Annotated in this window: 53 protein-coding genes and 1 pseudogene (2 of these 54 cut by a window edge); 25 read left to right on the top strand and 29 right to left on the bottom strand. The window is 67.4% G+C overall.

The window, feature by feature from the left end; translation table 11 throughout:
* Together DWF00_RS14060 and DWF00_RS14055 are read left to right on the top strand one after the other, a co-directional pair.
* Window positions 1-387, top strand: partial view of an amidohydrolase family protein gene (locus DWF00_RS14060; RefSeq protein ID WP_114831991.1) — the 3' end only. Its footprint begins 480 nt before the window's first position; only the last 387 of its 867 coding nucleotides appear in the window; its start codon lies beyond the left edge, outside the window; the stop codon is at window positions 385-387.
* A gap of 115 nt (window positions 388-502) precedes the next feature.
* Complete coding sequence (locus DWF00_RS14055; RefSeq protein ID WP_114831992.1) at window positions 503-1201, top strand: TetR/AcrR family transcriptional regulator; 699 nt, start codon at window positions 503-505, stop codon at window positions 1199-1201.
* A 49-nt stretch (window positions 1202-1250) separates the two neighbouring features.
* Here DWF00_RS14055 and DWF00_RS14050 read toward each other — a convergent pair whose 3' ends face one another.
* Window positions 1251-2081 (bottom strand): alpha/beta fold hydrolase, encoded by an 831-nt coding sequence (locus DWF00_RS14050; protein WP_114831993.1) that lies wholly within the window; start codon window positions 2079-2081, stop codon window positions 1251-1253.
* A 121-nt stretch (window positions 2082-2202) separates the two neighbouring features.
* Between DWF00_RS14050 and DWF00_RS14045 the strand changes: the two genes are divergently transcribed.
* The 7 genes from DWF00_RS14045 to DWF00_RS14015 all read left to right on the top strand — a co-directional run bounded on the left by DWF00_RS14045 (window position 2203) and on the right by DWF00_RS14015 (window position 9991).
* Window positions 2203-3186 (top strand): GlxA family transcriptional regulator, encoded by a 984-nt coding sequence (locus tag DWF00_RS14045; RefSeq protein WP_114831994.1) that lies wholly within the window; start codon window positions 2203-2205, stop codon window positions 3184-3186.
* A gap of 235 nt (window positions 3187-3421) precedes the next feature.
* A complete protein-coding gene (locus DWF00_RS14040) occupies window positions 3422-4393 on the top strand; it encodes a Bug family tripartite tricarboxylate transporter substrate binding protein (RefSeq protein ID WP_114831995.1) in 972 nt (323 codons plus the stop codon).
* Between the two features lie 108 nt (window positions 4394-4501).
* Entirely contained in the window at window positions 4502-5902 is a 1401-nt protein-coding gene (locus DWF00_RS14035; RefSeq protein WP_181832845.1) for an MmgE/PrpD family protein, read from the top strand.
* Between the two features lie 21 nt (window positions 5903-5923).
* Window positions 5924-6364: a tripartite tricarboxylate transporter TctB family protein gene (locus DWF00_RS14030; protein ID WP_114831997.1), complete on the top strand. Its 441-nt coding sequence runs from the start codon at window positions 5924-5926 to the stop codon at window positions 6362-6364.
* A complete protein-coding gene (locus DWF00_RS14025) occupies window positions 6364-7866 on the top strand; it encodes a tripartite tricarboxylate transporter permease (RefSeq protein ID WP_114831998.1) in 1503 nt (500 codons plus the stop codon). Before DWF00_RS14030 ends, DWF00_RS14025 begins: the two co-directional genes overlap by 1 nt.
* Window positions 7867-7988: 122 nt before the next feature.
* Entirely contained in the window at window positions 7989-8951 is a 963-nt protein-coding gene (locus tag DWF00_RS14020; RefSeq protein WP_114831999.1) for a tripartite tricarboxylate transporter substrate binding protein, read from the top strand.
* A 98-nt stretch (window positions 8952-9049) separates the two neighbouring features.
* The gene (locus tag DWF00_RS14015) at window positions 9050-9991 is read left to right on the top strand and encodes an ABC transporter substrate-binding protein (RefSeq protein WP_114832000.1); all 942 of its coding nucleotides are present in this window, start codon (window positions 9050-9052) and stop codon (window positions 9989-9991) included.
* A 51-nt stretch (window positions 9992-10042) separates the two neighbouring features.
* Here the strand turns inward: DWF00_RS14015 and DWF00_RS14010 are convergent, their stop codons facing one another.
* The 11 genes from DWF00_RS14010 to kduI form a co-directional block, all read right to left on the bottom strand.
* Window positions 10043-11131: a mandelate racemase/muconate lactonizing enzyme family protein gene (locus DWF00_RS14010; protein ID WP_114832001.1), complete on the bottom strand. Its 1089-nt coding sequence runs from the start codon at window positions 11129-11131 to the stop codon at window positions 10043-10045.
* A 73-nt stretch (window positions 11132-11204) separates the two neighbouring features.
* Window positions 11205-11954, bottom strand: coding sequence for an SDR family NAD(P)-dependent oxidoreductase (locus DWF00_RS14005; RefSeq protein WP_114832002.1), 750 nt, complete (start codon window positions 11952-11954; stop codon window positions 11205-11207).
* Window positions 11955-12001: 47 nt separating this feature from the next.
* Entirely contained in the window at window positions 12002-12574 is a 573-nt protein-coding gene (locus DWF00_RS14000; RefSeq protein ID WP_114832003.1) for a carboxymuconolactone decarboxylase family protein, read from the bottom strand.
* A complete protein-coding gene (locus DWF00_RS13995; protein WP_114832004.1) occupies window positions 12571-13359 on the bottom strand; it encodes an ABC transporter ATP-binding protein in 789 nt (262 codons plus the stop codon). Before DWF00_RS13995 ends, DWF00_RS14000 begins: the two co-directional genes overlap by 4 nt.
* Window positions 13356-14231: an ABC transporter ATP-binding protein gene (locus DWF00_RS13990; protein WP_114832005.1), complete on the bottom strand. Its 876-nt coding sequence runs from the start codon at window positions 14229-14231 to the stop codon at window positions 13356-13358. Before DWF00_RS13990 ends, DWF00_RS13995 begins: the two co-directional genes overlap by 4 nt.
* On the bottom strand, window positions 14224-15129 hold the full coding sequence (locus tag DWF00_RS13985) for an ABC transporter permease (protein ID WP_114832006.1): 906 nt from the start codon (window positions 15127-15129) through the stop codon (window positions 14224-14226). The genes DWF00_RS13990 and DWF00_RS13985 overlap by 8 nt, the downstream gene beginning before the upstream one ends.
* Window positions 15126-16172, bottom strand: coding sequence for an ABC transporter permease (locus DWF00_RS13980; protein WP_114832007.1), 1047 nt, complete (start codon window positions 16170-16172; stop codon window positions 15126-15128). The genes DWF00_RS13985 and DWF00_RS13980 overlap by 4 nt, the downstream gene beginning before the upstream one ends.
* Before the next feature lie 92 nt (window positions 16173-16264).
* A complete protein-coding gene (locus DWF00_RS13975) occupies window positions 16265-17881 on the bottom strand; it encodes an ABC transporter substrate-binding protein (RefSeq protein ID WP_114832008.1) in 1617 nt (538 codons plus the stop codon).
* 99 nt (window positions 17882-17980) lie between these two features.
* Window positions 17981-18319, bottom strand: coding sequence for a cupin domain-containing protein (locus DWF00_RS13970; protein WP_114832009.1), 339 nt, complete (start codon window positions 18317-18319; stop codon window positions 17981-17983).
* A gap of 21 nt (window positions 18320-18340) precedes the next feature.
* The gene (kduD, locus tag DWF00_RS13965; RefSeq protein WP_114832010.1) at window positions 18341-19099 is read right to left on the bottom strand and encodes a 2-dehydro-3-deoxy-D-gluconate 5-dehydrogenase KduD; all 759 of its coding nucleotides are present in this window, start codon (window positions 19097-19099) and stop codon (window positions 18341-18343) included.
* The gene (gene kduI / locus DWF00_RS13960; RefSeq protein ID WP_114832011.1) at window positions 19096-19932 is read right to left on the bottom strand and encodes a 5-dehydro-4-deoxy-D-glucuronate isomerase; all 837 of its coding nucleotides are present in this window, start codon (window positions 19930-19932) and stop codon (window positions 19096-19098) included. Before kduI ends, kduD begins: the two co-directional genes overlap by 4 nt.
* A 185-nt stretch (window positions 19933-20117) precedes the next feature.
* Here kduI and DWF00_RS13955 point away from each other — a divergent pair, with 185 nt between their 5' ends.
* Window positions 20118-20846 (top strand): GntR family transcriptional regulator, encoded by a 729-nt coding sequence (locus DWF00_RS13955; protein WP_114832055.1) that lies wholly within the window; start codon window positions 20118-20120, stop codon window positions 20844-20846.
* 461 nt (window positions 20847-21307) lie between these two features.
* Here the strand turns inward: DWF00_RS13955 and DWF00_RS13950 are convergent, their stop codons facing one another.
* Both DWF00_RS13950 and DWF00_RS13945 read right to left on the bottom strand, forming a co-directional pair.
* On the bottom strand, window positions 21308-22777 hold the full coding sequence (locus tag DWF00_RS13950; RefSeq protein WP_114832012.1) for a GAF domain-containing protein: 1470 nt from the start codon (window positions 22775-22777) through the stop codon (window positions 21308-21310).
* The gene (locus DWF00_RS13945) at window positions 22774-23232 is read right to left on the bottom strand and encodes a pyridoxamine 5'-phosphate oxidase family protein (RefSeq protein ID WP_114853033.1); all 459 of its coding nucleotides are present in this window, start codon (window positions 23230-23232) and stop codon (window positions 22774-22776) included. Before DWF00_RS13945 ends, DWF00_RS13950 begins: the two co-directional genes overlap by 4 nt.
* Before the next feature lie 209 nt (window positions 23233-23441).
* On the opposite strand from DWF00_RS13945, the gene DWF00_RS13940 reads away from it, so the two are divergent.
* The 8 genes from DWF00_RS13940 to argE all read left to right on the top strand — a co-directional run bounded on the left by DWF00_RS13940 (window position 23442) and on the right by argE (window position 31020).
* On the top strand, window positions 23442-24911 hold the full coding sequence (locus tag DWF00_RS13940) for a flavin-containing monooxygenase (RefSeq protein ID WP_114832014.1): 1470 nt from the start codon (window positions 23442-23444) through the stop codon (window positions 24909-24911).
* Window positions 24912-25144: 233 nt separating this feature from the next.
* Window positions 25145-25333, top strand: a complete 189-nt coding sequence (locus tag DWF00_RS13935; protein WP_114832015.1) for a glutathione S-transferase family protein — start codon at window positions 25145-25147, stop codon at window positions 25331-25333.
* A 25-nt stretch (window positions 25334-25358) separates the two neighbouring features.
* Window positions 25359-25895, top strand: coding sequence for a GFA family protein (locus DWF00_RS13930; RefSeq protein ID WP_181832846.1), 537 nt, complete (start codon window positions 25359-25361; stop codon window positions 25893-25895).
* 212 nt (window positions 25896-26107) lie between these two features.
* A complete protein-coding gene (locus tag DWF00_RS13925) occupies window positions 26108-26938 on the top strand; it encodes an AraC family transcriptional regulator (protein WP_114832016.1) in 831 nt (276 codons plus the stop codon).
* 121 nt (window positions 26939-27059) lie between these two features.
* On the top strand, window positions 27060-27800 hold the full coding sequence (locus DWF00_RS13920) for an alanyl-tRNA editing protein (protein ID WP_114832017.1): 741 nt from the start codon (window positions 27060-27062) through the stop codon (window positions 27798-27800).
* The gene (locus tag DWF00_RS13915) at window positions 27797-28753 is read left to right on the top strand and encodes a DMT family transporter (protein ID WP_114832018.1); all 957 of its coding nucleotides are present in this window, start codon (window positions 27797-27799) and stop codon (window positions 28751-28753) included. The genes DWF00_RS13920 and DWF00_RS13915 overlap by 4 nt, the downstream gene beginning before the upstream one ends.
* Before the next feature lie 25 nt (window positions 28754-28778).
* Window positions 28779-29849 carry a Glu/Leu/Phe/Val family dehydrogenase gene (locus tag DWF00_RS13910; protein WP_114832019.1) on the top strand — a complete coding sequence of 357 codons (1071 nt, stop codon included), beginning with the start codon at window positions 28779-28781 and terminating at the stop codon, window positions 29847-29849.
* Window positions 29850-29871: 22 nt separating this feature from the next.
* Entirely contained in the window at window positions 29872-31020 is a 1149-nt protein-coding gene (gene argE, locus DWF00_RS13905) for an acetylornithine deacetylase (RefSeq protein ID WP_114832020.1), read from the top strand.
* Between the two features lie 117 nt (window positions 31021-31137).
* Here the strand turns inward: argE and modA are convergent, their stop codons facing one another.
* The 4 genes from modA to DWF00_RS13885 are packed head-to-tail and all read right to left on the bottom strand — an operon-like array spanning window position 31138 to window position 34830.
* Window positions 31138-31914 carry a molybdate ABC transporter substrate-binding protein gene (modA, locus tag DWF00_RS13900; RefSeq protein WP_114832021.1) on the bottom strand — a complete coding sequence of 259 codons (777 nt, stop codon included), beginning with the start codon at window positions 31912-31914 and terminating at the stop codon, window positions 31138-31140.
* The gene (locus DWF00_RS13895; protein ID WP_245973894.1) at window positions 31911-32732 is read right to left on the bottom strand and encodes an ABC transporter ATP-binding protein; all 822 of its coding nucleotides are present in this window, start codon (window positions 32730-32732) and stop codon (window positions 31911-31913) included. The genes modA and DWF00_RS13895 overlap by 4 nt, the downstream gene beginning before the upstream one ends.
* The gene (locus DWF00_RS13890) at window positions 32725-33765 is read right to left on the bottom strand and encodes a FecCD family ABC transporter permease (protein ID WP_342769098.1); all 1041 of its coding nucleotides are present in this window, start codon (window positions 33763-33765) and stop codon (window positions 32725-32727) included. Before DWF00_RS13890 ends, DWF00_RS13895 begins: the two co-directional genes overlap by 8 nt.
* Before the next feature lie 12 nt (window positions 33766-33777).
* Complete coding sequence (locus DWF00_RS13885) at window positions 33778-34830, bottom strand: ABC transporter substrate-binding protein (protein WP_114832024.1); 1053 nt, start codon at window positions 34828-34830, stop codon at window positions 33778-33780.
* Between the two features lie 273 nt (window positions 34831-35103).
* On the opposite strand from DWF00_RS13885, the gene DWF00_RS13880 reads away from it, so the two are divergent.
* The 5 genes and pseudogenes from DWF00_RS13880 to DWF00_RS13860 form a co-directional block, all read left to right on the top strand.
* The gene (locus DWF00_RS13880; RefSeq protein WP_114832025.1) at window positions 35104-36375 is read left to right on the top strand and encodes a molybdopterin molybdotransferase MoeA; all 1272 of its coding nucleotides are present in this window, start codon (window positions 35104-35106) and stop codon (window positions 36373-36375) included.
* A gap of 447 nt (window positions 36376-36822) precedes the next feature.
* On the top strand, window positions 36823-37596 hold the full coding sequence (locus tag DWF00_RS13875; RefSeq protein WP_114832057.1) for an SDR family NAD(P)-dependent oxidoreductase: 774 nt from the start codon (window positions 36823-36825) through the stop codon (window positions 37594-37596).
* A 304-nt stretch (window positions 37597-37900) separates the two neighbouring features.
* Window positions 37901-39619, top strand: coding sequence for an NAD(P)H-dependent oxidoreductase subunit E (locus DWF00_RS13870; protein ID WP_114832026.1), 1719 nt, complete (start codon window positions 37901-37903; stop codon window positions 39617-39619).
* Window positions 39616-42390, top strand: coding sequence for a formate dehydrogenase subunit alpha (gene fdhF, locus DWF00_RS13865; protein ID WP_114832027.1), 2775 nt, complete (start codon window positions 39616-39618; stop codon window positions 42388-42390). Before DWF00_RS13870 ends, fdhF begins: the two co-directional genes overlap by 4 nt.
* Before the next feature lie 42 nt (window positions 42391-42432).
* Window positions 42433-42642, top strand: a pseudogene (locus DWF00_RS13860) (aldehyde dehydrogenase); the annotation flags it as partial.
* 133 nt (window positions 42643-42775) lie between these two features.
* Here DWF00_RS13860 and DWF00_RS13855 read toward each other — a convergent pair.
* Window positions 42776-43681 carry a S1C family serine protease gene (locus DWF00_RS13855; protein WP_114832028.1) on the bottom strand — a complete coding sequence of 302 codons (906 nt, stop codon included), beginning with the start codon at window positions 43679-43681 and terminating at the stop codon, window positions 42776-42778.
* A 154-nt stretch (window positions 43682-43835) separates the two neighbouring features.
* Window positions 43836-44333 (bottom strand): class I SAM-dependent methyltransferase, encoded by a 498-nt coding sequence (locus tag DWF00_RS13850; RefSeq protein ID WP_114832029.1) that lies wholly within the window; start codon window positions 44331-44333, stop codon window positions 43836-43838.
* A 182-nt stretch (window positions 44334-44515) separates the two neighbouring features.
* On the opposite strand from DWF00_RS13850, the gene DWF00_RS13845 reads away from it, so the two are divergent.
* Window positions 44516-45496, top strand: coding sequence for a Bug family tripartite tricarboxylate transporter substrate binding protein (locus DWF00_RS13845; protein ID WP_114832030.1), 981 nt, complete (start codon window positions 44516-44518; stop codon window positions 45494-45496).
* Between the two features lie 5 nt (window positions 45497-45501).
* On the opposite strand, the gene DWF00_RS13840 is transcribed toward DWF00_RS13845, so the two are convergent.
* Window positions 45502-46074, bottom strand: coding sequence for a regulatory protein RecX (locus DWF00_RS13840; protein WP_245973892.1), 573 nt, complete (start codon window positions 46072-46074; stop codon window positions 45502-45504).
* Between the two features lie 2 nt (window positions 46075-46076).
* A complete protein-coding gene (arfB, locus tag DWF00_RS13835) occupies window positions 46077-46496 on the bottom strand; it encodes an alternative ribosome rescue aminoacyl-tRNA hydrolase ArfB (protein WP_114832031.1) in 420 nt (139 codons plus the stop codon).
* Window positions 46497-46592: 96 nt separating this feature from the next.
* Here arfB and mazG point away from each other — a divergent pair, with 96 nt between their 5' ends.
* A complete protein-coding gene (gene mazG / locus DWF00_RS13830) occupies window positions 46593-47429 on the top strand; it encodes a nucleoside triphosphate pyrophosphohydrolase (RefSeq protein WP_114832032.1) in 837 nt (278 codons plus the stop codon).
* On the opposite strand, the gene hflX is transcribed toward mazG, so the two are convergent.
* From hflX to dusB, 7 genes are all read right to left on the bottom strand, one after another.
* Window positions 47426-48820: a GTPase HflX gene (gene hflX / locus DWF00_RS13825; protein WP_114832033.1), complete on the bottom strand. Its 1395-nt coding sequence runs from the start codon at window positions 48818-48820 to the stop codon at window positions 47426-47428. The genes mazG and hflX overlap by 4 nt on opposite strands.
* Before the next feature lie 3 nt (window positions 48821-48823).
* Window positions 48824-49072: an RNA chaperone Hfq gene (hfq, locus tag DWF00_RS13820; RefSeq protein ID WP_114832034.1), complete on the bottom strand. Its 249-nt coding sequence runs from the start codon at window positions 49070-49072 to the stop codon at window positions 48824-48826.
* Between the two features lie 254 nt (window positions 49073-49326).
* Complete coding sequence (gene ntrX / locus DWF00_RS13815) at window positions 49327-50694, bottom strand: nitrogen assimilation response regulator NtrX (RefSeq protein WP_114832035.1); 1368 nt, start codon at window positions 50692-50694, stop codon at window positions 49327-49329.
* A complete protein-coding gene (locus DWF00_RS13810) occupies window positions 50691-52964 on the bottom strand; it encodes a sensor histidine kinase NtrY-like (RefSeq protein ID WP_114832036.1) in 2274 nt (757 codons plus the stop codon). The genes ntrX and DWF00_RS13810 overlap by 4 nt, the downstream gene beginning before the upstream one ends.
* Before the next feature lie 180 nt (window positions 52965-53144).
* The gene (ntrC, locus tag DWF00_RS13805; protein ID WP_114832037.1) at window positions 53145-54596 is read right to left on the bottom strand and encodes a nitrogen regulation protein NR(I); all 1452 of its coding nucleotides are present in this window, start codon (window positions 54594-54596) and stop codon (window positions 53145-53147) included.
* Window positions 54597-54621: 25 nt separating this feature from the next.
* On the bottom strand, window positions 54622-55716 hold the full coding sequence (locus DWF00_RS13800; RefSeq protein WP_114832059.1) for a two-component system sensor histidine kinase NtrB: 1095 nt from the start codon (window positions 55714-55716) through the stop codon (window positions 54622-54624).
* 63 nt (window positions 55717-55779) lie between these two features.
* Window positions 55780-56220, bottom strand: the end of a protein-coding gene (gene dusB / locus DWF00_RS13795) for a tRNA dihydrouridine synthase DusB (protein ID WP_114832038.1). Its footprint extends 582 nt past the window's final position; only the last 441 of its 1023 coding nucleotides appear in the window; its start codon lies beyond the right edge, outside the window; the stop codon is at window positions 55780-55782.

The following is a 56220-nucleotide window of genomic DNA, read 5'->3' as shown; positions in this document are numbered from 1 at the left end:
CTGCCGACCCTCGCCAAGCTGCCGGTGCCGGCAGTGCTCGACCATATGGCGGCGCTGAGCGCGGACGAGGCGAGGAACGACCCCGCCGTCGTCGCCGCGATCCTGCGCCTGCTCGATGCCGGCAAGGCCTGGGTCAAGCTCTGCGGCTACCGCGCCTCGGCGGCAGGCCACCCTTATGCGGACGTGCCGCCACTCGCCAAGCTGCTGATCGCGCACGCCCCGAGCCGCTGCGTCTGGGGCAGCGACTGGCCGCACACCGCCATTGCCGGCCATATGCCGGATGATGGCGACCTGATCGACCTGCTGCTCGACTGGGAGCCGGATGAGGCGGTGCGCAAGGCGATCCTGGTGGATAATCCGGCCAGGCTCTATGGCTTCGATACCTGAGCTATGTCTGCGAGAGCGTGCCGGCGAGCCCGCTCCCTTGACCTAGCCAGCGCGCCTACCGAGAATCCTGCTACGCGACGATATCAAGCTGCTACCGGGGATTGGTTGGTCATCATTGCTCACTGACGCGAAGAGCAGCCGCACGAAGCCGGCCGGCGAGGGGGGCGAGGCAGCGCCGCGCCGCCGCCGCATGGTGCCGGCCGACCGCGAGCAGATGATCGTCGCAGCGGCGCGGCGCTATTTTGCCGACTACGGGTTGACCGGCAGCACCACCGAGTTGGCGAAGCGAATGGGCATCACCCAGCCGCTGCTCTACCGTTATTTCCCGACGAAGGACGCGCTGATCGCCCGCGTCTTCGAGAGCCTGTTCCCGCAGGACAAGTCGCCGGAATGGGAGCGGCTGCTCGAAGATGCATCGATCCCGATGCGCGAGCGCCTGAAGACCTTCTACAAGGAATTCTCGCATCACGTCTTCACCTATGAGCATGTCCGCCTGTTCCTGTTCAGCGGCCTGAGCAAGTTCGAGTACAACACCAGGTATTATGAGCTTTTGACCAAGCGGCTGTTCCATCGCATCGCGCTCGGGCTGCGCCAGCATGTGGCGGCCGGTGGATCTGCGGGCAGGGCAGGGCCCGTCAGCGACGCGGAGCTGGAACTGGTCCAGAGCCTGCACGCCGCGATCTACCATGTCGGCTTCCGCCGCTGGGTCCATACCCCCGGCCTCAGTGGCGATATCGACGGCCTGATCGAGTTCAAGGTCGACTGCTTCCTCGACGGCGTCGCCGCGACGATGCAGCACCTGCCGCCTGAGTGACGGCGAGCCGGGGAGGCCGGCTCGCCGCTTCGGATCGGCTCTTTGCGGATCAGGCCTTGATGAAGGCGAGCAGGTCCGGGTTGATGATCTCCGGATGGGTGGTGCACATGCCGTGCGGCAGGCCGTCATAGGTCTTCAGCGTGCCGTTCTTGAGCAGCTTGGCCGCGAGCGGCGCCGAGTCGGCATAGGGCACGATCTGGTCGTCGCTGCCATGCATCACCAGGACCGGGACGTCGATCGCCTTCAGATCCTCGGTGAAGTCGGTCTCGGAGAAGGCCTTGATGCAGTCGTAATGCGCCTTGGCGCCGCCCATCATGCCCTGCCGCCACCAATTGTCGATCAGGCCCTGGTGCACTGTCGCGCCCGCGCGGTTGAAGCCGTAGAACGGGCCGGCGGGCACCTCGATGTAGAACTGGGCGCGGTTGGCGGCGAGCGCAGCGCGGAAGCCGTCGAACACCTCGATCGGCAGGCCGCCCGGGTTTGTCTCGGACTTCACCATCACCGGCGGCACGGCGCCGATCAGCACCGCCTTGGCGACGCGGCCGGCCTCGGCGCGGGCGACGTAGTGGGCGACTTCGCCGCCGCCGGTGGAGTGGCCGATATGGACGGCGTTCTTCAGATCGAGCGCCTTGGCCAGCTCGATGACGTCGGCGGCGTAGGTGTCCATCTCGTTGCCATAGGCGGTCTGGGTCGAGCGGCCATGGCCGCGGCGATCATGTGCGATCACCCGGAAGCCCTTCTCGAAGAAGAACAGCATCTGGTTGTCCCAGTCGTCGGCGCTGAGCGGCCAGCCATGATGGAAGACGATCGGCTGCGCGTCCTTCGGGCCCCAGTCCTTGTAGAAGATCTCGGTGCCGTCCTTCGTGGTGATCGTGCTCATCGTTCGCTTCCTTCAGCTTCCGGGCGGCGGGTGCGTCGCCCCTCGGTATGGACGGTTATAGGCGGGACGGTGCATGCTGCCGCTTGGCGGAACCGACAATGTGCGGGGCGAAACTGACAACATGACGACAGGTAAGGGGATTATTGCCGAGATCGGCCTGCTCGCCTATCCCGATGCGCAACTCGCGGCCGTCTACGGCCTGACCGACCTGTTCCGCATCGCCGGCGAGCAGAGTCGGGCGAGCGGCGAGCCGGACGCGGCCGTGATCCGCGTCAGCCATTGGCGTCAGGCCGCGGACGGCGCAGGCGTCGAATGCGCCTACGACAGCCATCCGGGCAGCCCCCATAAGCCGAGCCACCTGATCGCGCCGCCGAGCCTGATCATGCCGGACAAGATGCAGCCGATGCGCGGCTTCGTGAGCTGGATGACTGAGCGCCATGCGGCTGGTACGACGCTCTGCTCGGTCTGCGCCGGGGCGTTCCTGCTCGGCGAGACCGGCCTGTTGGCCGGCCGCGAGGCGACGACGCATTGGGCCTTCGCCGAGGCGCTGGCGCAACGCTTCCCGGCGATCCGCGTCGATACCGGCCGCATGGTGATCGATGATGGCGACATCATCACGGCCGGCGGCATCCTGGCCTGGACCGATCTCGGGCTGACGCTGGTCGAGCGGCTGCTTGGCCCGAGCGTCATGCTGGAAACCGCGCGCTTCCTGCTGATCGATCCGCCAGGCCGGACGCAGCTTCCCTACAGCCATTTCGTCCAGAAGCTCGACCATGGCGACGCCGCGATCCTGAGGGTGCAGCACTGGCTCCAGGCGACGCTCGGCAAGGACCATGGCGTGCCGGCGCTGGCCGCGCGCGCCGGGCTGGAGGAGCGGACCTTCCTGCGCCGCTTCCGCAAGGCGACCGGCCTGCGCCCGACCGAGTACGCCCAGCAGGTCAGGATCGCCAAGGCGCGCGAGGCGCTCGAACTGAGCCGCCGTCCCGTGGCCCAGATCGCCTGGGAGGTGGGCTACGGCGACGCCTCGGCATTCCGCAAGCTGTTCCAGCGCGTGACGGGGCTGGCGCCGGCTGACTATCGCCGGCGCTTCGGCGTGGCCGGCTGAGCGGGCCTTCTCTAGGAAGCACGCAGGTCCGCCTTCGCGCTCTGCAACGGCGCAACGGCGTTCCGGCAGACGAAATTGTCTCGAACCCGCCTTGTGCCGTGCCGGGACCTGGCATGGAGTTCAGCGGATCGCCGGTGGTCGGGCTGCCTTTGCCCTTGCTCCGCGCGACCTGAATCGACGCATCGGCAAGGCATCGGCCGCCGGAAGACGTCGATCGGAACGACAGGGAAACGCCATGATCCTGAAACGCCGCAGCGCGCTGTTGATGTCCGCGCTGATCGCCCTCTTTCCGCTCTGCGCCGGTGCACAGACAGCCTATCCGACGAAGCCGATCCGGCTGGTGGTCGGCTACGCGCCCGGCGCCTCCACCGATCTGATGGCGCGCTTCACGGCGGAGCACATGGGCCACCTGCTCAACCAGCGCATCGTCGTCGAGAACCGCCCGGGAGCCGATTCCGCGCTCGCGACGCGCCTGGTCAAGAACGAGCGCCCCGATGGCCATACCCTGCTGTTCACCACGCTGACCCTGGCGTTCAACCTGCACGCCTTCAAGGAGCCGGGCTACAAGCTCGATGACTTCGTCACCATCGGCGCCTATGGCTATACCGGCAACACGCTCTTCGTGAACACCAGGAGCAGCGGGGCGAAGACCCTCAAGGAGTTCATCGCCTACAGCCAGGCCAACCCGGGCAAGATCACGGTCTCGTCGCTGGGCAAGGGCAGCGCTCCCGCGCTCGCCGCCAACCGCTTCGGCACGCAGGCGAAGATGGGCTGGCGCGAAATCCCGTTCAAGAGCGCCGCCGACGCGGTCGCGGCAGTCGTCGCCGGCACCGTCGACGCCTATATGGCCGCCCCCTCCACCGCGATGGCGTCGATGAGCCAGCCGGATATTGCGGTGTTCGCGGTGACCGGCGATGTGCCGAGCCCGGCGCTGCCCGGCGTCCCGACCTTCAAGCAGCTCGGCTACGACATGCCCGACAGCATCTCGCTTGGCGTGTTCGCCCCCAGGGACACGCCGCAGCCGATCATCGACAAGCTGCGCGCGGCTCTGGAAGAGGCCAAGCTGAACGACGACAACCGCAAGAAGGTCGAGGCCGCCGGCCTCCAGCTCTACGCCGGCGACTGGAAGAATTTCGACGCGCGCCTGAAGGCCAGCGGCGACCTCTATCTGGCCGACACCAGGCAGCTCGGCATCGAGCCGCAATAAGAGACGATCCCTAGGCTCTGGCGAGAGCAAGGACGGTGGCGGCAGCGCTGCCCCGATCGACGCGGCCGGATCGCTCGCAAAACCTGAATGAAAGCCGAGGTTGCAACTGTGACGACGATTTCCTCACACATCGCCGGCTGGGTGAACCGGACGTCGCTGAGCGCTCTTCCCCCGGAGGTCGTGCAGGGCACGAAGCTGCGCATTCTCGACCTGACCGGGGTGATGCTCGCCTCGTCCCGGCTCGGCATCGTGCAGGCTGCGCGACGGGCCTGGGCCGAGATCGAGTCCGGCGCGGGCGCTACGCAGCTCGGCACGACGGCAGCGACATCGCCCGCCACCGCCGCCTTCCTCAACGGGATCGCGGCCTCGGCGCTCGAATTCGACGACACCTATCTGCCGACGACGATCCACGCCACCGGCCTCGCTCTGTCGGTCTGCTATCCGGAGGCGCAGCGCCGTCCAGTCTCGGGGGCGAAGCTCATCGAATCCGTGCTGCTCGCCAGCGAGTCGATGATCCGGCTCTCGGTTGTCTCGACGCAGGACTGGTTTCGCTTCGGCATCCACCCGACCGGCGCGTTCGGCGTGTTCGGCGGCGTCTGTGCGCTGGCCAAGCTGCGCGGCCTCGACGACGCGGCAATCATCCGCGGGCTCGGCCATGCCGGTTCGATGTCGGCCGCGCTGACGGCGGCGTTCGAGGACGGCACCTCGACCAAGAACCTGCATGTCGGCCTCGCCGCGGCCAACGCGTTTCGCGCGGTTGCGCTGGCGCAGCAGGACATCTCCGGACCGACGCTCGTCTATGAAGGCAAGTTCGGCTGGTATCGCGCCCATGTGCAGTCCGACGGCAAACGCCATTACGAGGCCGTCACGACCGATCTGACGAAGGGCGGGCTGGAGCAGGACTGGCTCTCGCTCGAAATCGCCACGAAGCTCTATCCGGTCGCCTATCCGCTGATGCCGCATATCGAGGCAGCGATCGAGCTGCGCAACCAATACGGAATCGAGCCGGAAGAGGTCGACGAGATCGACGCCTATCTGGCGGAGCGCACCTTTCCGATGCTGTGCGAGCCGCCGGAGCTGAAGATGAAGCCGCTCACGACATGGCATGGCCGCATCAGCGTGCAGCACACCATCGCCGAGGCGCTCGTCAGGGGCGAGATGACCAAGAACGCCTATTCCGAGGAGGCGATCCGGGATCCGCGCATCAACCTGCTCGCGACGAAGGTGCGCCACCTGCCAGACCTCGAGGCGCCGAAGAACCCCCTGCGGTCGCGCGCCAAGATCGTGGTCCGGATGAAGGACGGCCGGGAGCTCTCCCACGAGATCCTCGATTTCCGCGGCACGCGCCGCAACCCGATGACGACAGACGACTACATCGCCAAGTTTCGCGCCAATACAGGCGACCTGCTGCCGGCGGGTCTCATCGACGAGACCATCGACAGCTTCCTCAAGATCGAGGGCATCGACGACATCGTCCCGCTGCTGCAGCGGCTGACGATCGCAGCCTGATCCCATCCAGAGGAGCTCGGCATGGCCTTTTCCAAGGATCTCCTGTCGGGGCTGATCTTCGCGGCATTCGGCCTCGCGGGGATCGCGATGGGCTGGAGCTTCGATCCCGGCACGGCACGCGAGATGGGCTCCGGCTATTTTCCGCGCCTGCTGTCCTGGGGAATCCTGGCGCTTGGCCTCGTCATCACGGCGCGGGGCCTCGCCGCGACGCATGGCGACAAGATCGAGGCGCTTCACCTGCGCCCCTTCGCCTTCATGATCGCCGGGATCGTCCTGTTCGGGCTTCTGCTCGAACGCGCCGGCCTGGTGATCTCGCTGCTCGTGCTGTTCGGCTTCGCGGGGGCGGCCTGCTACGATTCACGCTGGAAGGAGGTCGTCATCTCCGGCCTGCTGCTCACCGTGTTCGCCGTGCTCGTCTTCATCTACGGGCTTGAGCTCCCGATGCCGATGTGGCCGGTCTGATGGAGACCGCGCACAACCTGCTCCTGGGCTTTTCGGTCGCGCTGAGCGGCACCAACCTGCTGTTCTGCTTCATCGGCGCGCTGCTCGGGACGCTGATCGGCGTGCTGCCGGGCATCGGGCCGCTCGCCACGGTCGCCATGCTGCTGCCGGTGACGTTCCAGCTCGACCCGACCGCGGCGCTGGTGATGCTCGCCGGCATCTACTATGGCGCGCAATATGGCGGCTCGACCACCGCGATCCTGGTCAACCTGCCGGGCGAATCCTCTTCCGTCATCACCTGCCTCGACGGCTACCAGATGGCGCGGCAGGGGCGCGCGGGCTCGGCGCTCGCGATCGCGGCGCTGGGCTCGCTCTTCGCGGGTTGCGTCTCGACGCTCGTGATCGCGCTGTTCAGCGCGCCGCTGACGGCGCTCGCGCAGCAGTTCCGGCCCGCCGACTATTGCGGGCTGATGACCTTCGGCCTCGTCGCCGCGGTGATCCTGGCGCGCGGCTCGCCGCTCAAGGCCGTCGCCATGGTCATGCTCGGCCTGCTGCTCGGCCTCGTCGGCACCGACGTCAATTCCGGCACGACCCGCTACATCATGAAGATGGAGAGCCTGGCTGACGGCATCGGCTTCGTCGGGGTCGCGATGGGGCTGTTCGGGCTGGCCGAGATCATCAAGAACCTGGAGGAGCGCGAGCATCAGCGCGCGGTCATGGCGAAGATCGAGCGGCTCTGGCCGACGCTGCAGGACATGAAGGATTCCTGGCGGCCGGTGCTGCGGGGCACGGCGGTCGGCTCCTTTCTCGGCGTGCTGCCGGGCGGCGGCGCGCTGCTCTCGTCCTTCGCCGCCTATACGCTGGAGAAGCGCGTATCGCGGACGCCGGAGCGCTTCGGCAGAGGCGCGATCGAGGGCGTCGCCTCGGCGGAATCGGCCAACAACGCCGGCGCGCAGACCTCGTTCATTCCGCTGCTGACGCTCGGCATACCGTCGAATGCCCTGATCGCGCTGATGGCGGGCGCGATGATGATGCATGGCATCACGCCCGGGCCGCAGGTGATGACGCGCAATCCGGACGTCTATTGGGGCCTGATCGCCTCGATGTGGATCGGAAACCTGATGCTCGTCGTCATCAACCTGCCGCTGATCGGCGTCTGGGTCTCCCTGCTCAAGGTCCCGTATCGCCTGCTCTATCTCGGCATCACCATGTTCTGCTGCATCGGCGCCTACAGCCTGAACAATTCCGTCTTCGACATTCAGGTCGCGGCGGTCTTCGCGGTGCTCGGCTATATCTTCATCAAACTGGATTGCGAGCCGGCGCCGTTGATCCTCGGCTTCATCCTCGGTCCGCTGCTGGAGGAGAACCTGCGCCGGGCGATGCTGCTGTCCCAGGGCGACTGGAGCGTCTTCGTCACGCAACCGATCAGCGCGACCTTCCTGCTGCTGTCGCTGGTGCTGGCGGCGCTCATAGTGGTGCCCAATGTCCGCAAGACGCGGGAAGCGGCCTTCGTCGCCGATTGATCGGGCGGGCTCGCCGCGCCCTCCGAAACCATTTCTGACAGCGAAAACACTTCCGCTCGGCGACACAGCCGGTGCGGCGAAGCGTAACGTCGATCCAGGTCTTAGCTGGAAAGACAGAGCCGATGAGCACCTCCATCAGCGTTCCATCGCGTGCCGCTCTTACCGGCGTGATCGCCGGATTCCTGGCCTTGCCGGCGGCGGCGGCGACGTGCCCGGCCGGCTTCCCGAACAAGCCGATCCGGTTCGTGGTCGGGTTCGGGGCCGGCGGCGGCACCGACGTCATCGGCCGTGCCGTCGCAAACGGCATCGAGAAGCAGCAGAAATGGACCGTGGTGGTCGAGAACAAGCCCGGCGCCGGTGGCGGCGTGCTCAACTCGTGGCTCAAGGCGCAAGCGCCGGACGGCTATGCCATCGGCGTGAACGGCACCGATTCCGTCACGATCAACCCTGCCCAGGCCAATGTCGGCTACGAGTGGCAGGATTTCGACTATCTCGGGTCGGGTATGCAGACCTGGTACGCTCTGGTCGCCCTGGCGGATCGACCTTACCGCGACCTGCCCGGCCTGATCGCCTATGCCAGGGAGAAGGGCAGGGCGACGATCTCGGTCAACGGCGTGATCGGCGAGATCCTGGTGAAGCAGCTCGCCAAGGAATACGGCGTCAACCTGGTTCCCGTTCCCGGCACGGGGGCCGCGGAAGCCATGACGGCCGCTCTCGGCGGCCATGTCGACGCGACGACGCAGGGCACTTTGCACGTCGCGCAGATCAGGTCGGGAAAGATGCGGCAGCTCGTCTCGCTGATCAACCGGCGCGTGCCCTATGCGCCGGATTCGGCGACGCTGGCCGAGCAGGGCTCGAAGACGCCGCCGCTCGAATCGCACACCTTCTTCATGACGCCGAATGGGCTGTCGCCGGAGATCAAGACCTGCCTCAAGCAGGCGATCGACGAGGCCGTGAACGCGCCTGAATACAAGGCGCAGATGGCCAAGTTCGACAACGAGGCCCTCAACCTCGGCGAAGATGGCAATATCGAGATCAATCGCCGCCTGGCGGCCTTCTACAAGGACGCGCTGGGGCAGAAATAATCCGCACCGCGTCCGTCTGTATTTCCCTGCCACCGCTGGCCGGCCCCACTCCGCGGACCCTCGCGGCGTCGCCTTCGGCCGCTCTTCCGAGGTCTTTCATGAACCTGCGTGTTTTCGGCGTGCATTCCGTCATCGAGCTCGCCCCCGTTCTCCATGCGATGCGGCAAGTCTCGGGCGGGACGCGGGAGGTCGAGTATGGCGGCGTCGCCCATCTCATCGATGCCGGGCACCTGCTCCAGGCGCAGGAGGGCATGCCTGGCGTCATCAACAAGGAGGCGCCGCTGCCGCGCAACGCCGGCGGCGCCGATCTCGCGACCAATGCGGAAACCCAGACGCTGCGCATGTCCGTGGCCAGACCCGATATCCGGATCATCATGACGGTGGCGGAAGGGCTGTACCGGATCGTGGCGCGGCGCTCGGCCGGCATCGCCTCGGTTCGCGACCTCGCGGGCAAGCGCGTCGGCACCTTTCCGCGCACCTCGGCGTCGTTCTGCCTCTACAAGGAACTCGCCCATGCCGGCCTCTCCGAAGACGACATCGACATCGTCCCGATGGCACCAGCCGGAGAGATCGCGCGGGCGATGATCGCAGGCGAGGTCGATGCGATCGCGATCTGGGAGCCGGCGGCGCAGGACGCTTTCGACGCGCTCGGCACTGATGCGATCGAGCTGAAGACGCCAGGGCTCTACCGCGAGATGTTCAACCTCAACACGACGGCCGACAAGCTCGCCGACCCGGTCAAGCGCGCCGAGGTCGTCGCGTTCATGCGCGCCCTGATCGCCTCGTGCCGGCACATCACGCAGCATCCCGAGGATGTCTGGCCGCTATCGGTCCGCACCACCGGGCTGGAGCTCGAGAGCATCAAGGCCTCGTGGCGGCATCACCGCTGGATCGCCGCCATGCCGGCCGACCTCCTCGACGTGATGGTCGACGAGGAGCCCTGGATCGCGGCGGAGCAGAACCGCCAGCCCCGCTCGCGCGCAGAGCTGGGCTCGCTGATCGATGACAGCGTCTTCCGGGAAGCCAGCGCCGCGTCGTAGGCGCGCCAGCAGCCTCGGGATGCGCCGGCCTCCAAGCGTCCTTCCCGGGAACTAGGCTATCCTGAAGGGCGCCAGGTGCTTCCAATTCGGAGTCAGCCCCAGGCCCGGCGCCGAAGGCACTGTCACCGTGCCGTCCTCGTTCAGCGCCATGGTCTCCTCGTAGATCTGCCCCCACATCGGGTCGAAGCTCGGGCCGTAGAATTCCAGGATCAGGCCGTTCGGGATCGCCGCCACGAGGTGGACATGGACATCCTGCGAGCCGTGGGGCGAGATGTCGAGGTCATGCGCCTGGGCCAGCGCCGCGACCTTCATGAACTCGGTGATGCCGCCGCAGATCTTGGCGTCGGCGTTGAGGATCGACGCTGCGTCCGCGCGGATCAGGTCGCGGAAGCCGTAGCGGGTATATTCGTTCTCGCCGGTCGCGATCGGGATCACCGTCGAGACCGCGACCTTGCGGTGCCCGTCATAATCGTCGGGCGCCACCGGCTCTTCGAACCAGAAGATGTCGAAGGGCTCGATCCGCCTGGCAAGCTGGATCGCCTCGTAGTGGCGGTAGGCGCAATTGGCATCGACCATCAGCTTGGTGCCGGGGCCGATCGCCTCGCGCACGGCCCGCACGCGCTCGACATCCTCGGCCATCGCGACGCCGCCGACCTTCATCTTCACGGCCCGGGCGCCGAGCGCGACGTATTGCTCCATCTCGCCGGCGAGTTCGCGCAGGCCCTTGCCTTCCTCGTAGTAGCCGCCGGCGACATAGGTCGGGACGCGGTCCCTGTAGCCACCGAGCAGCGTGTGCAGCGGCATCCCGGCCGCCTTGCCGCGCAGGTCCCACAGGCCGATGTCGATGGCCGAGATCGCGCGGGTCGACTGGCCGCGGCGGCCGACCAGCTTCGGCACCCACATCGCGCTCCACAGCCGCTCGACGTTGAGCGGGTTCTGCCCGATCAGCAGCGGCGTCAGCGATTCCACGATCGCCCGCTCGACGATGCCGCCCTTGCCGAGCCCGATGCCCTCAAGCCCCTCGTCAGTGGAGATGCGGACGATGGCGTAGTCGACATGGCTATAGGTGTGCTTGCCGTTGGTGATCGGCTTCGCCCGCGGCCAGCGGTATTCCTCGAGCGTGACAGTGGTGATCTTCATGGCTCGGTCCTTCGGTAACCCAGTGTCGCAACGGCGCCCGCGCCGCAGCCGGTGATGTTGGCAGGGCAGGGCCTCAGGCCATGCCGGCGCCGCCGTTCACGTCGAGGCAGGCGCCGGTGATGTAGCCGGCGGCGTCCGAGGCGAGGAAGGCGATCGTCTCGCCGACCTCCTCGGGCTTGCCGAGCCGGCGCAAGGCCGTTCCCGCCAGGATCTGCTCCTTGCGCTCGGCCGGGATCTCGCCGGAGAGCGCGGTCGGGATCAGGCCGGGCGCGATGGCGTTGCAGGTGATGCCGTCGGGACCATAGGCCGATGCGATCGAGCGCGTCAGGCCGAGCAGCGCCGCCTTGCTCGCGACATAGGCCGGCCCGGCATTGATCGGCTTGAAGCGCGCCGCCGCCGAGGAGATGTTGACGATGCGCCCCCAGCCCGCCGCGCGCATGCCGGGCAGGAAGCGCTGCGCCAGGAACAGCGGCGCGGAGACGTTGACGTCGAAGGTCGTCTGCCAGGTCTCGCGGCTGATATCGATCGCCGAGGCCGTGACGCCATTGGGGCGCGGCGCGATGCCGGCATTGTTGATCAGGATCGTGACCGGCTCCCAGCCGCGCCGGAGCACCGCCGCTTCGATCGTCGCTCCTGCCGCATGGCTGGCGATGTCGAGCGTCAGCGCCTCGACATCATCTGAGCCGAGCTCGGACACGGTCTTGCCGAGCGCCGCCTCGTCGCGGTCGACCAGCACCACGCGGCGCCCGGCCCGCAGCAGCGCCGCAGCCGCCGCCACTCCGATGGTCCCCGCTGCGCCGGTGATGACGGCTGTTCGTATCATCCTGATGGTCCTGAAGTGAGGGTTAGGGGCTCGGCGAGGGCGGCGGTTCAGCCGGCCCGTGGCGCCTGGCGGCCCGCCTCCTGATCGATCTGCAGCACTTCGAGGAAGCGCGTCGTCATGTTGTAGGCTGCGATGGTGATGATCAGCTCCGTCGCTTGCTGGGCGCCGAAGCGCGCCACGACATCCGCGACCGCCTCGTCGGAAACCTGGACGTCGAGCGTCATCGCATCCGCGAGCTTCAGCGCGGCACGCTCCTGCTCGTCGAATGCGGAGGCATCGGTCCAGCCGGGCAGGGCGTCGATCTTGGCCTGCGACAGCCCCTCCTTGAGCGCGAAGGCGACATGCGCGTCGTATTCGGGCTGGGAGCGGTTGAGGATCGCGACGCGCAGGATCGCCAGCTCGCGGATCGCAGGCGGCAGGCTGGATTGCTGCCGCACCGCCGTCAGGAAGGCGAGCCAGCCTTGCGCCAGCGCCGGGCTGTGCAACAGCATGCGGTAGAGGTTCGGCAGCCGCCCGCCGCGGTCGGCGCGGATCTGGCTCGCGAGCGCGGCCACATCCGGGGCACTCTCGTCGACATAGGGCAGGCGCGGCGTCACGGGGGCTGTATCGGTAGGGTTCATGCAGCAGCGCCTCGCGCCAGCTCGTCGACGAGGGCTCGGTCGTAGCCCTTGCTGGCCTGGATCAGGGTGCGCGTATAGGGCTCGGTCGCGGTGCCCGACATCAGCGATGTGGTGGTCATCGTCTCGACGATCCGGCCCGCCTGCATCACGGCGAGCCGCGAGCAGAGATGCGCGACGACCCCGAGGTCGTGGCTGACCAGGATGTAGGTCAGGTCCCGCTGCTCCCTGAGGTCGGCGAGGAGGTTGAGGATCTCGGCCTGGACGGAGACGTCGAGCGCCGAGGTCGGCTCGTCCAGCAGCAGGATGCCCGGTTCGGTGATCAGGGCGCGGGCGATGGCGACGCGCTGGCGCTGCCCGCCCGAGAGCTGATGCGGATAGCGCGGGCCGAAATCGGGATTGAGGCCGACATCGACGAGCATGCGCTCGACCCTGTCCTGCACATCCGCAATGCCGTGGATGCGCAGCGGTTCGGACAGGGCCGTGTTCACCGTGTGCCTCGGATGCAGCGAGCCATAAGGGTCCTGGAAGACCATCTGGACCCGGCGTCCCTGTTCGCGGGATGGGCGGCGGCCGACCGGCCGGCCGTCCAGCTCGATCGAGCCGGACCAATGGCCGTAGAGGTTGGCGATGCAGCGCAGGATGGTCGACTTGCCTGAGCCGGACTCGCCGACCAGGCCGAAGGCCTCGCCCGGCGCGACCGTGAAGTTCACGTCGTCCAGCACCTGGGTCGCAGCCGCGCCGTACCCGAAATACAGGCTCAATTCCTTGACGCTGATCGCACTCATGGCAGTTGCGCCCCCGACTGGAGCCAGGCCGGATCCCGCTGAAGGACGGGCAGGCGCGCGCGCGGCGCCTCTAGCTTGGGTACGGCGTCGAGCAGCCCGCGCGTATAGGGATGGCTCGCGTTGGCAAGGTCCGATGAGGCGATCGACTCGACGATGCGGCCGGCGAACATCACCAGGATGCGGTCGCAGAAGGTGGCGACGAGGTTCAGGTCGTGGCTGATGAACAGCAGGGCGAGGCCGCGCTTGGCGACGAGGTCGTCGAGCACCGCAAGGACCTGAAGCCGGACGGTGACGTCCAGCGCCGAGGTCGGCTCGTCGGCGATGAGGAGGTCGGGCTCGGGCGCGAGCATCATCGCGATCATGACGCGCTGGCCCATGCCGCCGGAGATCTGGTGCGGATACTGGTCGAAGACGCGGCGGGGATCGCGGATGCGAACCGCCTCCAGCATCTCGAGCGAGCGCTCACGCGCCTCGCGCCGGCCGATCTCGCCATGCGCGACGAAAGCTTCCGCGAGCTGCTCGCCGACGGTCATGACCGGGTTCAGCGCGTATTTCGGGTCCTGCATGATCATCGATATCCGCCGCCCGCGGATCGCGCGCATCTGCTTTTCGCTGATGCCCAGCAGGTCGGTGCCGGCGAAGCGCAGGGCTGTGGCCGTCACCTGCGTCTTGGCGGAATGCAGCCGCAGGATCGAGCGGCCGACCGTCGACTTGCCCGAGCCGGATTCGCCGACGATGGCGACGCGCTCGCGCCCGACGTCGAAGGAGACGCCGCGCACCGCGTCGGTGCTGCCAGAGCGCGAGACGAAGCGGACGGACAGGTCCTTCACTTCGAGCAGCGGCGCTGCCTTCTGATCCAATGCTTCACTCATTGCGGGGGTCCAGGATGTCGCGCAGCCCGTCGCCGAACAGGTTGAAGGAAAGGCTGACCAGCAGGATCGCCAGGCCGGGCATGGTGACGAGCCACCAATGGTCGAGCATGTACTCGCGTCCGGTCGAGGTCATCACGCCCCATTCCGGCGTCGGCGGCTGGGCGCCGAGTCCGAGGAAGCCGAGGCCGGCCGCGGTCAGGATGATCGTCGCCATGTTCAGCGTCAGCCGGACGATGACCGAGAGGATGCACATCGGCACGACATGGCGGGTGATGATGCGCAGCGACGAGGCGCCCTGCAGCTGTACCGCCGCGATGTAGTCGGCCGAGCGGATCATCATGGTCTCTGCCCGGGCAAGTCGCGCGATCGGGGGCCAGGCGGTGAGCGCGATCGCGATGACCGCGTTGCCGAGCCCCGGACCGAGCGCCGCGACGAAGGCCAGCGTCAGGACGAGGCCGGGCACCGACAGGAAGATGTCGGTGATGCGCATCAGGATGGCATCGGTCAGGCCGCCGAAATAGCCGGAGACGACGCCGACCGCGAGCCCGATCGGGCCGACCACGACGGTCACCAGCGAGACGATGTAGAGCGTGACGCGGGAGCCGTAGACGATGCGGCTGTAGATGTCGCGGCCGAGCTCGTCCGTGCCGAACCAGTTCGCGGCCGAGGGCGGCTTCAGCGCGTTGCCGAGATTCTGGGTGATGGGATCATGCGTTGCGATCCACGGCGCGAAGGCCGCGACGAAGACCAGGAGCAGGATGACCGCCAGTCCCAGCGCGGCGAGGGGATTGCCGAGGAAGTGCCGCAGCGCCGAGCCGATGCGCGCGAGCATCGCCGAGCTTTTCGCGCTGCGCGGCTGGGCCAGCGCGCCCGGTCTTTGGGAGGCCTGGTGCGTCATGTCCGGGTCCTCGGATCGAAGACGCGATACAGGGCGTCGGACAGGATGTTCAGGCCGATGAAGATGATCCCGACCAATGTGACGCAGAGCATGATGGCGTTCATGTCGCCGAACAGGAGGTTGTTCGTCAGGTATTGCCCGAAGCCGGGCCAGGCGAAGACCTTCTCGACCAGCACGGCGCCCTCGAGCAGGCTGCCATAGGTCAGAGCGACGATGGTGACGAGCTGGACGCGGATGTTGCGGAAGACGTGGCGCCAGATGACCTTGCTCTCGGACAGGCCTTTGACGCGGGCGGTGACGGCATATTCCTGGTTGAGCTGCGCCAGCATGAAGCTGCGCGTCATCCGGCTGATATAGGCCATCGAGGAGTAGCCGAGGACAGAGGCCGGCAGCACGATGTGGCTGACCGCGTTCCAGAAGACGTCCATCTCGCCGGCGATGAGTGAATCGATCAGCAGCATGCCGGTGCGGCGCTCGACCATGTCGTTGTAGAACACGTCGACCTCGCCCGGCCCGCCGAGCCAGCCGAGCATGCCGTAGAAGACGAGCAGCCCCATCATCCCCAGCCAGAAGATCGGGATCGAGTGCCCGGTCAGGCTGACCAGCCGGACGAGGTGGTCGATCCACTTGCCCTTGTTCACCGCGGCGACGACGCCGAGCGGGATGCCGATGCCGGCGCCGAAGATGATGCTCAGCGTGGCGAGCTCGACCGTGGCGGGGAAGACGCGGGCGATGTCGTCGATGACCGGCCGCCCGGTCAGCAGCGCGACGCCGAAATCGCCATGCGCGAGCTGCGTGAGATAGCGCCAGAACTGCACGATGATCGGCTGGTCCAGGCCCAGCCGCTCGTAGACCATGCGGTAGGTCTCCTGGTCCGCATCCTGGCCGACGATGTGCAGCGCCGGGTCCGACGGCATGACGCGGCCGATGAAGAAGGTCAGCGCCATCAGGCAGAGGATCGTCAGGGCGATGCCGCCGACGAATTTTGTGGCCTGCCAGAGCTTCAGGTAGACGATCGGGATAGGCGAGGGACCGGGGCGCATCGTCCCGGTCCCCGCGCGAAGCGGCTTGGTAGCCTCAGTCATGATCAGCGTCCGACTAGGTGCTGCGGCGTGTAGGTGTCGCCAGGCACGTCTCAGCGGGTTTTGGTGACGTCCCTGAAGCGGGTCGTGTAGCCGGGATGGAAGCGGTAGCCCTGTACGTCCCGAGCGATGACGTTGGTGAACACCGCCTGCGAGAACGGCTGCAGCGCCGGCACGACCTCCTCGACCTGGCGCTGGATGTCCTCGTAGAGGCTCTTCTGCTTCTCCAGGTCGCGCTCGAGCAGCGCGGTTTCGATCGCCTTGTTCAGCTCGGGGCTGTAGAAGGCCGCCCGCCAGCCCTGGAAGGCCGACATCTTGGCCTCGTCGCTGTTGTCCGGGTTGAAGATCTGGCTGCGCAGGTTGGAATGCGGGTGCGGATCGTTGCCGCCGCCGCCCAGCCCGATGATCAGCTCGAACTCGCGCTTGCGCATGGCGCCATAGACCTGCTCGCCATTGCCCATCAGGATCTGGGCGTCGATGCCGCCCTGGGCCAGCGTGCTCTGCATTGCCGTGGCGACGCTCGGGAACGGCGCGTCGGAGAGGACCCGCAGCGTCGTCTTGAAGCCGTTCGGATAGCCGGCTTCGGCGAGCAGCTGCTTCGCCTTGGGCACGTCGAGCTTGTAGTCCGGATCGGGCAGGGAGCCCATCGCGTTCTTCTGGATCGGGCGCAGATGCTTGATGCCATAGTAAGGCATCAGCGTGTTGTTGATTCCGTCATAGTCAACGAGGTTGCGCAGGGCGAGGCGGACCCGCTTATCTGCGAATTTCGGGTCCTTCATGCTGGCGCCGAGATAGTACACGGTGCCCATCACCGTGCTCTCGATCTGGACGGTCTTGTTGTCCTTGAGCGCGCCGATATCGGTCGCGTTCATCGTCATGGCGATGTCGATGTCGCCGCGCTCGATGGCCAGGCGCTGCGATTGCGATTCCGGCAGGTGGCGGTAGATCACCCGGCGCATCTTCGGGGCGCCGCGCCAGTAGGCGTCGTTGCGCTCCAGCACCAGCGTGTTGTTCGGCTGCCAGTTCTGCAGCTTGAAGGCGCCGGAGCCGGCGCTGTTGGTCTTGAGCCAGGCGGCGCCGCGGTCGCCGTCCTTCTCATGCTGCGCGACGAGCTTGCGGTCGATCGCGACGGCTCCACCCATCGTCAGGTTGTAGAGCATCAGCTGCGGGTCGGTCGGCGCCGGCAGCTTGATCTCGACGGTCAGCGGATCCGGCGCACTGATCAGCTGGGTGACGTTGTCGGCGGTGAAGCCAAAACTCTTCCAGAACGTCGCCTGGCCGAGGTTGAGCTGCAGGATGCGGCGCAGCGACCAGACCACGTCCTCGGCGGTGAGCGGGTTGCCCGACTGGAACTTGACGCCGTCGCGCAGGGCGAAGGTCAGGGTCTGCCGATCCGGGCTGACGGTCCAGCTCTTCGCCAGGCCGGGCAGGATCTTGCTCTTGTCGGCCGGATCGGTCTCGATCAGGTAGTCGTACATGTTGGCGATGTATTCCATCTCGGCGCCGTTCATGGCGCCGGGGTCCATCGTCAGGATGTTCAGCATGCTGAAGCCGATCACGACCTGATCGCCCGGCGTCTTCGCGAAGCTTCCGCCGGGCGTGCCGCAGAGGAGGGACAGGGCGAGGGCGCCCGACAGGGCACTCACTATCTTTCGAGAACGCTTTTCCATGTCTTCCTCCGATACCGGTGCGCGTATTGCGATATCGCGCTTGCGTAAGTCTTCGGCCTGGGATCGCCGCCGCAGCGGCGATGACCCCGCGCCGTCCTGCTAGACGAAATCGTTCCTCATCGGCGTGAACACGTCGAGGAGCACGCCCGGCTCGACATTGACCGCGCCGTGCACGGCATCGGGCGGGACGAGGAAGCTGTCGCCGGCGCCAAGCCGTTCAGTCTTGCCTGAAATCGTGACGTCGAACACGCCGGACTCGACAAGGCTGCATTGCACATGCGGGTGGCTGTGCGGCGTGCCGATGGCGCCCGCCTCGAAGCGGACGCGGACCATCATGACCCCGTCATCATAGGTCAGGACCTTGCGCACGATGCCGGCTCCGGCCGGCTCCCAGGGCAGGTCGGCGTCGCGGGCGAAGGGTTCGGCTTTTCTGCTCATGGCAAGTCCTCTGGAATATCCTCAGCGTGCGAGCCAGCCGCCATCGACCGGCAGCACGACCCCGTTGACGTAGTCGGAGGCCGCCGAGGCCAGGAACACTGCGCCGCCGCCGATGTCAGCGGGATCGCCCCAGCGCCCGGCCGGAATGCGGCTCAGGATGGCGGCCGAGCGCTCGGGATCCTCGCGCAGGGCCTGCGTGTTGTTGGTGACGAAATAGCCCGGCGCGATCGCGTTGACGTTGACCCCGCGCGCGGCCCATTCGCAGGCCAGCAGGCGCGTGATCCCGGCAAGGCCGCTCTTCGACGCGGTATAGGCGGGAATGCGAATGCCGCCCTGGAAGGAGAGCAGCGAGGCGATGTTGATCACCTTGCCGCCGCGCCCGTCAGCCAGCATGCGCCGGCCGAAGGCCTGAGTCAGGAAGAAGGCCGACTTCAGGTTGGTGTCCATCACCGCGTCCCAGTCGGCCTCGCTGAAGTCGACCGCGTCGGCGCGGCGGATGATGCCGGCGTTGTTGACGAGGATGTCGACCCGGCCGAAGGCAGCCTCGGCCTCGGCCGCTACGCCCTCGATCGGCGCCGTGCTCGACAGGTCGGCACGGATCGCGAGAAAGCGCGTGCCGTGCTCCGTGCAGAGGGTAGCGGTCTCGTCCATGGCGGAGCGGCCGACCGCCGCGATATTGGCGCCGGCCTTGGCCAGCGCCACCGCGATGCCCTGGCCGAGGCCGGTATTGGCGCCGGTGACGAGGGCCGTCTTGCCGGACAGGTCGAGCGGCCCGCTCATCTCAGCGCGTCCATCGGGACCTTGTCCATGTCGGTATAGTCGATGTTGTCGCCGCCCATGCCCCAGATGAAGGTGTAGGCGCGGGTGCCGACGCCCGAATGGATCGACCAGTTCGGCGACAGGATCGCCTCCTCGTTGGCGACGATCAGGTGGCGTGTCTCGTCGGGCTCGCCCATCAGGTGGATGACGCGGGCGTCAGCGTCGAGGTCGAAGTAGAGATACACTTCCGAGCGCCGGTCATGGACATGCGTCGGCATTGTGTTCCAGAGGTTGCCCTCGTCGAGCGTGGTCATGCCCATGACGAGCTGGCAGGTCTTGCAGACGTCGGGATGGATCATCTGGGCGATGCTGCGGCGGTTGCCGCTCGCCTGCTCGCCGAGCGTCATCGTCTTGGCACTCGCGAGCTTGATCAGCACGGTGTCGTAGCTCGCATGGGCGGGCGTCGAGAGCAGATAGAACCGGGCCGGGTTCGCCGGGTCCCGGCTTTCGAACGAGACCTCGCCGGCGCCCATGCCGGCATAGAGCGCGTCGCGCTTGTCGAGCTGGTAGACGCTGTCGCCGACGCGCACGCTGCCGGCACCGCCGATGTTGAAGATGCCGAGCTCGCGCCGCGCCAGGAAGGAGGCGGTGCCGAGCGGCTTCGGAGCCGGCAGCACCAGCGGCTTGGCCATGGGCACGGCGCCGCCGATGACGAAGCGCTCGATATGGCTGTAGGTCAGGCTGACTTCTCCCGGCCGGAACATGTCCTGCAGCAGGAAGTGGCGGCGCAAGGCGGCGGTGTCGAAGCTGCGCACGGCTTCGGGATGGCTGACCTGCCGGATGTCGATCGTCATGGGTAACCTTGTCGGATGGGGGGCGGCTGGGCCGTGGCTCATCGCGCGTTCGGCTGATGCGAACATTGCTGGCCATGCCGTCCCGTCCACGAAGGAGAAGCGGGCAGGGCGGCGCCAACGCGCGCTTTCGTCAGGGCGGTCTTTGGTGTTTCCTCAGGCTTCGGATTCGCATGGCGTTTTATGCCATGGCATTGTATGGTACTGTGATCGACGTGAATGCGGCTGTCAAGGAGGATCGTGTGCTCGCCACCGGCAACGAGAAGGGTTCGACCGCGCTGCAACTGGAATCGGAGCTGAAGCGCGCGATCGTGGCGATGGAGCTGCGTCCTGGCACGCGGCTGTCCGAGGCCGACATCGCCGAGCGCCACGGCGTCTCGCGCCAGCCGGCGCGTGAGGCTCTGATCAGCCTTGCCAGGACGAAGCTGGTGCAGGTCCTGCCGCAGCGCGGCACCGTCGTCGCGAAGATCTCGGTGAGCCGGATGATGCAGGCGCGCTTCGTGCGCGAGGCGGTCGAGACGGCGGTGGTGCAGCGCGCCTGCGCCTCGTTCGACGGCGGCGTGCGCGAGCGCATCACCGGGCTTTTGGCGATGCAGGAGCACTTCGCCCTGGCCGACGACCACGCGAGCTTCCAGCGCTACGACGAGATGTTCCACGCCGCGCTCTGCGACGGCGCCGGCTGCCCGCTGGCCTGGGAGGCGCTGCGCGACATCAAGTCCCACATGGACCGGCTGTGCCAGCTCACGATCGCCGACCGCAGCGCGATGCTGCCGCTGATCGAGCAGCACCGCGCCATCATGGCGGCGATCGACGCCCGCGACGGCGAGCGGGCCGCCGCCGAGATCCGCAACCACCTCGCCGAAATCCTCCGCACCCTGCCGCGCATCGAGGCCGAGCACGCCGACCTGTTCGAATAATCGCGCGCAATATCAGTGGGACGCCCCGGCTCAGCCGCGTGTCTTTTAGGCCGGGGAAGGGTCGACACGCCCATCGCCGCCATGTCCGCGCCATGTCCGCCAGCACCTCGATCCGAACCGGCTCGACATAGCCGCCCGCCAGGTCGCCCGGGAGCCCGGCACATATAAGTTCCATAATATGTCTTATGCGAATCACTATGGGAGGAAGGCGGTGTGGATGCGCCGACGACTGTCGTGTAGCCCGATTGAACGTCCCATTCAGCGGCGTGCCGCCATCCCCTGTCGCTGCCGCGGCGGCCAAAAGCTCAACGAAATAAATGTGATATGCCGGTCTACTTAATCGACATGTGAGATTCAGCGCCGTTCTTCTGCGTGCCGGCACCCACTCGCTCTGTCCCGTTCGCGATCAGCTTGAAGCCGGCATCCCCCCTTCGGGCGTATCGTTCCGATGCTGACTCCGGTCACCGGAGACCAATCTTCAAATATCCCAGCTGGATCGAGATTTGGCGATTGCCATCCTGGCTGCAACGTCCGCTTTCGAGCACGCTCGGGATGTCCGGAAGTGGCGCAGAAGCGACTTGCTGTCGTTTGCTCCCTTGCACCCACCGAAGCCTGATGATCGGTCTCCCCGTCACGCAGAGCCGGATGCGGCCGCGGGCGATCTGCTCCAGGCGAACCGGCAGGCGCTTCTCGTCGAGGCGCCGGCGCAGGAGCAGGAGGCGCGTCTCCAGATTGTCCTTGAACTCCGGCAGCTTCAGTTCGCTGGCGAGGCGGATTTCGCGGTTGGTGAATTCGGTGCGCGCCTCCGCCATCGAGCGCTCGAGCAGGAAAACGAGCAGCCGGCCTGCGACGCCCTTGATCACGTAGGTGTCGCCGATGAAGACGCTGTCGTCGAAGGCGTAGGCCGTGACGTGAACGGGCTCGTCGACTCCCGCAGGGCGATCAGCGGTTGGCAAAGAGGTCATAGGCCCCTCCTCCGCGGTTGCGTCCAGCAGCGCGAGCGAGCTTGCGGCCTGCTGGCAGAGCATCTCAAGCGTGCTTTGCCGATCGGCGTCGAAGGCCAGGCGCGCGGGGCTTTCTGCAAAGAGCACGCCCCTGAGTTCGCCCTGCGCGATCATCGGCACGGCGATCTGGCTGAGCCCTCCTATGAGCGAGGGCAGCGCGATCGACCGCGTCCGGTCTTCGTTGGCCTCCGACCGGGCAATGGCCTGGGAGAAGCGCTGCAGCCGGCTGGCGTCGTTGATCTTGAACGTGCTGCGGCCCGCGGCAGCCTCGCCGATCAGCCCTTCCCGGATCGGGACCTCCGATCCGATGCCGGATTGCCGGTAGCCGACGCTCGCCATCGTGACGAGCGCAGCGCGCGCCGGTTCAGGAAGCAGCACGAGCGCGTGATCGCAGGCGGCGAGGCGACGAACCGAGGCCAGGAGCGCGTCAAGCAGTGCCGCGATCGAGTCCTGCGCAGTCAGTTCGCTCATGGCCGGCGCGACGTCGCGCAGCAGGACAGGCGCAGGTTCGGACGGGGCTGCCTCGCTCGCCGACAGGCATGGCTCGATCCCCACGACGCGAAAGATGTCGATCGCGCGCAGGCGCATAACATCCCCCATCCCGATCTGCGCGCTGCTCGCCTTGAGATCCCGCGCCATCCGCTCGAACAATGCGCCACGGTCGGCGGAGCTCTCCCAGAGCAGGTCCAGGGCGAATTGCCGGCCGCTGCGCGCATGGACCAGCAGCAGGCGGGCGCGCGGGTTCGCGCGGATATTGGCGGCGGTCTTGGCGAAGAACTGGTTGGAGAGGGCCACGCGCTCGCCATCGACCATCGCGACGTGAGACAGGTAGGAGATGTTGGGCTTGCCGTCGGCGGCTGCCGTCGCGATGATCGATGGAATGACGCCGTCGAAGCAGCCGGACAGGTCTGCGAGCGTCAGCGTCACAGGGCCACTCCAGCGCGCTGGCCTGGAGTCTGGATATAGGCCTCCGTGACGGTCAGTCGCGCGAGGACGAGGTCCTGGGTCGTCAGCCAATGGGCGACCTGCTCGGGCGCAACCCCAAGTCCCGTGAGCACGCCCGAGACATCGGAGCAGTAGCGCTGCGCCGCATCCCGTTCGCCTGGGCCGGCTTCGCGCAGCTCAGCTCTCCCCTTGAGCTGGTAGGACACGTAGTCGCTTGGCCGCGCCCAGGTCGCTGCGAGCTGTCCCGTCGCGGCAATGTCGGCTGCCGTGCGCGGCCATTGCCAGCGCGAGAAGGCAAGCTCCATCCGACCGTCAGTATGGAAGCGGCAGCCCAGTCCGCGGCCGATTGCCGGACGCCCCAGGCTGTCTGCCGTTCCCAGGATGATCATCACGGGGCTGGCAAGGAAGCGGGCCGTTTCCGCATCGATCTGGATCAACCCCTGCCCCCAACGCCGCCTAGAGCCGGAAATCTGAATCCGTCTCTCATCAAAGAGTGAGAGCACGATGTCGTCTCAAAACCGGTGCCCCCTTTTCGGCATCATGCTCTAGCGAACAATTAGGATCGGACGCCGGCGCTTAGCAATCATTTAGGAACCGCCAGCGCGCGACCGCCGCTAGTGCTGCCTCCGCAAAATGGGAGGCCAGCATGCAGGCACGCGTAGGCAATGATCGTCGAATCGCCATCATCGGAGCAGGTCCGGCCGGGCTTGTCGCCGCGCGCTGGCTCGCGCGCCATGGCTGCAAGCCCGTGCTGTTCGAGGCGGCAGCCCGGCTCGGCGGGCAATGGAACCCGGATGGAGCGGCAAGCGCGACGTGGCCGGGAATGCGGACCAACACCAGCCGCACCCTCAGCCGGTTTTCCGATCTCGATCACGACGCCGACGTCCCGCTCTTTCCCCGCCGGGAGCAGATGCTGAGCTATCTGGAGCGCTATGCCGAGGAGTTCGGCCTCCTGCCCTGCCTGCGGCTATCGACCCGGGTGACCGCGATCGAACGCAGCCAGGAGGGCTGGGCAATCCAATATGACGGGAGCGAAGGACCGGCGGTCGAGACGTTTGCAAAAATCGTTCTCGCCTGCGGCGCGGAAGGCGTCCCGCTCACGCCCGAGATACCCGGGCTCGACCGGTTTACCGGTGCGCTTGGCGCGATCCACAGCGCGCAATACCATGGTGCCGATCGGTATCGAGGGCGCTCCGTGCTGGTCGCGGGCTGCTCGATCAGCGCGCTGGAGATCGCGTCGGAGCTCGCTCTGGCAGGTGCGGCCTCGGTGACGGCGAGTTATCGGCGCCAGCGCTACGTCCTGCCGAAGATCATCGCCGGCGTGCCCACCGACCACATCATGTTCACCCGTGCGGCGGCCCTGGCTGGAGCGCAACTGCCTCCGGATCGATTGGCCATGGAGATCAAGTCCATGGTCACGCGCGCCGCCGGTCGGCCAGATCAGTTCGGGGCGCCTGCCGCCGACGAGAACATCTTCGCCGCCGGCATCACGCAGGCCCAGCACTTCCTGCCCGCAATTGCGGAGGGGCGAATCACGGTCAGGCCGTGGATCCAGCGCGTCGAGGGCAAGGATGTCGTCTTCGACGATGGCAGCCGCCATGCGCCTGACGCCATCATTCTCGGAACGGGCTATCGCGCAGCGCTCGACCTGCTGCCGGAGGACGCCGTCAAACGCATCGGGGCGCGGTCTGGCGGCCCGGATCTGCATGGTCACAGCTTCCATCCGGACCTGCCTGGCCTCGCCTTTCTGGGCTTCTATAACCTTGTCGGCCCGAAGCTTCCGGTGCTCGAACTCCAGGCCCGCTGGATTGCGCAGGTTCTCTCGGGAGACCAGGCCTGGCCGCTGCAGGAGGAGATGGAGGCGGGTCTCTCGGAGGCGCGCGCGCGCCGGCTTGCCGGCGAGCAGCCTGTGATGCACGCACTGGCCCTCGCCTTCTCGAGGCTCGCCGGCGTCGATCCCGATCCATCCCGCTGGCCTGATCTCGAGGATTTCCTTCTTCATGGTCCCCTCTCGCCGTCGGGCTTCCGGCTTCAAGGTCCGGATTGCTGTCCCGACGCGCCAGCGCGTCTCAGGGCGGAGGCAGTCGCATGCGGCTTCGGCACCAAACGGCTTTGAGTCGTTCCGAAATACCTAGTGTTTTGAGCATGTTGTCACGTTGACCTAAATCGAGTTGCCTAGGTATAGATCGCGGTGCCAACAGGTTCGCCTTATGGGATCGTCGTCATAATTCCCCAACGCACGCCCCTTAGCCGCGACGGGTTGAACGCCGTCGGTTGACTCATTGAGTTGATATCAACATAAGCCGTCCCATGATCGCGCCTCCTTCCGTTTCGTTCCAGCGACGCTGCATGAGCGTGACTCGTGCCCCCGTCGGCGACCTGATCATGACGACCGTGCTGCGCGAACTGGTCGAATCAGGCCTCCTGGCGCAGTTCCCGGTGCTCGACGCCTACCACCGGCGTTGCGTGACGCGCCCCGCCTTCGCCCGGGCGCTGGACGCGCAGATGCAGCCGTTCCGCGAAAACGCACCGGCATGAAGGCGCAACCGAGATGGAGAGCCGAATGAACGCGAATCCGCGCAGATCCCTGACCGTGTCGTGTCGGTGCGGCACCGTCGTCTTCGAGGCGATAGGCACGCCGATCTTGAGCGTCGCCTGCCATTGCGAGAGCTGCCAGGAGGCCGGCCGGCGGATCGAGCAACTGGCCGATGCGCCGCCGGTGCTCGACGCCGATGGCGGGACGGCCTTCGTCCTTTATCGGAAGGATCGCATCCGCTGCGTGGGCGGTGGCGAGCGGCTGGAGGCGCATCGGCTCAAGCCCGAGTCGAAGACTCGGCGCATGGTGGCAACGTGCTGCAATTCGGCGATGTTCCTCGAATTCACCAAGGGCCATTGGCTGAGCGTCTATCGTGACCGGCTGCCCGAGGGCGCGCCGCCGCTGCAGATGCGGGTCATGACCGCGGACCGGCGCAAGGGCGTCGAATTGCCCGACGACATCCCCAACTACGCCACCCATTCGGGGAAGTTCATGTGGCGGCTGCTCTCCGCCTGGGTGGCGATGGGCTTTCGCGTGCCCAAGGTGCAAGGCGTGCCGGCATGACGCGCGGGCTTCCACCACGCCCCTGAACGGCGTCTGCGCGCGCACTGCGACGCAAACCGGCCTCCATTGCGGCACCGCAATAGAGGATGCAGGGATCGCAGCCGATGCGGTCGCCTGCTATGATGAGTCCGTCTCTCATCAAAAAGTTAGAGCATGATGTCAGCCGAAAGCCCGCTCCCACTTTTCGGCATCGCGCTCTAGGGAACCGCAGCTTGGCTCGGATCGATACGCGCAACAGCTCACGCTACTGGAAGGATGCCCATGTCCCGGGGCTGAGCTGTCTTGCGGCCGACTTCACCAGCCATGACTATGCGCCCCACAGCCACGACGCCCTCGTCGTCGCCGTGACGGAAGACGGCGGCTCGCAGTTCAAGAGCCGCGGTTCGACGGAGGAGGCAAGCGCCTCTGCGCTGCTGGTGTTCAACCCGGCCGAGCCTCATTCCGGGCGCATGGGCTGGAGCCGACGCTGGCGCTATCGCGGCCTCTATCTGAGCCAGCCCGCCATCGATGCGGTGGGCCGTTCGCTGGGCATCGCGGCGACGCCCTACTTCACCGCCAACGTCTTCAGGGACGAGGCGCTGGTGGCGTCCTTCCTGTCGCTGCATCGGGCCCTCGACGACTGCCGCGACCCGTTCGAGGAGCGCGAGCTTCTGGTGCGCAGCTTCGGCGTCCTGTTCGGGCGCCATGGCTGCGGCGGCGGGCGGATCCCGGCCGCACCGCGCGACAGCGAACTTGCAGGCCAGGTGCAGGTGCTCATGCTCGAACGCTATGCGGAGGAACTGACGCTCGACGACATGGGTGCGGCGGTCGGCCTGACGCCGTTCCAGCTCATCGGGCTCTTCAAGCGCGCGACGGGGCTGACACCCCATGCCTATCTGACCCAGGTCCGGTTGAAGGCGGCGCTGCATGAGCTCAGGGCGGGTACGCCCATCGTCGCGGCGGCCTTGGCGGCCGGGTTCTGCGACCAGAGCGCGCTGAACCGCCATTTCAAGCGCTGCTTCGGCATCACGCCCTTGCAATGGCAGCGCGCCGCGCGCGGCTGACGCGCCGCGCAATTCCAGCCAATAGCGGCCGGCGCAACTCTGCCACCCTGTCCTGAACACCGGGCCGCCGGCCACCGCGATGCGGTGCCGGACGCGCTCGCAAGCTTCAGGATATTTCGGCATGGCTCGCTATTACTGCCTCGACAACCCCGACACGCTGACACTTTCGACGACTATTGCGGCCTCGGCACCCGGCCGGCTGCTCCTGCATGAGAGCCCGTTCTATCCCGGAGGCGGAGGCCAGCTGGCCGATCGCGGTCTCCTGCGCTGGGCGGATGGCGAGAGCGCGATCGTCGGGTTCGACGTGCAGGACGGCGAGGTCTGGCACCTGTTGGCGGATACCGTCGAACTGCCCGCCGGGCCGGTCGAAGCCGAGGTCGATCCGGCCTTCCGACAGTTGATGCGCGAGCTTCACACCGATCTGCACATCGTCAACGCGCTCGTCTACCAGTCGTTCGACGGCGCGCTCGTCACCGGCGTCCAGATGAACGAGGATGGCACCGCCCGGATCGATTTCGACCTGCCCGAGGCCGACAACGATCGTCTGAGGGCGCTCGAACCGGCGATCAACGACGTCATTCGCCAGAACCTCGTCGTCCGCGACACCCTCGTGACGCAAGCGCAGGCCAATGCCGAGCCCGGCCTGATCCGGTCGCGTTCGGTCGCGCCGCCGCCGACATCTGACGGACAGGTCCGGATCGTCGAGATCGTCGGGCTCGATCGCCAGGCTTGCGGCGGCACGCATCTCGCCTCGACCGGCGCGTCGCGCCCGCTCCGGATCCTCAAGATCGACAACAAGGGCCGCCACAACCGTCGCCTGCGTGTCGGCCTCCAAGGTATCGCACCCGAAGGCATGGCATGAGGCGCCTCGTCGTGGCCCTCGCGGCACGCCTATGGGCCCGTCCCGCGCTCCTGCTCTGGCTCCCTCCCCTGTTCTGGGCCGGCAACCTCGTGCTTGGCCGTGCGCTCGGCCCGACCTTTCCGCCGGTCTCCCTGGCCGTCGGGCGATGGGTGGTGGCGTTGTCCGTGCTCGCGCCCTTCGTAGCGCGACGCGCCTATGAGCAGCGACATCTGTTGCGTCGGCATGTCATGCTCATCTTCGGTTGCGGCGCCTTCGGCATCGCGGGCTACAACGCCCTCGGCTACCTCGCCTTGCAGACCGTGCCCGCCGCGAGCGTCGCGTTCCTGAACTCGACCCTGCCGCTGATGGTGCCGCTGGCCGCATTCGCGCTCGGCGTCGAGCGGGTCGCGCCAAGAACGCTCTGCGGCATCGCCCTGTCCTTCGTCGGCGTCGCCTGGATCGTGTCGCGCGGCGATGTCGGCAGCCTCGGACAGCTCTCGCTCGGCGGCGGCGAGCTTCTCGTCCTCGTCGCCGTCGCCAACTACGCACTTTACTCGGTGCTGCTCCGGCGCAAGCCCGCCGAACTCGACCCGCTCGTCTTTCTCGCGGCGACGATGGCGGCCGGCCTCATCGTGCTGATGCCCTTCTGGGCCGTAGAGCTCAGCCATGGCGCGACGATCCCGCGTGACGCCGGCTCGCTCGCCGCCGTGCTCTATATCGGCATCTTCGCCTCGCTGCTGGCCTTCGTGCTCTGGAACCGCTGCGTCGCCACGCTCGGCGCGACCGTCACCGGCGCCTCGTTCCATCTCGTCGCCCTCTTCACCGCCGCCCTCGCCTTCCTGGTGCTCGGCGAGCCGGTGCGTCCGTTCCACCTCATCGGCATCGCGCTGATCCTGGCGGGCTTCGCGCTCGCGACCCTTCACCGAAAGGCGCCCGACAGGCCTGGCCTGGCGGCTCCCCTGCCACGCCCCTGATCCGTACCGACCGGAGTTCGCCATCATGACCGTCTTTTCCGCGGAATCCTTTGCCGATCACGAGCAGGTCGTCTTCGTGTCCGATCCAGACAGCGGCTTGCGCGCCATCATCGCCATTCACGACACGTCGCTCGGGCCGGCGCTGGGCGGCTGCCGGATGTATCCCTATCCGAGCGAGGAAGACGCCCTGCGCGACGTGCTGCGCCTGTCGCGCGGCATGACCTACAAGGCCGCGGCCGCAGGCCTCGATCTCGGCGGCGGCAAGGCGGTCATCATCGGCGACCCGCGCCGGCAGAAGACGCCGGCCCTGCTGCAGGCGATGGGTCGGGCGGTCGATCGCATGGCCGGCCGCTACATCACAGCCGAGGATGTCGGCACGACGGTCGCCGACTTCGCCGAAGTCCACAAGACGACGCGCCACGTCGTCGGCCTGCCGGTCGAGCTGGGCGGCACCGGCGACCCGTCTCCGACGACGGCTCTTGGCGTCTTCCTCGGGCTGGAGGCCGCTGCGCGGCACCGCTGGAACGGGCGGACGCTGTCAGGCCGCACGGTTGCCGTCCAGGGGCTGGGCAATGTCGGCTGGCATCTGTGCCGCTATCTCGCCGAGGCCGGCGCGAGGCTCGTCGTTGCCGATGTCGACGAGGATCGCACGGCCAGGGCTGCGGCGGCCTTCTCCGCCGAAGTGGTTCGTCCGCAGGCGATCTACGCGGTCGAGGCCGACATCTTCGCGCCCTGCGCCATGGGCGCCGTCCTGAACGACGAGACGTTGCCCCAGTTGCGCTGCGCGATCATCGGCGGCGCGGCCAACAACCAGCTTGCTTGTGACGCGCATGGCGAACGCCTGCGCGAGCGCGGCATTCTCTACGCCCCCGATTTCGTCATCAACGCCGGCGGCATGATCCGGGTCGCCCTGGAACGCGACGGCTTCGCGCAGGCGCTGCTCGATGACAGGCTCAAAGGCCTCGCCGCGACGTTGTCGGCGATCTTCGAACGCGCGGAACGAGACGGCAAGCCGACGCAGGCAACGGCCATCGACCTCGCCCAGGAACGCCTGCGCGCCGCTCGCGCCAGGCAGGCGCCGTCGCTCGCGGCTTGACCCTGCCGGCGGAGCACCACCGATGAACGACTCGGTCTCCCTGCTGCGAACCCTGGTCGGGTTCGACACCACCTCGCACCGCTCCAATCTGGAGCTCGTCGATTGGGCGGTCGCCGCCATCGAGCCGTTCGGCGCGCGCATCCGCCTGACCTATGACGACACCAGGACGAAGGCCAACCTTCTGGCAAGCTTCGGGCCTGCCGTGCCGGGCGGCATCGTCCTGTCGGGCCATTCGGATGTCGTCCCCGTCGATGGCCAGTCCTGGTCGTCCGATCCCTTCGTCCTGACCGAGAAGGACGGACGGCTCCATGGCAGGGGAACGACCGACATGAAGGCGTTCGTCGCCTGCTGCCTCGCCGCGCTGCCGGCTATAGCGGCTGCAGGTCTGCAGCGACCGATCCATATCGCGCTGTCCTACGACGAGGAGGTCGGCTGCTTCGGCGTGCCGCGCCTCATCGCCGATCTGCTGGCCCATGAGCCCAGGCCCGCACTGGCGATCATCGGCGAGCCGACGCAGATGAGGATCGGCGACCGCCATCGCGGCTTCCTCGGCTTCCGCACCAGCTTCACCGGCAGGCCGGCCCATTCGAGCGACCCGAGCGCCGGCGCGAGTGCGATCTACCCGGCCTCCGCCTTCGCCTCCTTTCTGAAGGCCCTTGGCGACGATGCCGGCTCGGGGATCGACCAGACCACGTTCAACGTCGGACGGATCGACGGTGGCTCGGCGATCAACATCGTCCCGGGGGCCTGCGACGTGGTCTGGGAATTCCGCCCGTCGCCTGGAGCGGACGTGGCCGCCATCCGCACCACGATCGATACCTTTCTCGCCCGAGCGACCCCCTCGGGCATCGTCCAGGTGACGGAGTTGCTGACGCGGGTGCCGCCGCTGGCGCCCGATCCGGACGGGATGGCAACCGAACTGGCTGTCGGCCTGGGCGCCCTTCGGCCAAGCTTCGCGATGCCGTTCGGAACCGAGGCCGGCTTCTTCCAGGAAGCCGGTATTCCCGCCGTCGTATGCGGGCCCGGCTCCATCGCCCAGGCCCATCAACCGGACGAATGGATCGAGACCGAGCAGGTCATGGCTGCCGACCGCTTTCTTGCGGAAGTCGCGTGTTGGGCCGCATCCGAGCTCCAGCCCTCCGATCGGGCAACCTCGTCTGGAGGTCCGTGAAGCTGACGGTTGGTCGCTGATGCGATCGTCCGAAGCGGTGCGCCATCTTCATGGCGTCGATCGTCGACATCGGGCCACTCGGCGATGTCGGCGCGGATTGCCTCGCGAACGTCGTCGTCAGGTGCACGCAATCGGAGGCATGAAGCCGTTACTCCGAAGAATCTCCCAGCTTTCCGTCGATCGAATGAAGCGCTTCAACGCGAAAGCGGCGGCAGCGGCCTCCATCGCTGCGGCGAGGCCATATTCGGCGACGACTGAATATTGCGGCGGCAACTCTATCACCGCCAAACTGGCGTTTCCCGCCAACGGTAGCGCGCTGGTCCAGTAGCTGAGGAAGACATCCGCTTCACCGGTCGCGATCAGCCATTCCGCGGCGATGCGTCCCTTTGGCACGGCGGGCGGCTCGGCTCCGCCGACGAGGTGCCGGGCCTTGTCCTTGAGGACAGCGCCGGCTCCCGGGCGCCGGAGGTCGATCCGTTCGAATACGGTCTGGGCATAGTCGCCCGAAGGATCGGCCTGCGGCGTCGACGTTCCAAGCTTCACCGCGGGATCGAGCAGCTTGTCGACGAGGTTCTCGGTAGTGAGGCCGAGATCGCGCCTCGCAAGCACGCAGATGCGGTTGCGGGCGAAGCAGACGGGCTGGTCGAACAGGCCGAGTTCGAAGAGCCGGTTCGGATGCGCCATGTTGGCGGATGCGAAGAGATCGGCAGGCTCGCCGCGCTCGATGCGTTCGCGCAGCAGGCCCGCGGGTCCGAAGGTGGCTTGGACCTCCTGTCCATGCGCCCGCTCGAAGGCTGGCAGGAGCTGTTCGAAAGCGGCGCGCAGGCTTCCCGCCGCATGGAGCAGAATGGGCCGCTCGCGCGCGGCGGTCGAGCGAGCTTCCTCGGCCGTCATGGCTCGCCCTCATTTGCTGAGCCGAGGCTGCGGGCGCGCTCCAATTGCGAGCGAAACGTCGGCGCGAAAGTCGTCAGCTCCGCCCCCTCCTCCTCATAGCCGATCATGCGGACCGGCACATGGTAGAGCGCGGCGAGATTGCTTTCGGTCATCACGCTGGCGAGATCGCCGATCAGGGTGCGATCACCCTCGCCCATCAGCAAGGCGCGGTCGGCGACGGCAAGCGCGTGGTTGGGCTGATGCGTAGTGAAGACGACCGTGAGGCCTTCCGAGCCCGCGATGCGCCGGATGAAGCCGAGGACGAGGTCCTGGTTCTTGAGGTCGAGCGCCGAGGCGGGCTCGTCGAGCAGCAGGATCGGGCATTCGCTGGCCAGCGCCCGGGCGATCAAAGCGAGCTGCCGCTCGCCGCCGGAGAGGGAATCGAACTGGCGCTCGGCGAAGGCTTCGATGTCGAGCGCGGCCAGCGACTTGCGCGCGATGGCGATGTCGCGCCTGCCCGGCACCTTGAGCGCGTGGACATGGCGCGCCCGGCCCATCAGCACGATGTCGAGCACGCTGTAGGGAAAGGGCGTGCTGAAATCCTGCGGCACGAAGCCGACCGGGCCGTTCGTGCGGATCGTCCCGCTCGTCGGCCGGTTGAGCCCGACGATCGAGCGCAGCAGCGTCGACTTGCCCCTGCCGTTCGGCCCGAGCACCGCGACGACCTCGCCGCGCGCCACGGCAAGGTCGAGGCCGCGATATTGCCAGCGCTTGCCGTCATAGCTGTGCCCGGCCCGGGCGATCACGATCATCGGCTCAGGTACGACCGCCTCAGACATGGCCGCGCCCTCCCCGCTGGCTGCGGAAGAAGATCAGCGCGAAGATCGGCGCGCCGAGCAGGGCGGTCAGGATGCCCAATGGGATCTCGCTATCGGTTATCGTCCGGGCGAGGTCGTCGATCAGGACCATGTAGAGCGCGCCCGCAAGCATCGAGGCGGGCAGCAGCGGGCGGTGGTCGGGCCCAACCAGCATGCGTGCCATATGCGGTACCACGAGCCCGACCCAGCCGATGACGCCGCTGACCGCAACCTGGGCCGAGACGATCAGGCCGATCAGCACCAGGATCAGCCAGCGCGTGCCGGCCACGGAAATACCGAGCGCCTGCGCATCGTCATCGCCGAGCGAGAGGATGTTGATGCGCCAGCGCAGCAGCATCAGCAGCAGGCCGCCGAGCACGACCGGGCCGAGCATCAGCCTGAGCTTGTCGTAATCGGCCGTGGCGAAGCTGCCGAGTAGCCAAAACACGATCCGCGGCAGCTTCTCCTCGGTATCGGCGAGATACTGCGCCAAGCTGACCAGCGCAGCGAAGAAGCCGCCGATGATCACGCCGGCCAGCACCAGCGCCAGCATGTCGCGGCGCCCGACCAGGGCGTGCAGGGCGTAGACCATCAGCAGCGACAGCACGCCGAAGGCGAAGGCGAGCAGCAGCAAAAGGCTCTGCGAGCCGCTCAGCAGGATCGCCAGCGTGCCGCCAAAGGCCGCGCCCGAGGAGACGCCGATGATGTGCGGCCCGACCAGCGGGTTGCGGAAGACGCCCTGCAGCGCCGCGCCACAGAGCGCTAGCCCTGCCCCGGCGCAGATCGCCGTCAGGATGCGCGGCAGCCGGACGTTGAAGACGACGTTGCGCTCGATCTCGGACAGTCCGATATCGGACGGAACGATGCCGGAGAGCAGGATGCGGACGACCCGCAGCGCCGGGATCTCGTAGCGGCCGAGGCCGAGCGAGGCCAGCGAGGCGGCCAGCAGCACCAGCGCCAGGACGGCGATGACGAGGCCGGGCCGCATGCCCTCGGCCGAACTGGATTGTGCCACGCGCCGGCCGGTTCAGTGGAAGGAATCGTAGCCTGTACGGTAGAAGCGCCGGTAATAGGCGTCGACCTCCTTCTGCAGGTCGATATCGGCGAAGCGGTCGGGATAGAGGGTCTTGGCCATCCAGAGCTCGCCGAGCGCCAGCGCCTCCGGCATCGGGTGGCCCCAGGCCTTGGCATATTCCGGCATCAGGTAGACGCGGCCGTTCTTGACGGCCTCGATCGGCTGCCAGGCCGGCGAGCGCTTGATCTCGTCGACGACGGAAGGGTAGCGCTCCTGCACGAAGATGACGGCCGGATTCCACTTCAGCACGTCTTCCATCGAGACCTGCTTGTAGCCAACGATGGCGCTGGCGACGTTGGCCGCGCCGGCGCGCCGCATCAGCAGCCCGGTATATTTGCCGGTGCCGTAGGTCGTGAGGTCGGGATTGGCCATGTAGACCGGCACGCGCTGCGCTTCGGTGAGGTCGGCCAGTCGGTCCTGCACGACCTTCCGCTTCTCCAGCGAGTAGGAGATCAGCTCTTCCGCCTGCTGCTTGCGGTTCAGGATGTCGCCGATCAGCCGGATCGCCTCGGGATAGCCGGTGGCGTAGGCCGCCTCCTCGTCCGCAACCACGGGATTGAGCTTGGCGGCCTCGGCGGGCGGCGCCGACATCATCGCGATGCCGATGACCGCGAGGCCGGAATTCTCCATCTGCTTGATCATGTCGGGCGGGGCGTAGTGGGTGACGAAGACCACGTCCGGCCTCAGCTTGAGCAGCGCCTCGATATTGACCTTGGTCAGGCCGCCCGGCGTCGGCAGCGTCTCGAGCTGCGGCGCGAGGCGGACGTAGTTGGCGCCGAGCTGCCGCTTCCAGTCGTCGAGGATGCCGACGACCTCGTCGGTCGCATTGAGCTGGACGATCAGGTTCAGGGCCTGATGCTGGAGCACGACGGCGCGCGAGACGGCGTCTGGGATTTTCACCTGCCGCCCCAACTGGTCCGTCACCAGCCTGTCGGCGACGGCCGGCGCGGCGAAGAGCGAGACCGCCGCGAGGGCGAGGGCAGCGATTGCAGCGCGGATTGTCATCTCGGGTCTTGCTCCTGCCCTGCCCTATGAGCTCACGACGATAGGCGGCTTGAAATTACGGCGGCGGCGGATCATCGCCAAACTGGCGAAATCACCCGGTTGCGATGGTGCGCCCGGCCTGCCCGAAACCGCACGCTACATTCACGTTATATTCGGCTGTGCATAGCGATGGCAATCACAAGCTACTTAAGTTGCGCGCCGGAGGAGCGGCAACGATCTTGGCGGGTGCGGCCGTTTCATGACATGCTCTGGCATGCCAGAGCGGAGCGTCCAATGACTCGACAGCAGGTTTTGCCGGATAGCCGTGTCGCCGGCAGCGACGCCCAGCCCTCGCGCCTGCTGTCGATCGAGGAGGCCTGTGCGCGGGCAACCAGCCTTACCAAGCCGATCACGCGGACGGAAAGCGTTCCCCTGGCAGCCGGCGTCGGCCGCGTCCTCGCCGAGCCGCTGGAGGCGCGCGTCGCAATTCCGCCCTTCACGCAATCGGCCATGGACGGCTACGCGCTCGCCGGCGGCGACGGGCTGGCGGCCGGAACCGAATTGGCCGTGACCGAGCGCCTGCCCGCCGGGCGGCGGGGTCGGGCCCTGCGCGAGGGCGCGGCCGCCCGCATCTTCACCGGCGCGCTCCTGCCCGACGGCGCCGATGCGGTGGCGATGCAGGAGCATGTCGCACGCGCTGGCGACAAGATCGTGCTCGCGCGCGCCGTCCGGGCCGGCGACAACGTGCGCCCGCGGGGCGAGGATATCGACCCGCCCGAACGCCTGCTCGATCGCGGCGAGCGGCTGGATGCGCGCCATATCGGCCTGATCGCCGGGCAAGGCTATGGTCACGTGACGGCGGTCGCCCGCCCGCGGATCGCGGTCGTCTCGACCGGCAGCGAGCTGCGCCAGCCGGGCCAGCCGCTCGACGCCGCAACCATCTACGATTCCAACCGCGCCATGCTGCTGGCTTTGATCTCGGCTGGCGGATTGGACGTGCGCGATGGCGGCTGGATCGCCGACGACGCGGATGCCATCGCCGCGCGCCTGCGCGAACTCGCCGGGGAATGCGACCTCGTCGTCACCAGCGGCGGCGCCTCGGTCGGCGGCGAGGATCACGCCGCCGCCGCGGTCGAGCGGGCCGGAGGCCACGCCGAGACGCTGGCCATGGCGGTGAAGCCGGGCAAGTTCACGGTCGTCGGACGCATCGCTGCCTGCGCCTATCTCGGCCTGCCCGGCAACCCGGTCGCCAGCCTGGTCTCGTGGCTGCTGCTCGGCCAGGCCATGGTCTGCGCGCTGACAGGCGCACCGCAACGACGCCCGGCCGGCTATCCCCTGAGCAGCTTGTCCCGCTTCCAGCACCGCACCGGCCGAACCGAATTTGTCCCGGCCCGGCTGATCGAGCAGGGCTACGGCCGGATCGGCATCGAGATCCTCGGGCGCGGCGGCTCGGCCAGGTTGAGGCCGCTGGCACTGGCGGACGGGCTCGCCGAGATCGCAGCCGAGCGGGCCGATATCGAGCCCGGCGACCAAATGCTGTTCCACCCCTTTCGCACGATCATCTGACGCCCCACGCAAAACCACAGCGCGGGCAAAACGGCCGAGCCTGGCGAAGTCACGTCAATCGTTATCGTCATTTGGGAGCAGCGAAGCAGACCCGAGGATGCTTGTCGTCAGTTCCGCCGGCGCGGGGCGCCGTTTGCTCATCCCTCAGCGGAACAGCGCCAGCGACTTCGACAGCGTGATCCAGACGCCCCAGGCGATCACTTGACGCGCAATGGCCGTTCACAATCACCGGGCTGAAGGCGGGGCGATGCAACTGCGGAGGCTCCGCGGCGCGACGGGGACGCCAAGACATAAGTCTAACGATGGCCGGGCTCAGAGCGCCCCGCTCGCGCGGCATGGCGTCAGTCACAGGAAGCGCTTGCTCGCTGGGGCCGCCGGTTGCGATGAACGGCGGCGTACGCTTTGCGCCCACGCGACATGCCGCCTCGCCGCACCTCGGAGCCGATGATGAAACACCAGGGAAAGACTGTGATCGTGACCGGCGCTGCCCAGGGCCTTGGCCTTGCCTGCGCGGAGCGCTTTCATGCCGAGGGCGCAAACGTCCTGCTGGTCGACGTGCTGGCGCAGAAAGTCGAAGACCACGCCAAACGGCTTGGCGAGCGCGCGTCGTGGTGGGCCGGCGATCTCGCGACGATCTCGAAGCCGATGGCGACCGAGCTCGTCGACAAGGCCGTGGCGGATTTCGGCGGCCTCGACATCCTCGTCAACAATGCCGGGATCATCCATCAGGCCGAGTTCGTGGACTTCCCTGAAGAAATCTTCGACCGCATCCAGCGGATCAATCTGAAGGCGCCCTTCCTGATCGGCCAGGCCGCCGCGAAGGTGATGATCGCCCAGGGCCGCGGCGGCTCGATCATCAACATGTCTTCGATCAACGCCATTCTGGCGATTCCGAATTCCGTTGCCTACGCAGTGTCGAAGGGCGGCATCAAGCAGCTCACGGCCGTGATGGCGGTCTCGCTCATCCGCCACGGCATCCGGGTCAACGCGATCGGCCCGGGAACCATCCTGACCGAGCTGGCCAAGACGGTCATGGCGAACGAAACCCAACGCCGTGCCGTGCTGTCCCGCACTCCGATCGGGCGGTGCGGCGAGCCTTCCGAAGTCGCGAGCGTGGCCTCGTTCCTCGCCAGCGACGATGCCTCCTACATCGTTGGCCAGACCATCTATCCCGATGGCGGCCGCCTGATCTTGAACTACACCGTGCCGGTCGACGACTAAAGGATCAGGTCCAAGCCTGCCCTCATGCATCGCTTCGCCTCGGATATCTCGGGCGGCGAAGCGCGATGCACTGCCTTCACGCGCACGCCGCTGATGATGGATGTCGGACATTCTCGTCGCCGACGCGTCAACGTCTGGGTTCGACCCGCCTGATCCAAACGGCGGCCGCAGCCGATATCTGGCATTACGCATGCCAGATGTTTTCAGTTTGGAATCTTTCCTATATCGTTGCTCGTCACAAGCGGCGCGATCAACGGCCGCAGGCTAGCGGGCTTGACGGCCCAGCGAGGAAACGGTTCGGCCTATGAGTGCGCACGAGCATCACAATCATAGCGTTCAGCCCTTCGAGCATCCCGGGCTGGGCCGCAAGCGAGCCAAGTCCACGCCGAAAGGGCGGCAGATCGAGCCGGGCGCGCTGCAGGAGGTAGAGGCGCTGCTCGGCGATGCCCCGCGCCGGCGCGACCTGCTGATCGAGCACCTGCACCTGATCCAGGACCGCTATCACCAGATCTCGGCGGCGCATCTGGCCGCTTTGGCGGAGGTGATGAGGCTCTCCTTCGCCGAGGTCTTCGAGACCGCGACCTTCTACGCCCATTTCGACATCGTGAAGGAGGGCGAGCCCGACATCCCGCCGCTGACGGTGCGCGTCTGCGACAGCCTGACCTGCGCGATGTTCCATTCGGAGGAGCTGCTCGCGAGCCTGGAGTCGACGGTTGGCGCCGGCGTGCGCGTGGTGCGGGCGCCCTGCGTCGGTCTCTGCGACCACGCGCCCGTCGCCGAGGTCGGCCACAACTTCCTGCATGAGGCGACGATCGAGACGGTGCAGGCCGCGATCGAGGCCAGGGACACCCATCCGCATCTGGATGAGTACATTGACTACCGCGCCTATCTCGCTGGCGGCGGCTATGCGCTGCTGGATAGCCTGCGCTCGGGCGAGCGCAGCATCGAGTCGGTCCTCGCGGTGCTCGACGATTCCGGCCTGCGCGGGCTCGGCGGCGCCGGCTTTCCAACGGGGCGGAAATGGCGCGCGGTGCGCGGCGAGCCCGGCCCGCGGCTGATGGCGGTCAACGGCGACGAGGGCGAACCCGGCACCTTCAAGGATCGGCTCTATCTCCAGACCGACCCGCACCGCTTCCTCGAAGGCACGCTGATCGGCGCCCATGTCGTCGAGGCGGACGAGGTCTATATCTACATTCGCGACGAGTATCCGGTGGCGCGCGAGATCCTGGAGCGCGAGATCGCCAAGCTGCCGGTCGGCGGTCCCCATATCCATCTGCGGCGCGGCGCAGGCGCCTATATTTGCGGTGAGGAATCCTCGCTGCTGGAAAGCCTGGAAGGCAAGCGCGGGCTGCCGCGGCACAAGCCGCCCTACCCGTTCCAGGTCGGGCTTTTCGACCAGCCGACGCTGATCAACAATGTCGAGACGCTCTACTGGATCCGCGACATCGTCGAGAAGGGCAATGGCTGGTGGAATTCGCATGGCCGCAATGGCCGCACCGGCTTGCGCAGCTATTCGGTCTCCGGCCGGGTCAAGCAGCCCGGCGTCAAGCTGGCGCCGGCCGGCGTGACGATCCGCGAGCTGATCGAGGAGTTCTGCGGCGGCATGCTGGACGGCCACCGCTTCCATGCCTACCTGCCGGGCGGCGCCTCCGGCGGCATCCTGCCGGCTGCGATGGACGACATCCCGCTCGATTTCGGCACGCTGGAGAAGCATGGCTGCTTCATCGGCTCGGCCGCGGTCGTGGTGCTCTCCGACAATGACGACATCCGCGGCGCGGCGCTGAACCTGATGCGCTTCTTCGAAGATGAGAGCTGCGGCCAGTGCACGCCCTGCCGGGTCGGCACGCAGAAGGCGGTCATGCTGATGCAGCGGCCGATCTGGAACCAGGAACTGCTCGGCGAGCTGTCGCAGGCGATGCGCGACGCCTCGATCTGCGGCCTCGGCCAGGCGGCGTCGAACCCATTGACCTGCGTGATGCGTTACTTCCCGGAGGAATTCATGACGAAGGAAGCTGCGGAATGACCCAGGGCATCAGCTTCGAACTGAACGGCGAGCGCGTCGAGGCCGCCTATGGCGAGACGATCTGGCAGGTGGCTCAGCGGATGGGCACGGCGATCCCGCATCTGTGCTATTCGCCCGAGCCGGACTACCGCGCCGACGGCAACTGCCGCGCCTGCATGGTCGAGATCGAGGGCGAGCGCGTGCTCGCCGCCTCCTGCATGCGCAAGCCGACCGTCGGCATGAAGGTCCATACCGGGACCGAGCGGGCGGAGAAGGCGCGCAAGATGGTGCTGGAGCTGCTCGTCGCCGACCAGCCGGCGCGCGCGACCTCGCACGACCCGACCTCGAAATTCTGGACCTGGGCCGAGAAGACCGGCGTGACCGAGAGCCGCTTCCCGGCGGTCCAGCGCTGGCAGTCCGATGTCAGCCACACGGCGATGAGCGTCAATCTCGACGCCTGCATCCAGTGCGGCCTGTGCGTGCGCGCCTGCCGCGAGGTCCAGGTCAACGACGTGATCGGCATGGCCTATCGCAGCGCCGGCACCAAGATCGTCTTCGACTTCGACGATCCGATGGGCCAGTCGAGCTGCGTCGCCTGCGGCGAATGCGTCCAGGCCTGCCCGACCGGGGCGCTGATGCCCTCGGCCTTCCTCGATGCCGACCAGACCCGCACGGTCTGGGCCGACGAGAAGGTCGATTCGCTTTGCCCTTATTGCGGCGTCGGCTGCCAGGTCACCTACAACGTCAAGGACAACGAGATCGTCTATGCCGAGGGGCGCGACGGGCCGGCCAACCATAACCGGCTCTGCGTCAAGGGCCGCTTCGGCTTCGACTACATCCACCATCCGCACCGGCTGACCAAGCCGCTGGTGCGGTTGCCGAACATGCCGAAGGACGCGCGCGACCAGGTCGATCCCGCCAATCCCTGGACGCATTTCCGCGAGGCCTCCTGGGACGAGGCGCTCGACCTTGCCGCGAAGGGGCTATCGCGCATCCGAGACGGAAAGGGCCGCAAGGCGCTCGCCGGCTTCGGCTCGGCCAAGGGCTCGAACGAGGAGGCCTATCTCTTCCAGAAGCTGGTGCGCACCGGCTTCGGCTCGAACAATGTCGACCATTGCACCAGGCTCTGCCACGCCTCTTCGGTGGCGGCGCTGATGGAGGGCGTCAATTCCGGCGCCGTCACCGCGCCGTTCTCGGCCGCGCTCGACGCCGAGCTCATCGTCGTCATCGGCGCCAACCCGACGGTGAACCACCCGGTCGCGGCGACCTTCATCAAGAACGCCACGAAGAAGGGCGCCAAGCTCGTCATCATGGACCCGCGCCGGCAGGCGCTGTCGCGCCATGCCTGGCAGCACCTCGCCTTCAAGCCCGGCAGCGACGTCGCCATGCTGAACGCGCTGCTGCACACGATCATCACCGAGGGCCTGACCGACGAGCAATATATCGCCGGCTATACGGAAGGCTACGAGCGGCTGAAGGAGAGCATCCAGGCCTTCCCGCCGGAGAAGATGGAAGCCGTCTGCGGCATCCCGGCCGAGACGTTGAAGGAGGTCGCCCGCGCCTATGCCCGCTCGCGCGCCTCGATCATCTTCTGGGGCATGGGCATCAGCCAGCATATCCATGGCACCGACAATGCCCGCTGCCTGATCGCCCTCGCCATGGTCACCGGCCAGGTCGGCCGTCCCGGCACCGGCCTGCATCCGCTACGCGGCCAGAACAACGTCCAGGGCGCGTCCGATGCCGGCCTGATCCCGATGGTCTATCCGGACTACCAGTCGGTCGAGAAGGCCGAGGTCCGCGCCATCTTCGAGACGCTCTGGGGCCAGTCGCTCGACCCGCAGAAGGGTCTGACCGTCGTCGAGATCATGAACGCGATCCATGCCGGCGAGATCACCGGCATGTATATCGAGGGCGAGAACCCGGCCATGTCGGACCCCGACCTCAACCATGCCCGCGGCGCGCTGGCCAAGCTCGACCATCTCGTCGTGCAGGACCTGTTCCTGACCGAGACGGCCTTCCATGCCGATGTCGTGCTGCCGGCCTCGGCCTTCGCCGAGAAGGTCGGCACCTTCACCAACACGGATAGGCGCGTGCAGATGGCGCGCCAGGTCGTGCGGCCGCCGGGCGACGCCAGGCAGGACTTGTGGATCATCCAGGAGATCGCCCGGCGCATGGGCTGCGACTGGAGCTATGCCGGCCCGGCCAACGTCTTCGCCGAGATGGCCTTGGTGATGCCCTCCTTCAACAACATCACCTGGGAGCGGCTGGAGCGCGAGGGGGCGGTGACCTATCCGGTCGACGGCCCGGACCAGCCCGGCAACGAGATCATCTTCGCGCAGGGCTACCCGACCGAAAGCGGCCGCGCCAAGATCGTGCCGGCCCATATCGTGGCGCCGGACGAGGTGCCGGACAAGGAGTACCCGATGGTGCTCTCGACCGGGCGCGTGCTGGAGCATTGGCATACCGGCTCGATGACGCGACGCGCCGGCGTGCTCGACGATCTCGAGCCTGAGGCGGTGGCGCTGATGTCGCCGCGCGACCTCGGCCGGCTCGGCCTCGTGCCGGGCGGCTTCGTCCAGCTCGAGACGCGCCGCGGCGCGATCGCCGTCAAGGTGCGCTCCGACCGCGACGTGCCGCAGAACATGATCTTCATGCCGTTCTGCTACGCGGAAGCCGCGGCCAACCTGCTGACCAACCCGGCGCTCGACCCGATGGGCAAGATTCCCGAGTTCAAGTTCTGCGCGGTCAGGGCGCGGCCGGTCGAGGAACCGCTGAGTACCGCGGCCGAGTAGCCGCGGTCGGGCCAGACCCGCTGGCCCGCGATCCGCCGTGGCATGTTGCAGCCGGAACTCGCCCGCGCCGCCAAGATGCCGTTTGCGTCCCGCCATGACAACTTCGTCGGCGGCAAATGGCTCGCGCCGAAATCGGGCAGGTATTTCGAGAACACCTCGCCGGTGAACGGGCGGGTGCTTTGCGAGATGGCCCGTTCGGATGCCGCGGATGTCGAAACGGCGCTCGCTGCCGCGCACGCCGCCATTCAGATTTCAGATGGGATCGCTTTGCGATGCCATCTGAAAGCATCCGACTCCAGCGCCCTCAAGCCGCCGAGGCAGGCTCTCGGGCAAGATTCCTGCTTCACCGTACAAGATCACAAAGGTCGGCAACGGGCTTTCACGTCTACTGAAGGTGCGGCTTCCTGAGGAAGCTGCTGCGGTCGGCCGACTTCACGCGCAGCCACGTCTCGCGGCCGTCGCGAACGACCCGGATCGGGACCTCCGATCCGGCTGGCCCGCTCGCCCAGAGCTTGCGGTAGAAATCGGCGAGGCCTTCGACCTCTCCGTCCTGGACGTCCGAGATGATGTCGCCGGGACGCAGGCCCGCCTGGGCCGCTGGCCCGCCTTCGGCCACGCTCATCACCACGACCCGGCCATTGTTCTCGGCCGAGAATGCGCCGAGCCAGGGGCGCGGTGGCTTGTCGACCCGGCCCCGGGCGAGCAGGTCGTTCAGGATCGGCGGCAGCAGGTCGATCGGCACGATCATGTTGATGTCCGCGACCTCCTCGCCACGGCCCATTTGCAGGTGAAGCGAGCCGACGCCCAGGAGCTTGCCATCCGCGCCGATCAGCGCCGCCCCACCCCATGACGGATGCGCCGGGGCGATGAAGATCGCCTCGTCCAGGAGATACTCCCAGTAGCCGGCGAATTCCTGCTTGGCCACGATATGCCCGCGCACGGCCTGGCCGATGCCGTCGGCAAGCACGACCGGTTCGCCTATTCTGGCCCCCGCCGCATCGCCGAACTCCACGGCGGGCAGGTCGAGCCGGTCGAGCGCCTGCACCAGGCCGAATCCCGTCTCCTGATCATAGGCCAGCGCGTGAGCGGGAACCACGCGTCCCGCCTGGGTCGTCAGCCAGACCTCCTCCGCCTCCGTGATCAGGTAGCCGATCGTCAGCACGAGCCCGCTGTCCCGAATGACCACGCCGCTGCCCTCCCGCCGGGTGCCCAGCGCCGATGCGGTGAAGGCGTCGTCCGGAATCGAGGAGCGGACCCCCACAATGGACTGCAAGATCGAGTCGATGGTCATGGTTCCACCCTGAAAGGACGTGGCCCGCGCAGCGACGGACGCACCGGCCGGCCGATGCCGGGTCTGCTTGCTAGTAGGTATGAACCTGCCCGGCCACCGCAAGGTCCGGGCCATCGATGACGAGTTCGACGGCGGCCGGCGCGGCTTGAGGCTATCAGCCTTCGGTCACGCGCCGATATGCGAAATAGCGCCCGGCCGGCACGCCCTCCGGCAAGGCCGCTGGCCGCAAGCGCGGATGCTCCAGCCCGGCGCCGGCGAGCACCAGCGCCTCATCTGCCGCCAGCGCCGCGACATGGCCGGGCAGCCAGGCCAGTTCGACCCGGTCGCGCTCGGGCACGCCGGTCGTGGCGTCGACATGGACCAGCACGGCCGCGCGGCCATGGCGCAAGCCGAACTCCGGCAACGTCTCCCGCATGTCGCCGAGCATCAGCCTGTCGTCCGGCGGCATCGAGCGCGGATTGACCGACAGCTTGCGCTCGAAGACATGGATCGCCCTGCCCGGCAGGATCTCGCGCAAATGGTCGTAGGTGCGGCCATTGCCGAGGCCGAGTTCGAGCACGAGCCCGTCGCGGCCCGAGATCGCCGCCGCGGCCCAGTTGAGGACCAGGCGCTGGGCTTCGAGGCGGCGGATGAAGCTGTCGAGACGGCTCATGTCACCTGTGATCTCCGGCCCGGCGGCCCCTGTCAACGGGCCGGGATCAGTCGAAGGGGCAACTTGCCAAGTCATGAGGCGAATGCCCTAATCCTTTCCATCATATGCGAAATGCTGCATCGCGAGATCGCCAGGGCCGCCAAGAGCCTGCGCTTCTTCATTCCAAGGGAGGAATAGCTGTCATGATTAAGACGAGTTGGCTCACGGCCCTGTCGCTTGCCGTAGGGTTAGGTATCGCGGCCGGAGAGGCTGCCCAGGCGCAGAGCTGGCCGCAGCGGCCGATCACCTTCGTGGTGCCCTTCCCCGCCGGCGGCGGCACCGACGCCTTCGCCAGGCCGATCGCGGCGCAGCTCGAGCAGCAGCTCGGCCAGCGCATCATCATCGACAATCGCGGCGGCGCCGGCGGCACGGTCGGCGCCTCGGCTGCGGCCAAGATGGCGCCGGACGGCTACGCCTTCTTTGTCGGCGCCGCCCACCACGCCATCGCGCCGGCGCTCTACCCCAAGCTCGACTATAATATCGAGACCGACTTCATCCCGATCGGCGTCATCGCCCAGCCGCCGCAAGTCATCGTCGTCCATCCCGGCAAAGTGAAGGCAACGACGCTGGCCGAGCTGATCGACTTCGCCAAGAAGAACCCGGACAAGCTCAACTACGCCTCGGCCGGCAACGGCACGACGCATCATCTCGCCGGCGAGCTGTTCAAGCTCCAGACCAAGACCGGCATCACCCACGTCCCCTACCGCGGCGCCGGCCCTGCCCTGCAGGACCTCGTCGCCGGCCAGGTCGACATGATGTTCGACGGGCTCGGCTCGTCCGCCCCGCAGATCCAGAGCGGCGCCCTGCGCGGCATCGCCGTGGCGGCCGCCACGCGCTCGGATGCGATCCCCGACGTGCCGACCGCCAAGGAGGCCGGGCTCGACGGCTACGAGGTCGCGACCTGGTATGCGCTCTGGGCGCCAAAGAACACGCCGCCCGAGATCGTCGCCCGCATGCGCGCCGAGGTTGAGAAGGCCTTGAAGGCGCCGATGATCGCCGAAGCCTGGAAGAAGAATGGCTCAGTGATCCCAACGATCTACGGGCCGGACTTCGCCAAGTTCGTCACCGCCGAGGTCGCCCGCTGGGGCAAGGTCGTCAACGACGCCAATGTCCGGCTCGACTGAGTAGCCTATTCTGCGGACGCTTCGTCCTCGCCCGCGTCGTCGATCACGGCGCGGGCGACCGTCATCGAGAAGCCGGCCCGCGCCAACGCGGCAAGGTGCTTCTGACGATCCGCCGCCCGGTCGCCGCGGCTCCACGGCCCGAGCCGCTTGCGACGAGCGGCAAGCTGCGCAGCCGCCAGCTCCTGGTCTGCAGTATTCTGGCTCGCCTCCTCCACCAGCCCCCGCTCGACACCCTTCGCGCTCAGCTTGGCGGCGATGGCGCGGGCCGAACCACCCCTGCGGCGCAAGCTTGCCGCCCTCGCCTCGGCAAAGCGCCGGTCGTCGACCAGCCCGGACGAGACGCAGCGCGCCACGACATCGTCGAGCATGGCGGCGAAGCGCTCGGGCTCGTCGCCATGATGGCGGCAGCTCAGGATGACCTTGCGCTGGAGCACCCGGCGAAGCTGCGCAGCCGGCGCGGAATAGCGTTCGAGATAATGCATCGCCGCGCGCTGGAGATAGTCGGCGCTGATGCGGCGCGGTGGCTTGCGCGCCGGTCGGCCTTCCCGCTGGGCCGGAGGCGATGGGTCAACGACCACCCTCAATCCATCCCGGGCTTGGATCGGCCGGATTTGACTGAGGAGCGCTTGTCCTTCGACGCGAGGCGCCTTTCCTTCGAGGCCTTGGTCGGCTTGGTCGGGCGACGGATCTGCGGGCGCACTGCGGCCTGCCGGATCAGCTCGAGCAGCCGCTCCAGCGCCTCCTCGCGATTGCGCTTCTGGCTGCGCTGTGCCTGCGCCACGATGACGATGACGCCATCCAGGGTCAGCCGGCTGCCGGCGAGCTTCATCAGCCGGATCGCGACGTCGTTCGGCAGCCCCGGCGAGCGGCGCGCGTCGAACTTGAGCTGCACCGCGCTTGAGACCTTGTTGACGTGCTGCCCCCCCGGACCGGAGGCGCGCACGAAGCTCTCCTCGATCTCGCTTTCGTCGATGGCAATGGACGGGGTCACTTGAATCATGGGAGGAACGCTAAAGCATTTTCGAGCGAAGTGGGCACCGGTTCGCGTGAAGAAAATGCGTCAGAGGAAAAGTCCACCTGACGGAGAATTCCAGCGTTGAAACCCTCGCGCGACATCGCCCGGCTGATCGAGATCATGGCGGCCTTGCGCACGCCGGGAACCGGTTGCCCTTGGGACCTGGAGCAGGATTTCGCGAGCATCGCGCCCTATACGGTCGAGGAGGCCTATGAGGTCGCCGATGCGATCGCGCGCGGCGATAAGCTCGACCTCAAGGACGAGCTCGGCGACCTGCTGCTGCAGGTGGTCTTCCATTCCCGCATGGCCGAGGAGGAGGGTTCTTTCGCCTTCCCAGACGTGGTCGAGGCGATCACCGCCAAGCTGATCCGCCGCCACCCGCATGTCTTCGGCGACGCCCGCGACCTCTCGCCCAACGAGGTCAAGGCGCTCTGGCACCGCATCAAAGCGCAGGAAAAGGCCGACAAGGCCGAGGCCCATCGCGCCGCTGGCGTCCCCATGGCGGAGGAGGACAAAGGCGTGCTCGCTGGTGTGACCCATGCACTGCCTGCCCTTACCCGCGCCTGGAAGCTCCAGGCCAAGGCCTCGACCGTCGGCTTCGACTGGAACGACGCCCGGCTGGTGCTCGACAAGATCCGCGAGGAGACGGCCGAGATCGACGAAGCGCTCGCCTCCGGCGACAAGGCGGCGATCAGGGAGGAGATCGGCGACCTGCTCTTCGTCGTGGCCAATCTGGCGCGGCATGTCGATGCCGATCCCGAGGGCTGCCTGGCCGCGGCCAACACGAAATTCGAACGGCGCTTCAGGGGGATCGAGCAGAAACTCGCGGCGGAGGATCGTCAGGCCAGGGATGCGACGCTCGATGAGCTGGAAGCGCTCTGGCAGGCGGTAAAACGGGACGAGAAGGCCGGAGCCTAGTTCCGCCGCTCGGCCTGCGGAAAGCGCGCGCCAAAGGCCCCTTCGCGCTCCGGCGGCAGCCGCACGATCAGGGCGAGCGCACCGTCCTCGCCATCCTCGCGTTCGAGGATCTCGCCATTGGCGTGAAGCCAGGCCAGCGACTTGCCGTCGCCGGGGTCGAGCCTGAGCGCATAGACCGGCCGGCTGCGGGCGATGCGGGCCTCGATCGCGTCGGTCAGCCGCGCCATGCCTTCGCCGGTCAGGGCCGAGACCAGGACGGGCCGCGAGACCTCGGGCTTGAGCTCGGCCAGGCCGATCTGACGGTCGTGCTCGGCTGCGTCGAGCAGATCGGCCTTGTTCCAGACCTCGACGACGCGCTGGCCGTCTTCCGGATCGATGCCGAGGTCGCGCAGGATCGCCTGCACGTCGGCAGCCTGCGCCTGCGTGTCGTCATGGGCGAGGTCGCGCACGTGCAGCAGCACGTCGGCCTCGATCGCATCTTCCAGCGTCGCCCGAAAGGCGGCGACGAGCTGCATCGGCAGGTCCGAGATGAAGCCGACCGTGTCGGAGAGCATGATGCGGGCGCCATGCGGCAGCTTGATCGCGCGCGCCGTCGGATCGAGCGTGGCGAAGAGCATGTCCTGCGCCAGCACGTCGGCCGAGGTTAGACGATTGAACAGCGTCGATTTGCCGGCATTGGTGTAGCCGACCAGTGCAACCACCGGATAAGGCACGCGTTTGCGGCTTTGGCGATGCAGCGAGCGGGTGCGCTTGACCGTGTCGAGATCGCGCTCGATCTTGGTCATCCGTTCCTGGATGACGCGCCGGTCGGCCTCGATCTGGGTCTCGCCCGGGCCGCCGAGGAAGCCGAAGCCGCCGCGCTGGCGCTCAAGATGGGTCCAGGATCGTACCAGCCGGCTCTTCTGGTAGTTGAGATGCGCCAATTCGACCTGAAGCGCACCCTCCTTGGTGCGGGCGCGCCGGCCGAAGATCTCTAGAATCAACCCGGTCCGGTCGATGACCTTGCAGCCCCAGGCCTTTTCGAGATTGCGCTGCTGCACCGGCGAGAGCGCGCAATCCATCACGACGAGGCCGATCTCCTCGAGCGTGATGCGCTCGGCGATCTCCTCGACCTTGCCCTTGCCGAGATAGGTCGCGGGCCGGAGCGCCGAGAGCAGCGCCTGGATCGCCTCGACCACGTCGAGGTCGATTGCCGCCGCAAGGCCTACAGCCTCGTCCAGCCGCGCCGCGAAGGAGCGTTGATTCGCATCCAGCCCTACCTTGCCGGCAGCGCGGGCCTGCACATAGGGCCCGATGACGAAGGCGCGGGTGTTGGCCGCGATGTCGCGCTCGATCTCGTCGAGCGGCTTCACCGCGGCCGGGGCATCGTCCGCTCGCGAGCGGCCGCCCACGGCTCAGACCTTGTCCGTATCCTCGGGCTCGAAGAGCTGGACCGGATGGCCAGGCATGATCGTCGAGATCGCGTGCTTGTAGACGAGCTGCGAGTGCCCGTCCCGGCGCAAAAGCACACAGAAATTATCGAACCAGGTCACGACGCCCTGCAGCTTCACGCCATTGACGAGGAAGATCGTCAGGGGGATTTTCTGCTTGCGGACATGATTGAGGAAAGTGTCTTGAAGATTTTGCGCCCGCTCTGCGGCCATGTTCAGCCCCTGTTGTTGGGATCGCGTGTCGGGTTGCGCTAGCGATCCAGTTCGTTCCGTTCAGTCGTCGCGACATGTCGGAACACCGATGGTGCATTAGATCGTCGGCTTAGGGTGCAATGCAAGAGGCTCGATGCGCATATACCGCCGCAAGCCCCGCGTTGTATGCAAGCGCACATGCAAGCCGTGCCTGCCCCTGCAACTTCCCGGCCACGCCCGGCCCTTTTTGAGGTTTCCCCCGGGATGAGTCGGCCTTAGCCGACCCCCAGCGATTTCAGTTTGCGGTGCAGCGCCGAGCGCTCCATGCCGATGAATTCGGCCGTTCGCGAGATGTTTCCAGAGAAGCGCGCGATCTGGGCGATGAGGTACTCGCGCTCGAAGATCTCGCGCGCGTCCCGCAGCGGCAGGCTCATCAGCCGCTCGCCGCCGGAGCCGGACGGCGTCGTCGGCACCATGGCGCCGACCTCGGCCGGCAGCATCTCGATCGTGATGTCCGCCGTGGGATCGCCCTTGGTCAGGATCATCAGCCGCTCGACGTTGTTGCGCAGCTCGCGGACGTTGCCCGGCCATTCGTGCGATTGCAGGACGGCCATGGCGTCGCCGCCGATGCGCCGCTTAGGCAGGCCGGTCGCGACCGAGATCTGGTCCATGAAGAACTCGATCAGCTCAGGCACGTCCTCGCGCCGCTCCGACAGCGACGGCACCTTGACCGGCACGACGCTGAGCCGGTGGTAGAGGTCTTCGCGGAAGGTCCCGTCAGCGATCAGCTGGGCCAGGTTGCGGCTGGTCGAGGAGATGATGCGGACGTCGACATGCACCCGCGTCGCCCCGCCGACGCGCTGGAAGTTCTGGTCGACCAGCACGCGCAGGATGCGGTTCTGCGTCTCGCGCGGCATGTCGCCGATCTCGTCGATATAGAGCGAGCCGCCATGCGCCTCCTCCAGCGCGCCGACCCGGCGCGAGCGCCCGTCGGTGCCCTCGATGCCGAAGAGCTCCTCCTCCATCGTCTCGGGCGTGATCGTCGCCGCGTTGATGACGACGAAAGGCCCCGTGGCGCGGCTCGAGGCCTCGTGCAGCGTGCGCGCCGCCAATTCCTTGCCGCAGCCCGGCTCGCCGGTGATCAGCACCCGCGCATTGGTCGGCGCCACCCGGTCGATGGTCTGGCGCAGCTGGTTGACCACGGTCGACTTGCCGACGATCCGGCTCGCCTGCGTCGAGCGCGTCTTGAGCTCGCGCACCTCGCGCCGCAGCCTGGAGGCTTCGAGCGCCCGCTCGGCCACCAGCACCAGCCGGTCGGCCTTGAACGGCTTCTCGATGAAGTCGTAGGCGCCGCTCTTGATGGCGGAGACGGCGGTCTCGATGTTGCCGTGGCCCGAGATCATCACCACCGCGAGGTCGGGATGGCTCTCCTTGATCAGGTCGAGAACCTGCAGCCCGTCGAGCCGGCTGCCCTGCAGCCAGATGTCGAGGAAGACGAGGTTGGGGCGGCGTGCGGCGATCGCCGTCAGCGCCTCGTCGGCGGAGCCGGCCTTGCGGGTGCGATAGCCCTCGTCCTCCAGCAGTCCGGCCACGAGTTCGCGGATGTCGGCTTCGTCATCGACGACCAGAATATCAGCGCTCATTCCTGGGTCCTGTTGTTATTGTCCTTGAAAGCTTCGGATATGTCGCGATCGACCGCGGCAAGCACGTCCGGCGGTCCAGCCTCGGGGAACCACAGCCTGATCCGGGCGCCGCGCGTGCCGTCCTGCGCGTCCGGCCGGTCGAGCAGCTCGATGCCGCCGCCATGGTCCTCGAGGATCTTGCCGACGATGGCCAGGCCCAGCCCCGTGCCGCCCTCGCGGGTGGTCATGTAGGGCTCCAGCAGCTTCTGGCGCTGGTCGGCCGGCAGGCCCTTGCCGTTGTCGATGACGTCGATGACGATCATGCCGTCGTCGCGCCGCTGGAAGGCGACCTCGATCCGTCCCGGGCCGCGCTCGTCCATCGGCACGGCCGCGATCGCCTCGGAAGCGTTCTTGATGACGTTGGTCAGCGCCTGCGACATCAGCCGCCGGTCGAACTGCGCCGGCACCGGCGTCGCGGGCAAGTTCTCCGAGATGGTCAGCTCGGGATTGCCGACCCGCATCAGGAAGACGATCTGGCGCACCGTCTCGACGATGTCCTCGCGCTCCAGCGTCGGCTTCGGCATCCGCGCGAAGGAGGAGAATTCGTCGACCATGCGGCGGATGTCCTCGACCTGGCGCACGATCGTCGCCGTGCACTGCTCGAAGATGTCCTTGTCCTCGATGATGACGCGGCCGAACTTGCGTCTGATGCGCTCGGCCGAAAGCTGGATCGGCGTCAGCGGGTTCTTGATCTCATGCGCGATGCGCCTGGCGACATCGGCCCAGGCGGCGGTGCGCTGCGCCGAGACGAGGTCGGTGATGTCGTCGAGCGTGACGACGAGCCCGGCTCCGGCCCCCTCGCCTTCGCGCACGGCGCGGACGTTGACCATGCGGTCGTGGCCGCTGCGCGTGATCGCGATCTGGCCTGAGCTCTGGCGCTGGCGGTTGTGCAGTGCATCGGCGACGAATTCGGCGATCTCGGGCGCGACCTGCGCGATCGGCTCGCCGAGCAGCCGCCCGCCGGTGCCGAGCAGGGCCTCGGCCGAGCGGTTGATGATGGTGACGTGGCCGTCGCCATCGAGGCTGAGCACGCCGGAGGAAACGCCGGAGAGCACGGTCTCGGTGAATCGTCGTCGTCGGTCGATGACTTCGCTGGCAGTGACCAGCCCGTCGCGCTGTCGACGCAGCTCGGCCGTCATCTTGTTGAAGGTCTCGCCGAGATGGGCGAGATCGCCCTCGGATCGTCGGATCGGCACCTGGACGTAGAAATTGCCGCTGGAGACCTGGTCGGTCGCGTGGATCATCCGCCGGATCGGCGCAACCAGTGCATTGGCGAAGCTCAAGCCGAGCCAGATCGCCGAGAGCAGCAGGATGACCGCGATCAGCGCGTACATCGAGGCGAAGGCGATCTGCACGCCCTTCCGGCGCGCGTCGATCGAGAGGTATTCGACCGCCGCCCCGCGCGCCACCGCCGGGAACTCGACCGCAAGCGGGTTCACCTCGCGCGCAACGAACAGGAAGCCGTCATAGGGCGGCAGCTTCACCAGCGCGCCGAAGATGCGCCCGGACGCTGGCAGCACGCAGATCGGCTCCGGCGACGCGCTGGCGTCTTCGAAGGTCGCCTTGTCGGGCTTGGGCGCATCGCGCAGCACGTCGATATTGGCGCGGACCACAACCGTGTCCGGCGGGCGCATCACGGCGGCGACCGGCAGCCCCAGAGCCGTGGCGCGGGCCGTCAGGAAGGTCTCGAACCATTTGCGGTCGACGTCGAAGGCGGGCTTGGCCCGGCCGAGATCGTCGGAGAGGATGCGGATCTCGCGGCCGAGCGACTGGCACTGGGCGGCGGCATAGGCATCGGCGACCTCGACCGATTTGAAGATCGCGTCGCGCATCCGGTCGGAGAACCAGGGCTCCAGCCCGCGCTCGATCGTCACCGTGGCGATGACCGCGACCAGCACTGCGGGCAGTGCCGCGATGATGCTGAACAGGCCGACGATGCGGACGTGCAGCCCGGCCGCAGCCGCTCCGGCCCGGCGCGCCCGAATCAGCACCGCCGTCTCGAAGGCGACGATGATCAGCAGCGCCAGGATCAGCAGGCCGTTGAGGACGAAGACGCCGATGACGACCTCGTGCACCGGCACGATCGGCGTCGAGCCCGACAGGACGAGGAAGGTCACCAGCGCCGAGACGAGCGCGAACACGACGACGAAGGCGCCGATCCACCCCGACACGCGGCGCGGCGGATCCTCGCCGCGCGGCGTGATCCTGATGTCGCTGATCGAGGCGGTCACGAGATGCCAACAACTCCATTGCAGGCCGGCGGGTGCCGGACGGGCGCGTCACTGATGCGCCGCCGCAACGGTGTTGTCAAAATGTGACGTATGAAAGGCGGAGCCGCCCTATTTCGCAGCAAAGCGTGTTCCGCAAACGTGGGACGCACGTTTGCGACGAGAGCTTGATCGAGAGACGGCTCAGCGCGGCGAGCGCACCACCTGCATGTCGAGCTCGCGAATCTTCTTGCGCAGCGTGTTGCGATTGAGCCCGAGCAGCTCGGCCGCGCGGATCTGATTGCCCCGCGTCGCCGCCAGCGCAGCAGCGATCAAGGGCGGCTCGACCTCGCGCAGGATGCGGTGATAGAGGCCGGGCGGCGGGATATTGTCGCCGAACCCGCCGAAATACTGGTTGAGATGGCGCTCGACCGAGCCCGACAGCGTCTCGGCCCGCTCCGGGCCGGGGCTGCTCGAGAAGCTCGAGGCGGAGGAGGCCGGCTGCAGCTCGGCCTCGACGATCGGGGCGGTGATCGTCTCCTGCGGATAGAGCGCGGCCAGGCGGCGGACGAGGTTCTCCAGCTCGCGGACGTTGCCGGGCCAGCGATAGCGCCGCATCACGTCCATCGCTTCCGAATCGATCTGCTTGCGCGGCAGCCCCTCCTTCTCGACCAGCGAGAAGAAGTGCCTGACGAGGTCCGGAATGTCCTCGACTCGCTCGCGCAGCGGCGGCAGGCGGATCGGCACCACGTTCAGGCGGAAGAACAGGTCCTCGCGGAACAGCCCCTGCGCGATCGAGATGCGCAGGTCCTTGTTGGTCGCGGCGACGATGCGGACATTGGTCTTGATCGGGGTGCGTCCGCCGACCGTGGTGTACTCACCCTGCTGCAGCACGCGCAGCAGCCTGGTCTGCGCCTCCATCGGCATGTCGCCGATCTCGTCGAGGAAGAGCGTGCCGCCCTCGGCCTGCTCGAAGCGGCCGGACGAGCGGGTCAGCGCGCCGGTGAAGGCGCCCTTCTCATGGCCGAACAGCTCGGATTCGATCAGGTCCTTCGGGATCGCGGCCATGTTGATCGCGACGAAGGGGCCGTTGCGGCGCTTGCCGTAGTCGTGCAGCGCGCGCGCCACCAGCTCCTTGCCGGTGCCCGACTCGCCGTTGATCATCACGGTGAGGTCGATCGGCATCAGCCGCGCCAGCGCCCGGTAGACGTCCTGCATCGCCGGCGAGCGGCCGATCAGCGGGATATCGTCCGGCTCGGCCGCGGCAGCAGCGCGCCCACCGTCGCCGCGCGGCCGCGACAGCGCGCGCCCGACGATGGCGACGAGCTCCTTCAGGTCGAAGGGCTTGGGCAGATACTCGTAGGCGCCGCGCTCGGAGGCCTTGATCGCCGTCATGAACGTGTTCTGCGCGCTCATCACGATGATCGGCAGCTCCGGCCTGACGCGCTTGATGCGCGGCAGCAGGTCGAAGGCGTTGCCGTCCGGCATCACGACGTCGGTGATGATCAGGTCGCCGAGCCCCTGCGCCGCCCAGGTCCAGAGCGTCGCCGCCTGCCCGGTGGTGCGCACCTCGTAACCCGCCCTGGCGAGGGCCTGATTGAGCACCGTACGGATCGCGGCGTCGTCGTCGGCGATGAGAATGTTACCGCTTGGCATTCAATCTTGTCCCAGGCCTTCGTTCTCAGCCGATCCGGGTGGACCGAGCCTCATGCAATGGCAGAAGAATTCGAAACGTCGTGCGCCGAGGCACCGACTCGCATTCGACGATTCCGCCGTGATCGCCGATCACCTTGGCAACGAGTGCAAGTCCAAGGCCACTGCCCTGGGCCTTGGTCGTGACGAAGGGGTCGAACAGGTGCGAGAGGATGTCGGCGGGCACGCCGGGGCCGTTGTCGCGGATGCCGATTTCGAGCGGCAGCGCGATCCGGCCCGACGAGCCGGCGAGCTGCATGCGGATGCCCGGACGGTAGGCCGTCGTCAGCATGATCTCGCCATCGATCGCATGTTCGCCAATGGCTTCGGCCGCGTTCTTGACCAGGTTGAGCAGCACCTGGACCAGCTGGTCGCGATTGCCGGCCACCGGCGGCAGGGACGGGTCGTAGACCTCGTTGAAGCGGATATGGCGGGCGAAGCCGGACTGGGCCAGGCGCTTCACATGGTCGAGCACGTCATGGACGTTGACAGCGCCTCGCTCGCTCGGACGCTCGTCGCCAAAGAGCTCGACCCGTTCGACGAGTTTGACGATGCGGTCGGTCTCGTCGCAGATCAATTGCGTCAGGATGCGTTCGCTGTCGGGCACGGACGCCTCCAGCAGCTGCGCCGCGCCGCGAATGCCGGAAAGCGGGTTCTTGATCTCGTGGGCCAGCATGGCGCCGAGCGCAGTAATCGAGCGGGCTGCTCCTCTATGCGTCAACTGCCTGTCCATTTTTTCCGCAATTGTCCGTTCTTGCAGCATAAGAACGACCGCCTCGCCCTGATTGGGCAAGGGAGAGGCAAAAACATCGACGATGCGCTCGCTGCCGAGACGGGGCGAGCCGAGGTCGAGCCGGTACTCGCTGACGCTGGCGCCGCGGCGCTGCACCTCCTCGACCAGCGCCAGGACCGGCGAGCCGAAGGCGATCAGGTCGTCGAGGCGCTGGCGCTTTAACACGACCGCGCTGGACTGGAAGAAGTCCTCGGCCGCGGTGTTGGCATAGAGCACGCCGTGCCCATCGCCGATGATGAGGACCGGCATGGGCAGCACGTGCAGGGCTTGCAGTTCGATCGGATCGAGCATCAGCCCTCCCCGCGCCTCATCGGCGGCATCGATGAACGCCATCGTCATACGCAACTTCCTCGTTCAGGCCGCCTCGCGGCTGCTCAAGCTGGAAAACAGGCTCGCCAGTGCGCCCAGCGCCTGGCGTGGATCATCGGTGGTCAGCAGCAGCCGGCGCGCGGCCGCGTCCGGCTCGCAGCCGCTGGCGACGGCCTCGTCGGCATAGGCGGCGAGATGCTTGCGCGCATGGCGCACGCCCTGCTCGCGGCCCATCAGGCTCAGCAGGCCCTCATAGTGCTCCTGCGCCACGGCGAGCTTCTCCTCAGTGCCGAGCGCGATCACCTCGCGCCCTTCGAGAGCCGCCCCGATCGCGCCGACGAGCCAGGGCCGGCCCAACGCCGCCCGCCCGACCATGACGAGATCGGCGCCGGAGCGTTCCAGGCAGGTCCGCGCGTCCTCGGTCGTCTCGATGTCGCCATTGGCCACGAGCGGGAAATCGCCGGCGGCGCGCACGGCCTTGATCGC

Origin of the sequence: Allobosea caraganae, from assembly GCF_003351345.1 — a bacterium.
GTDB lineage: Bacteria > Pseudomonadota > Alphaproteobacteria > Rhizobiales > Beijerinckiaceae > Allobosea > Allobosea caraganae.
The sequence above is the reverse complement of the archived record's forward strand: the minus strand, read 5'-3'. Positions and strand labels throughout refer to the sequence as shown.

Bases quoted from the DNA above. Each gene is read 5' to 3' on its own strand.
- DWF00_RS13990 (WP_114832005.1), bottom strand. From the start codon at position 14,231: ATGAGTGAAGCATTGGATCAGAAGGCAGCGCCGCTGCTCGAAGTGAAG.
- DWF00_RS13855 (WP_114832028.1), bottom strand. From the start codon at position 43,681: ATGACCATCGACTCGATCTTGCAGTCCATTGTGGGGGTCCGCTCCTCG.
- DWF00_RS13930 (WP_181832846.1), top strand. From the start codon at position 25,359: ATGAACGCGAATCCGCGCAGATCCCTGACCGTGTCGTGTCGGTGCGGC.
- DWF00_RS13800 (WP_114832059.1), bottom strand. From the start codon at position 55,716: ATGCTCGATCCGATCGAACTGCAAGCCCTGCACGTGCTGCCCATGCCG.
- DWF00_RS14000 (WP_114832003.1), bottom strand. From the start codon at position 12,574: ATGAACCCTACCGATACAGCCCCCGTGACGCCGCGCCTGCCCTATGTC.
- kduD (WP_114832010.1), bottom strand. From the start codon at position 19,099: ATGAGCGGGCCGCTCGACCTGTCCGGCAAGACGGCCCTCGTCACCGGC.
- DWF00_RS14005 (WP_114832002.1), bottom strand. From the start codon at position 11,954: ATGATACGAACAGCCGTCATCACCGGCGCAGCGGGGACCATCGGAGTG.
- DWF00_RS13920 (WP_114832017.1), top strand. From the start codon at position 27,060: ATGGCTCGCTATTACTGCCTCGACAACCCCGACACGCTGACACTTTCG.
- DWF00_RS14020 (WP_114831999.1), top strand. From the start codon at position 7,989: ATGAGCACCTCCATCAGCGTTCCATCGCGTGCCGCTCTTACCGGCGTG.
- DWF00_RS13975 (WP_114832008.1), bottom strand. From the start codon at position 17,881: ATGGAAAAGCGTTCTCGAAAGATAGTGAGTGCCCTGTCGGGCGCCCTC.
- fdhF (WP_114832027.1), top strand. From the start codon at position 39,616: ATGACCCAGGGCATCAGCTTCGAACTGAACGGCGAGCGCGTCGAGGCC.
- DWF00_RS13895 (WP_245973894.1), bottom strand. From the start codon at position 32,732: ATGTCTGAGGCGGTCGTACCTGAGCCGATGATCGTGATCGCCCGGGCC.
- DWF00_RS14030 (WP_114831997.1), top strand. From the start codon at position 5,924: ATGGCCTTTTCCAAGGATCTCCTGTCGGGGCTGATCTTCGCGGCATTC.
- ntrX (WP_114832035.1), bottom strand. From the start codon at position 50,694: ATGAGCGCTGATATTCTGGTCGTCGATGACGAAGCCGACATCCGCGAA.
- kduI (WP_114832011.1), bottom strand. From the start codon at position 19,932: ATGACGATCGACATCCGGCAGGTCAGCCATCCCGAAGCCGTGCGCAGC.
- hfq (WP_114832034.1), bottom strand. From the start codon at position 49,072: ATGGCCGCAGAGCGGGCGCAAAATCTTCAAGACACTTTCCTCAATCAT.
- modA (WP_114832021.1), bottom strand. From the start codon at position 31,914: ATGACGGCCGAGGAAGCTCGCTCGACCGCCGCGCGCGAGCGGCCCATT.
- DWF00_RS14040 (WP_114831995.1), top strand. From the start codon at position 3,422: ATGATCCTGAAACGCCGCAGCGCGCTGTTGATGTCCGCGCTGATCGCC.
- DWF00_RS13910 (WP_114832019.1), top strand. From the start codon at position 28,779: ATGACCGTCTTTTCCGCGGAATCCTTTGCCGATCACGAGCAGGTCGTC.
- DWF00_RS13870 (WP_114832026.1), top strand. From the start codon at position 37,901: ATGAGTGCGCACGAGCATCACAATCATAGCGTTCAGCCCTTCGAGCAT.
- DWF00_RS13985 (WP_114832006.1), bottom strand. From the start codon at position 15,129: ATGACGCACCAGGCCTCCCAAAGACCGGGCGCGCTGGCCCAGCCGCGC.
- DWF00_RS14025 (WP_114831998.1), top strand. From the start codon at position 6,364: ATGGAGACCGCGCACAACCTGCTCCTGGGCTTTTCGGTCGCGCTGAGC.
- argE (WP_114832020.1), top strand. From the start codon at position 29,872: ATGAACGACTCGGTCTCCCTGCTGCGAACCCTGGTCGGGTTCGACACC.
- DWF00_RS13880 (WP_114832025.1), top strand. From the start codon at position 35,104: ATGACTCGACAGCAGGTTTTGCCGGATAGCCGTGTCGCCGGCAGCGAC.
- DWF00_RS13955 (WP_114832055.1), top strand. From the start codon at position 20,118: ATGGCATTGTATGGTACTGTGATCGACGTGAATGCGGCTGTCAAGGAG.
- DWF00_RS13970 (WP_114832009.1), bottom strand. From the start codon at position 18,319: ATGAGCAGAAAAGCCGAACCCTTCGCCCGCGACGCCGACCTGCCCTGG.
- ntrC (WP_114832037.1), bottom strand. From the start codon at position 54,596: ATGCCAAGCGGTAACATTCTCATCGCCGACGACGACGCCGCGATCCGT.
- DWF00_RS14010 (WP_114832001.1), bottom strand. From the start codon at position 11,131: ATGAAGATCACCACTGTCACGCTCGAGGAATACCGCTGGCCGCGGGCG.
- DWF00_RS13980 (WP_114832007.1), bottom strand. From the start codon at position 16,172: ATGCGCCCCGGTCCCTCGCCTATCCCGATCGTCTACCTGAAGCTCTGG.
- DWF00_RS14045 (WP_114831994.1), top strand. From the start codon at position 2,203: ATGACGACAGGTAAGGGGATTATTGCCGAGATCGGCCTGCTCGCCTAT.
- DWF00_RS13935 (WP_114832015.1), top strand. From the start codon at position 25,145: ATGAGCGTGACTCGTGCCCCCGTCGGCGACCTGATCATGACGACCGTG.
- DWF00_RS14015 (WP_114832000.1), top strand. From the start codon at position 9,050: ATGAACCTGCGTGTTTTCGGCGTGCATTCCGTCATCGAGCTCGCCCCC.
- DWF00_RS13875 (WP_114832057.1), top strand. From the start codon at position 36,823: ATGAAACACCAGGGAAAGACTGTGATCGTGACCGGCGCTGCCCAGGGC.
- DWF00_RS13850 (WP_114832029.1), bottom strand. From the start codon at position 44,333: ATGAGCCGTCTCGACAGCTTCATCCGCCGCCTCGAAGCCCAGCGCCTG.
- DWF00_RS13995 (WP_114832004.1), bottom strand. From the start codon at position 13,359: ATGAGTGCGATCAGCGTCAAGGAATTGAGCCTGTATTTCGGGTACGGC.
- DWF00_RS14050 (WP_114831993.1), bottom strand. From the start codon at position 2,081: ATGAGCACGATCACCACGAAGGACGGCACCGAGATCTTCTACAAGGAC.
- DWF00_RS13915 (WP_114832018.1), top strand. From the start codon at position 27,797: ATGAGGCGCCTCGTCGTGGCCCTCGCGGCACGCCTATGGGCCCGTCCC.
- arfB (WP_114832031.1), bottom strand. From the start codon at position 46,496: ATGATTCAAGTGACCCCGTCCATTGCCATCGACGAAAGCGAGATCGAG.
- DWF00_RS13845 (WP_114832030.1), top strand. From the start codon at position 44,516: ATGATTAAGACGAGTTGGCTCACGGCCCTGTCGCTTGCCGTAGGGTTA.
- DWF00_RS13940 (WP_114832014.1), top strand. From the start codon at position 23,442: ATGCAGGCACGCGTAGGCAATGATCGTCGAATCGCCATCATCGGAGCA.
- DWF00_RS13885 (WP_114832024.1), bottom strand. From the start codon at position 34,830: ATGACAATCCGCGCTGCAATCGCTGCCCTCGCCCTCGCGGCGGTCTCG.